Below are 55640 nucleotides of genomic sequence, written 5' to 3' on the forward strand. Positions count from 1 at the left end.
TCGATCAGCTTGGAGTCGCGGGCGGCGTCGCCCACACCCATGTTGACCACGATCTTGACGAGGCCGGGGATCTGCATGACGTTCTCGTACTTGAACTCGTCACGCAGCTTGCCCGCGATCTCCTCGCGGTACTTCTGCTTCAGACGCGGAGTGGTGGTGGTAGCCATCAGATGTCCTCACCCGTCCGCTTGGCAACGCGGATCTTGTTGCCGTTCTCGTCGAAGCGGTAGCCGACACGCGTGACGACCTTGTTGCCGTCCTTCTCCACGACCAGCTGAACGTTGGACACGTGGATCGGGGCCTCGGTGGTCACGATGCCGCCGGCCTGGGAACCCCCAGCCGTCGGACCGGCCTTGGTGTGCTTCTTGACCCGGTTGACACCCTCGACCAGGACACGCTCCTCGCGCGGGTAAGCGGCAATGACCTTGCCCTGCTTGCCCTTGTCCTTGCCGGTGATGACCTGGACCAGGTCACCCTTCTTGATCTTCATGCTTACAGCACCTCCGGCGCGAGCGAGATGATCTTCATGAACTTCTTCTCGCGCAGCTCACGGCCGACGGGGCCGAAGATACGGGTGCCGCGAGGGTCGCCGTCGTTCTTCAGAATGACGGCGGCGTTCTCGTCGAAGCGGATGTACGAGCCGTCCGGACGGCGGCGCTCCTTGACGGTGCGAACGATGACCGCCTTGACGACGTCACCCTTCTTCACGTTGCCACCGGGGATCGCGTCCTTGACGGTGGCGACGATGACGTCACCGATGCCCGCGTAGCGGCGACCGGAGCCACCGAGCACACGGATGCAAAGGATCTCCTTCGCACCAGTGTTGTCGGCGACACGCAGTCGCGACTCCTGCTGGATCACGTCTATCTCCTGATTGTCTGCCGGTTCCCCGGGGGCCACTCAGCCGAGCGGCCCCCGGAGCCTGGCGGAACTGTCCTGCGAGGGATGCCTCGCAGGAGAATTACTTGGCCTTCTCGAGGATCTCGACGACGCGCCAGCGCTTGCTCGCGGACAGCGGCCGGGTCTCCATCAGGAGGACGCGGTCGCCGACACCCGCGGCGTTCTGCTCGTCGTGCGCCTTGAGCTTGTTCGTACGGCGGATGACCTTGCCGTACAGCGCGTGCTTGACACGGTCCTCGACGGCGACGACGACGGTCTTGTCCATCTTGTCGCTGACGACGAGACCCTCACGGGTCTTGCGGAAGCCGCGCGCCTCAGTGTTCTCAGTCACGTTGTTCTCGCTCATCAGGCGTTCTCCACCGTTTCGATGCCCAGCTCACGCTCGCGCATCAGGGTGTAGATCCGCGCGATGTCCTTGCGGACCGCCTTCAGACGGCCGTGGTTCTCGAGCTGGCCCGTCGCCGCCTGGAAGCGGAGGTTGAACAGCTCTTCCTTGGCCTCGCGGAGCTTGCCCAGAAGCTCCTCGTTGCCCAGCTCGCGCAGCTCGGACGCCTTGGTACCGGCCGACATCACGCTTCACCTGCCTCGCGCTTGACGATCCGGCACTTCATCGGCAGCTTGTGGGCCGCACGGGTCAGCGCCTCACGGGCGATCTTCTCGTTGGGGTACGACAGCTCGAACATCACGCGTCCGGGCTTGACGTTGGCGATCCACCACTCAGGAGAACCCTTACCGGAACCCATGCGGGTCTCAGCGGGCTTCTTGGTGAGCGGACGGTCCGGGTAGATGTTGATCCAGACCTTGCCACCACGCTTGATGTGACGCGTCATGGCGATACGAGCGGCCTCGATCTGACGGTTCGTCACGTACGCCGGGGTGAGCGCCTGGATGCCGTACTCGCCGAACGCAATCGTCGTGCCACCCTTGGCAGCGCCGTCGCGCTTCGGGTGGTGCTGCTTGCGGTGCTTGACCCTACGGGGGATCAGCATGTCGGTCAGGCCTCCGTTCCGGTGCTCTCAGCCGGAGCGGACGCGGGAGCCTCGGCCTTGGGGGCCTCGGCGCCGGCAGCCTGCTGCGGCTTGCGACCGCGCCGCTCGCCACCGCGGCCACCACGGGCCGGGCGGTCGGCACCGCCACGGGCCGGGCGGTTACCCGCACGGGCCGCAGCGTTCTCGGCGCGGACCTCGGCGATGTTCTTGACGTCGCCCTTGTAGATCCAGACCTTCACACCGATGCGGCCGAAGGTCGTCTTGGCCTCGAAGAAGCCGTAGTCCACGTTCGCACGGAGCGTGTGCAGGGGCACACGGCCCTCGCGGTAGAACTCCGAGCGGGACATCTCGGCGCCGCCGAGGCGGCCACCGCACTGGATCTTGATGCCCTTGGCGCCCGCCTTCATCGCCGACTGCATGCTCTTACGCATGGCGCGACGGAAGGAGACGCGGGAGGAGAGCTGCTCGGCAACGGCCTGAGCAACCAGCTGAGCGTCCGTCTCGGGGTTCTTGACCTCGAGGATGTTCAGCTGGACCTGCTTGCCCGTGAGCTTCTCGAGGTCGCCGCGGATGCGGTCGGCCTCGGCGCCACGGCGGCCGATGACGATGCCCGGACGAGCGGTGTGGATGTCCACCCGCACGCGGTCACGGGTGCGCTCGATCTCAACCTTCGAGATGCCGGCGCGCTCCATGCCGGACGTCATCATCCGACGGATGGCGACGTCTTCCTTGACGTAGTCCTTGTACAGCTTGTCGGCGTACCAACGCGACTTGAAGTCGGTCGTGACACCGAGCCGGAACCCATGCGGGTTTACCTTCTGGCCCATTACCGGGTTCCTTCCTTGCTGCTGACGACCACGGTGATGTGGCTGGTCCGCTTGCGGATCCGGTAGGCACGGCCCTGGGCACGCGGACGGAACCGCTTCAGGGTCGGGCCCTCGTCGACGTAGGCCTCGGAAATGAAGAGGCCGTCGACATCGGTGTGGTCGTAGTTGTGCGCGGCGTTGGCAATGGCGCTGTCCAGCACCTTGCCGACCGGTACCGAGGCTGCCTGCGGAGCGAATCGCAGAACAGCCTGGGCCTCCGTGGCGTCCATGCCACGGATGAGGTCCACCACACGGCGGGCCTTCATGGGCGTGACGCGGATGTACCGCGCCTGGGCCCTGGCTTCCATGGTTGTCCCTTCAGAGTTACTTACGTGTCTGAATGCGATCCGCGGTTAGCGGCGCTTCGACTTCCTGTCGTCCTTGACGTGACCCCGGAAGGTGCGCGTCGGCGAGAACTCGCCGAGCTTGTGGCCGACCATCGACTCGGTGACGAACACCGGGATGTGGGTCTTGCCGTTGTGCACCGCCAGCGTGTGACCCAGCATGGCCGGGACGATCATCGAGCGGCGGGACCAGGTCTTGATGACGTTCTTGGTGCCGGCTTCGTTCTGGACGTCCACCTTCTTCATGAGGTGGTCGTCGACGAAGGGCCCCTTCTTCAGGCTACGAGGCATCTCAACCCGTCCTTAGCGCTTCTTGTTCGTCTTGCGGCGGCGGACGATGTACTTGTTGCTCGCCTTCTTGGCGGAACGAGTACGGCCTTCCTTCTGACCCCACGGGGACACCGGGTGGCGACCACCGGAGGTACGGCCCTCACCACCACCGTGCGGGTGGTCGACAGGGTTCATGACCACACCACGCACGGTCGGGCGAACGCCCAGCCACCGCTTGCGACCGGCCTTGCCCCAGTTGATGTTCGACTGCTCGGCGTTGCCGACCTCACCGATGGTGGCGCGGCAGCGCGCGTCCACCATGCGGATCTCGCCGGACGGCATACGGAGCGTCGCCATGGCACCCTCACGCGCCAGCAGCTGCACGGAGGCACCTGCGGAGCGGGCGAGCTTGGCGCCGCCGCCCGGACGGAGCTCGATCGCGTGGATCGTGGTACCGACCGGGATGTTGCGGAGCGCCAGGTTGTTGCCGGGCTTGATGTCGGCCGCGGGGCCGTTCTCGACCCGGTCGCCCTGCGACAGGTTGCGCGGGGCGAGGATGTAGCGCTTCTCGCCGTCGGCGTAGTGCAGCAGCGCGATACGCGCGGTGCGGTTGGGGTCGTACTCGATGTGCGCGACCTTCGCCGGCACGCCGTCCTTGTCGTGACGACGGAAGTCGATCACGCGGTAGGCGCGCTTGTGTCCGCCACCCTGGTGGCGAACGGTCACACGACCGGCGTTGTTACGGCCGCCCTTGCTGTGCAGGGGGCGGACCAGCGACTTCTCCGGCGTGGACCGCGTGACCTCGACGAAGTCGGCGACGCTGGCGCCACGACGGCCCGGCGTAGTCGGCTTGTACTTGCGGATTCCCATTTCTCAGTCCTCGTCCGATATCGGACGATCCGACCCGCTTACGCGGTCGGACCGCCGAAGATGTCGATACGGTCGCCCTCGGCGAGGGTCACGATCGCGCGCTTGGTGGCGGCACGCTGGCCGAAGCCCGTCCGGGTCCGCTTGCGCTTGCCCTGGCGGTTGATCGTGTTGACCCCGGTGACCTTGACCGAGAAGACCGCCTGCACGGCCTGCTTGATCTGGGTCTTGTTGGCACTCGGGTCGACGATGAACGTGTACTTGTTCTCGTCCAGGAGCGCGTAGCTCTTCTCCGACACGACCGGCTTCAGCAGGACGTCACGGGGGTCCGTGTACGACTTGCTCGCCGGGGTGACGACGGTGTTCTTGCCCTCGGTGGCGTGGCGCTTCGCCTTGGCGACGCGCGCGACCTTGGCGGCCTTGGCGGCCTTCGAGGCAATGGCGGGGTGACGGATAGCCATCAGGCCTCGCTCCCTTCGGTGTCAGTGGCCTTCGGGCCGGACACGAAGGACTCGAAAGCGGCCTGGGTGAAGACCACGTCGTCGGAGACGATCACGTCGTACGTGTTCAGCTGGCCCGGCTCCAGGATGTGGACCTGGGGCAGGTTGCGGGCGGACAGCCACGCGGCCTCGTCGGCACGCTCGACGACCAGGAGCAGGTTCTTGCGCTCCGAGATCTTGCCGAACAGCGTCCTGGCGGCCTTGGTGGAGGGGGTCTCGCCCTCGATCACGCCGGTGACGACGTGGATGCGGTTGTGGCGGGCCCGGTCGGTGAGGGCGTGACGCAGAGCGGCAGCCTTCATCTTCTTCGGGGTCCGCTGCGAGTAGTCACGCGGCACGGGACCGTGCACGACGCCACCACCGGCGAACTGCGGCGCGCGGGTCGAACCCTGACGGGCGCGGCCGGTGCCCTTCTGGCGGTACGGCTTCTTGCCGCCACCACGGACCTCGGCGCGGGTCTTGGCCTTGTGCGTGCCCTGGCGGGCAGCCGCGTTCTGCGCGACGACGACCTGGTGGATCAGCGGAATGCTGACCTTCTCCACGCCGAAGATCTCCGCGGGGAGTTCGACGCTACCGGTCTTCTCGCCGGCAGGCGAAAGGATGTCAACAGTGCTCATCGGTTACCTCAGGCCCCCTTGGCCGCGGTGCGGACCAGGACGAGGCCGCCGTTCGGACCGGGAACCGCGCCCTTGATGAGCAGCAGACCCTTCTCCGCGTCAACGGCGTGGACGGTCAGGTTCTGGGTGGTGACACGCTCGTTGCCCATGCGGCCCGCCATGCGGACGCCCTTGAACACACGGCCCGGGGTGGCGCAGCCACCGATGGAACCGGGGGAGCGGTGCTTGCGCTGAACGCCGTGTCCGGCGCCGAGGCCCTTGAAGTTGTGACGCTTCATGACACCGGCGAAGCCCTTGCCCTTGCTCTTACCGGTGACGTCGACCTTCACACCGGCCTCGAACACCTCAGCGGTGATCTCCTGGCCGAGGGTGTACTCGGAGGCATCCGACGTGCGGAGCTCGACGAGGTGACGACGCGGGGTGACGTCCGCCTTGGCGAAGTGGCCCTTGAGGGGCTTGTTCACCTTGCGCGGGTCGATCTCGCCGAAGGCGATCTGGACCGACTCGTAGCCGTCGACGTCGTTCGTACGAACCTGGGTCACGACATTCGGCCCGGCCTTGACGACGGTCACGGGAACAACGCGGTTGTTCTCGTCCCAGACCTGCGTCATGCCGAGCTTCTCGCCCAGGATGCCCTTGATCTGCTTAGCCATTCTCAGATCACCGGCCTCAGAGCTTGATCTCGATGTCGACACCGGCCGGGAGGTCGAGTCGCATCAGAGAGTCAACGGTCTTGGGGGTCGGGTCGAGGATGTCGATCAGGCGCTTGTGCGTGCGCATCTCGAAGTGCTCGCGCGAGTCCTTGTACTTGTGCGGCGACTTGATGACGCAGTACACGTTCTTCTCAGTGGGCAGCGGCACCGGGCCCGCGACCGACGCACCAGTGCGGGTCACCGTCTCGACGATCTTCTTCGCCGAGGAGTCGATGACCTCGTGGTCGTAGGCCTTGAGCCGGATGCGGATCTTCTGTCCCGCCATGGCTACTTCGTAGTCCTGTCTCTTCTTACGCTCTGGAACCCGGTGTTCCAGCCCTCTTCTCCGACCCACGCGGTCGGGCGTGTCGCTCCCCCGCTGACATGAATGTCCCTTGTTCGAACATCCCTGACGGGGATTGCGCACGGCCCTGCCGGAACCGTGGGACCGAGGGCGGAAAGCCCACCGGGTGCCTGGCCGGTGCCGCGCCGACACTTCCCGGAAGATTCCCGTACGTCCGCCCCAGCGCTGCCGTGAGGCAGTTAGGGCGACGAGTACTGTGGGACTCGCTTCCGGTCCTCCCGGCGGGAGGCGCGCAGCATCAACACTCGACCGAGCAACCCCGCTAGTCTGCCATACCAGGCGGGGGCCTGGCCAATCGAGCCGTAGACATTACCCCGAGCGTGACAAGGGTCAAACCCTGACCCCGGCGCGTCACGCTCCGCCGACCGGAAGCGCACCGCCCGAAGCCTCTCCCCTGCCCCCTGGCAGCCGCCCGGAACCGCCCGCCGGGCCTGACCGGAGCCCGGCGACAGAGGCCCGAGTCCGCCGCCGGAGGGCGCGTGCGGGCAGCGCCAGATGCAGTAGCCGCACAGCGGCGTGGCGCCGGTGTCGTGGTCCTGGGGGCCGCGCGGGGTGGAATCCGGGGGCGCCGCCCCACGCGGCTGAACGAACTCCGTACGTCTGCCACGGTCCACGAACTGGTCGTAACGGCGTCCGGACACCGCCGTCTGAAGTACCGCAGGGCGGCGGGTGGCACGACGGGCCTCATCCTGGCGAGCCAGTCGCCCTGCAGGTCCCCGAACTTCTCGTCCAGCTTGCCCAGACGGTCTCGCAGACCGCGCACCTCTTTGTCGCGCAGCGCCCTCAGCTCATAGGACCGGTTACGGGCCTGCTCCGGCTCCGGCGGCTCGCGCAGGAGATCCATCTTGAGACAGAGGACCTGGAGCGCAAGGCCGAAGTCGCGGACTGCGGGGGTGTAGTACCGGAGTTGGCTTGCGAACGCCATCGGGCCCTCCGCCCCGAGCGACAGCTGCTCGGTGAAGGCGTCGTAGATCTCGGAGGCCGGCCAGTCGACCGCGCGCCGTCGGTGCCGCCGCAGGAGATCCAGGGTCCGCTCGCCGTCGGCCACCGCCGCTTCGGCGACCCCCCTGACGTGGCCGCAGTGCTCGCTGAGGACCACGAGAGGCGCGCTGCGTTCCCGGCGCCGCTGACGCTCCTCGCGCCGCCCTCATGGGTCAGGCAAGCCCAGCGAACCCCACCATGCGCGTGCGGACCCGGCCGGGCACGCGAAGAGGCCCGTACGACCGGAGTCGTACGGGCCTCTTCAGGTCAGCGGGTGACCCTCAAGCAAGGGGTACTTACTTGACGATCTTGGTGACCTGGCCGGCGCCCACCGTGCGGCCACCCTCACGGATGGCGAACTTCAGGCCCTCTTCCATGGCGACGGGCTGGATGAGGTCCACCTTCATCTCGGTGTTGTCACCCGGCATGACCATCTCGGTGCCCTCGGGGAGGGTCACGACGCCGGTCACGTCCGTCGTACGGAAGTAGAACTGCGGACGGTAGTTGTTGAAGAACGGCGTGTGGCGGCCACCCTCGTCCTTGGACAGGATGTAGGCCTGCGCCTCGAACTCGGTGTGCGGGGTGACCGAGCCCGGCTTGATGATGACCTGGCCGCGCTCGACGTCCTCGCGCTTGATGCCACGGAGGAGCAGACCGACGTTCTCACCGGCCTGGCCCTCGTCGAGCAGCTTGCGGAACATCTCGATACCGGTGACCGTGGTGGTGGTCTTCTCGGTCTTGATGCCGATGATGTCGACGGTCTCGTTGACCTTGAGGATGCCACGCTCGATACGACCGGTGACGACGGTGCCACGACCGGTGATCGTGAAGACGTCCTCGATCGGCATCAGGAACGGCTTGTCGACGTCGCGCTCGGGCTGCGGGATCGACTCGTCGACGGCGGCCATCAGGTTGAGGACGGAGTCCACCCACTCCTTCTCGCCCTCGAGGGCCTTCAGAGCGGAGACCTTGACGACCGGAACGTCGTCGCCCGGGAACTCGTACTCGGTGAGGAGCTCACGGACCTCGAGCTCGACGAGCTCCAGGATCTCCTCGTCGTCCACCATGTCGGCCTTGTTCAGGGCGACGACGATGTACGGAACGCCGACCTGGCGGGCCAGGAGCACGTGCTCCTTGGTCTGCGGCATCGGGCCGTCGGTCGCGGCGACCACCAGGATCGCGCCGTCCATCTGGGCGGCACCGGTGATCATGTTCTTGATGTAGTCCGCGTGACCCGGGCAGTCGACGTGGGCGTAGTGACGCGACTCGGTCTGGTACTCGACGTGCGCGATGGAGATGGTGATACCGCGCTGGCGCTCCTCGGGCGCCTTGTCGATGTTGTCGAACGGGGTGGCCTCGTTCAGGTCCGGGTACGCGTCGTGCAGCACCTTGGTAATGGCGGCCGTGAGGGTCGTCTTACCGTGGTCGATGTGACCGATGGTGCCGATGTTGACGTGCGGCTTAGTCCGCTCGAACTTCGCCTTCGCCACTGGGGTCCTCCTGTGGAGTGGTTCTGTACGCCTTACTCATCGGCGCCAGGTGATCTTTGCTGGGGTGCCGCCCGCCGGGGTTCCTCTGGAGGAAGAACCCCCGGCGGTCGGTGTCAAGCCTAAAGCGTGTAAACGGGGTGCGTTACTCGCCCTTGGCCTTCGCGATGATCTCCTCGGCGACGTTCCGCGGAACCTCGGCGTAGGAGTCGAACTGCATCGAGTAGCTCGCGCGACCCGACGTCTTGCTGCGGAGGTCGCCGACGTAGCCGAACATCTCCGACAGCGGAACCAGGCCCTTCACGACACGGGCGCCGGCACGCTCCTCCATGGCCTGGATCTGACCACGGCGGGAGTTGATGTCACCGATGACCTCACCCATGTAGTCCTCGGGCGTGGTGACCTCGACGGCCATCATCGGCTCGAGCAGCACGGGGCTGGCCTTGCGGGCGGCCTCCTTGAAGGCCTGCGAACCAGCGATCTTGAACGCCAGCTCGGAGGAGTCGACCTCGTGGTAGCCACCGTCGAGCAGGATCACACGCACGCCGGTCATCTCGTAACCGGCGAGGATGCCGAACTGCATGGCCTCCTGCGCACCGGCGTCGACCGAAGGGATGTACTCCTTCGGGATACGGCCACCGGTCACCTTGTTCACGAACTCGTACGAGGTGTCGCCGGCCTCGAGCGGCTCGATGCCGATCTGGACCTTGGCGAACTGGCCGGTACCACCGGTCTGCTTCTTGTGCGTGTAGTCGATGCGCTCGACGGCCTTGCGGATCGTCTCGCGGTACGCGACCTGGGGCTTGCCGACGTTGGCCTCGACCTTGAACTCACGGCGCATACGGTCGACCAGCACCTCGAGGTGCAGCTCGCCCATGCCACCGATGATGGTCTGGCCGGTCTCCTGGTCCGAGTGGACCTGGAACGACGGGTCCTCCTCGGCCAGGCGCTGGATCGCGATGCCCAGCTTCTCCTGGTCGCCCTTCGACTTGGGCTCGATGGCGACCTGGATCACCGGCGCCGGGAAGTCCATGGACTCCAGGATCACCGGCGCCTTGTCGTCGCACAGCGTCTCGCCCGTCGTGGTCTGCTTCAGACCCATGACGGCGACGATGTCGCCGGCGCCCACCGACTCGATCTCCTCACGCTTGTTGGCGTGCATACGGTAGATCTTGCCGATGCGCTCCTTCTTGCCCTTGACGGAGTTCAGCACCGCAGAGCCGGACTCCAGGCGGCCCGAGTACACCCGGACGAAGGTGAGCTTGCCGAGATGCGGGTCGCTCATGATCTTGAACGCCAGCGCGGAGAGGGGCTCCTCGTCCGACGGCTTGCGCTTGACGACCTCCTCCGCGTTGTTGACGGCGTGGCCCTCGATGGCCTCGACGTCGAGCGGGGAAGGCAGGTAGCGCACGACCGCGTCGAGCAGGGGCTGAACACCCTTGTTCTTGAACGCGGTGCCGCAGAACACCGGGGTGACGGTGGTGCCGGTGCCCTTGCCGGACGCGATGGTGATACGACGGATCGCCGCGTAGAGCTGCTCCACGGAGGGCTCAGAACCCTCCAGGTACAGCTCCATCAGCTCCTCGTCGTTCTCCGCGACGGCCTCGAGCAGCTTGCCGCGCCACTCCTCGGCGGCCTCGGTGTGCGTGGCCGGGATGTCGACGGTGTCGTACATCTCGCCCTTGGTCGCCTCGGCGGACCAGACGAGGGCCTTCATCGTCACGAGGTCGATGACGCCCTTGAAGTCCGCCTCCGCGCCGATCGGCAGCTGCATGACCAGCGGCTGCGCACCCAGGCGGTCGGAGATCATGTCGACGCAGCGGTGGAACTCGGCACCGGTGCGGTCGAGCTTGTTGACGAAGCAGATACGCGGAACGCCGTAGCGGTCCGCCTGACGCCACACCGTCTCGGACTGGGGCTCAACGCCGGCGACGCCGTCGAACACCGTCACGGCACCGTCGAGCACACGCAGGGAACGCTCCACCTCGACCGTGAAGTCGACGTGGCCCGGGGTGTCGATGATGTTGATGGTGTGGTCGACGTCTTCCAGCGGCCAGTGGCAGGTGGTGGCAGCAGAGGTGATCGTGATGCCACGCTCCTGCTCCTGCTCCATCCAGTCCATGGTGGCAGCGCCGTCGTGGACCTCACCGATCTTGTAAGACACACCGGTGTAGAACAGGATCCGCTCGGTGGTGGTCGTCTTGCCCGCGTCGATGTGGGCCATGATCCCGATGTTGCGGACCTTGGCCAGGTCAAGTGAAGTGGTAGCCATAAGGCTTCAGTCTTCTCTCGGTCTCGATGTGGGTAGCGACTACCAGCGGTAGTGCGCGAAGGCCTTGTTGGACTCGGCCATCTTGTGCGTGTCCTCGCGCTTCTTCACAGCGGCACCGAGGCCGTTGGAAGCGTCGAGAAGCTCGTTGAGCAGACGCTCGGTCATGGTCTTCTCGCGACGGGCGCGGGAGTAACCGACCAGCCAGCGCAGCGCGAGCGTGTTGGCGCGACCGGGCTTGACCTCGATCGGAACCTGGTACGTCGCACCACCGACACGGCGGGACTTGACCTCAAGGGTCGGCTTGATGTTCTCCAGCGCGCGCTTCAGCGTGATGATCGGGTCGTTGCCCGTCTTCTCACGCAGACCCTCCATGGCGCCGTAGACGATGCGCTCGGCGGTGGAGCGCTTGCCGTTCAGCAGCACCTTGTTGATCAGGGAGGTCACCAGAGGAGAACCGTAGACCGGGTCGATGATGACCGGGCGCTTCGGGGCGGGGCCCTTACGAGGCATTCTTACTTCTCCTTCTTGGCGCCGTAGCGGCTGCGGGCCTGCTTGCGGTTCTTGACACCCTGGGTGTCGAGCGAACCACGGATGATCTTGTAGCGAACACCCGGCAGGTCCTTCACACGGCCGCCGCGCACGAGCACGATGGAGTGCTCCTGCAGGTTGTGTCCCTCACCCGGAATGTAAGCGGTGACCTCGATCCCGCTGGTCAGGCGCACACGCGCGACCTTACGCAGGGCCGAGTTCGGCTTCTTCGGGGTGGTCGTGAACACACGCGTGCAGACGCCACGACGCTGAGGGGAACCCTCGAGTGCGGGCGTCTTGTTCTTCTCGACCTTGTCCTGCCGGCCCTTGCGGACCAGCTGCTGGATCGTAGGCACTACTTCTCCGGTTTCTGTGTGCCGATGGGTACAGCTAACCTGGAACGTCTCCGACCCACGCGGTCGGGTGTGTCGAATCCCGCAAACTCCCGCCGCGAGGCGAAAAGGGCGCAGATTGCGGTGGCCGGTCAGAACTCCCGGTGCGGTGTGGAGGCACGCACGAGAGCCAGGGCACACCCCAGGCACAAGGTCTGAGCGTACCTACCGCACGGACTTCGGTCAAAACAAATGGAGTCCCCCGCGACACGCCGGACTTTCCACCTCGCCACCTGGGATTCGTCCCACTTGTCCCGGCGCTCCCCCGGGGACGGCGCGCCCTGCCGTGCCGCAGGTCGCCCGGTGCCCCGAGCCCTTCGGCCACGCTTGGCCGAAACCCGTGCTTCCCCGCCACGCGGTCTTGCGCTTTGAGTACGTTGATCCGTCCGCTCGGGCGCGAGAAATCGGGGGATGGAATGGCGACGACACCGAGGCCGCCGACGGCGTACTCACCGGACGACGGCGGCCTGGACGACCGGGTGCCCTTCCTGGCGCGTCTGGAGGCAGAGGACCGCTCGGCCCTGCTGGCGCTCGGCCGTGAGCTGACCTTCAGCCCGCGCATGGTGCTCGTGCACCAGCACGAGCCCTCGTCCCATGTCCTCTTCCTCGTACACGGCTGGACGAAGGTCACCGCCTCCGCGGCCAACGGCTACGAGGCGCTCCTCGCGCTGCGCGGGCCCGGCGACATCGTGGGCGAGTCGGCCGCGCTCACCGGCCGGCCGCGGTCGGCCACGGTGTCCGCGCTGGAGGCGGTGCGGGCGACGGCCGTGGAGCACGAGCGGTTCAAGGACTTCCTGAACCGCTCCCCCGCCGTCTCGTTCGCCCTGCTGGGGCTGACCGCGGACCGCACCCGCGCGGCCGACCGGCGCCGGCTGGAGTTCGCGTCCATGAGCGTGCGCGAGCGCTTCGCGGTCCTGCTGCTGGACCTCGCCCGCACCCACGGCCGGCGCACCGCCGACGGCATCGAGCTGGCGGTGCCGCTGAGCAAGCAGGAGCTGGCCGGCTCGGTGGGCGCCTCACGGGAGATGGTGCAGCGGCTGCTGCGCGAACTGCGCGACAGGGAAGCCGTCGTGACGGGCCGCCGCACCCTGCTGATCCTGCGCCCCGACCTTCTGCGCCGGATCGCCGCCGCGGGGCCCGCGCCGGGCGTTCCCGCCCCGTCGGAGCCCCTGGAGGGCTGACGGGGGCCCTCCCTTCCTCGACGAGGTGGGGCCCCGGTCGTCCCGTCCGACGCTCTGTGCACACGGTCACACTCCGAGTGCGTCATCCGCCCTCACCACTCGGGAAGCCACGCGGCCAGTCTGCTGCCCTGCACGGCGTTCCCCCTCGAGAGGCGACCATGACCGATCCCGTGAGCCGCACGATCCTGCTGCTGGACATCGAGAGGTTCAGCGACCGGGACGACGTGGAGCAGGCGTATCTGAGGCGCATGCTCTACGACATCACCGACCGCACGCTGGAAGGCGCCGGCATCGACGAGACCCGGCGGCTGCGGGCCGACCGCGGCGACTCGGTGATGGCTCTCATCGACGCGAACGCCTCGGTCACGGCGTTGCTGCGGGCCCTGCTCACGGATGTCCCGGCGCATCTGCGGACGGTCAACCGCATGGCCTCCCGCTCCGCCCAGATCCGGCTGCGCGGCGTCGTCGCCATCGGCTATGTCGCGGTGGACGAGCACGACGGCTGGGTCGGCTCCGATCTGAACCACGCATGCCGGCTGCTGGACGCCGGGATGCTGCGCGAGGCGCTGCGTGAGCGGACGAACGACTTCGCGCTGTGCGTCTCGGACGCCCTCTACGCCGGGGTGGTGCGCCATGACCACGTCGGCGTCCCGGCCGCCGACTTCCACCCGGTGACGGTGGAGAGCAAGAACGGCCCCCTCAGGGCGTGGCTGCACGGACCGGTCCCCGGCGCCACGGCCGCGGGCGGCCCCGAGGACCACGGTGACACGGGGGCGGGGGAGGCGCCGGGCGGATCGGGGGACCGCCCGGCGCCGCGGGTGCCCCCGCGCGGCACGCCCGCCCCCGAGGACCGCCCGGCGCCGGGCGGATCAGGGGGAGCCCCGGCGCCGGGCCCTGTCGTCACGATCCAGGGCGGCACCTTCAGCGGGGGCGTGATCGGCGGTGCCCAGTACGGCGGCATCAGCGGCGGCCACTTCTCCGGTGACGTCGTCCTCGGCGAGGGCGGCGGACGTGAGCGGGGCGAGCGCCCATGAGCACCCCCGAGGCGGGGGCTCCCCCGCACCCGGTGCCCGACGCCGGGAGCCCGGCGAAGGACCAGCCACCGGCCGACCCGGCACCCTCCGACGACACCGGGCACGGCGACCAGCCGGAGCCCGAGGAGCGCGACCAGCCGCAGAACGCCTGGTCGGCCCGGCGTGACCTGGTCGACCACAGCCCGCGGTCCATGAACGTCGGCGCCCGGGCCCGCTTCAGCGGCGGGCTGCTCGGCGGCGACCAGCACGGCGGCATCAGCGGCGGCCAGTTCTCCGGCGATGTCTTCCTCGGCAGCAAGACGGAGATCTACCAGCTCACGGCCCCCGGCTTCGGCACCTCCGCCTCGGCGTCCGGCGAGATACCGGCGGCCACCCTCGAGGAGCTGTCGAGCCGGTTCGTCGCCGACGAGAGACTCATGTCCCGGCTGCTCGGCCGGCTGCGCGACGACCGCGTCCTGGTGCTGTCCGGCGGCCGGTTCACCGGCCGGCGCACCGCCGCGCTGATGCTGCTGCACCGCCTCGGCGCCCTTCCGGTGCGCACCCTGGTGCACGACACCACCGGCCCGAGCGGTCTGGCCGACCTGGTCACCGGCGAGCACCAGGCCCGCGGTCATGTCCTGTGCGACCTCGCCCCGCGCCGCGACGACCCGCTGCGCTGGACCCATCTGCTGGCCGCCCGGGACCGCCTCGCCGAACGGGACGCCTATCTGGTCGTCACCCTCGACCCCGGCGCCGCCCTGGACGACGTGACCGCCGAGGAGTGGCGCGCACCGGCCGCCGCGGACGTGCTCGCCGTGCAGTTGCGCGCCCGCACCGACGAGGAGACCGCCGCCAAGCTGCTCGACCTGCCGCAGGTGGCCGACTTCCTGGAGCGCAGCCACCAGCCGCGCGAGGCCGCCGCGTTCGCCCAGCTGCTCGGCCGGTACGCCGCCGGGGAGGTCGCCGAGGACGCGGTCGGCCAGTTCTCCCTGGTCTCACTGGAGTCCCAGGTCCAGGAGTGGTTCGAGGAGGACGACACCTCCCTGCATCTGCGCGACAAGGCGTTCCTCGTCGCGCTCGCCGCCTTCGACGGCGGCCCGTACGCGCTGACCGCCGAACTCAGCGACCTGCTCTACCGCTTCCTTCAGGAGACCGAGAACCCGGCCCACGTCCCCGAGGTCCCCGTCTTCGGCACCCATGTCGGCAAACGGCTCCAACGGGCGCGTGCCGAGCGGTACTCGGAGGACGAACAGACCGAGTGGGGCCCGGTCACCCAGCAGAAGGCCAGATTCCGCGACGAGCGGGCCTCCCTGGTGCTGCTGCGCGAGGTGTGGACCGGGCATCCCTCCGCCCGCCCCGCCCTGATCCGCTGGCTGCGCCGGCTCGCGGACGACGGCCGCCCCCTGGTCCGCACCCGCGCCGCCGCAACCGTCGCCGTCCTCACCCGCACCGATCTGCCGTCGGCGATGGCCCTGGTCATCGAGCCGTGGGGAACCTCCAAGCTGTTCCGGCACCGGCTCGTCGCCGTCAACTCCCTCACCCTCGCCCATCTCATCGACACGCCCAACATCCCGCGCATCCTCGACGCCTGGTGCGCGGGCGACGATCCACGACTGCGCTGGGTGGCCGTGCGGGCGTACGGGCTGCTCGGCCCGGAGCGCCCGGAACAGGCCCTGGCCGCGCTGCGCGGCGCCGTACGGCGGCTGTACGCGGACGCGCCCGACGACATCGACGGCGAGCTGGCGCGGGAGCTCGCCGAGGCGGTGGAGCTGCTGCTGCTGTCGGCGGCGAGCGAGACGGTCCTCGCCGAGCTGCGCACCCATCTGGACGACGACCGGGCCGTGCACGACCTCACGCTGGGCGGGTTCGTCAACGCGTGCAGGCGCACCGAGAGCGACGACCAGCGCTACGGCACTCCGCTGGTCCTCGGCTGGTTCGCCCGTTCGGCGGCCGAGGGCGGGCCGGCCGCGCAGGGCGTCCCGTATCTGTGGCGCGCCGCTCTGGCCGACCCGCGCACCACCCGGCACGCGCTGGACGTGCTGCGCGAGTGGGTGCTGATCGCCGACCGGTCCACGGCGGTCGAGTGGGCGCTGGCCGCGCTGCTGCCCACGCTCGTCACCACGGCCGCCGAGGACCAGCGGCTGAGCCATCTGCTGCGCACCATGCCCGGCGAGGACGGTGATCCCCCGCCGCTGGTCGCGTCCCGTCTGCTCACCACCCTGCCCACCCGCTGACCTCATCTCCGCGCGCGAGCCGCGCATACGCCCGCACGTCCGTCGTACGTCCCGAGGAGCCACACGCACCATGCCCACTTTCCACCGCCAGCCCGAGTGGCAGCAGTCGGCGGACCGGCACACGCAGCTGGTCGACCCGGTGCTCACCGTGCGTCAGCTGTCGCGTTTCGAGTTCAACCTGAGGCAGCTCGTCCGCATCGACCACGCACTCGTCTTCTCCACCCCGAAGGGCTCCTACGAGGCGTATCTGCCGCCGCGGCGCCCGACGCGCGCCGAGGTCGCCGCGAACCGGTACACCGCCGTGTACGAGGTGGACATGGGCGTGCATCCCTGGACCTCGGAACTCGCGCTGCCCAGCGACAACGACGCCTTCGAGTTCACGGCCGAGGTCGACATCTCCTGGCAGGTCCTGGACCCGGCCCGGTTCGTGGCGAGCGGTCACCGGGACGTGCCCGGGCTGGTGCTCAGCGAACTACAGCAGGCCGCCCGGCCGGTGACCCGCCGCTTCGCCATCGCCGACAGCGCGGCGGCCGAACAGGAGCTGCTCCAGGCGGTCACCGTGCTGGGTCCGCTCGGGGCACCCGCGGGACTGCAGGTCACCTGGACCCTGCGCATCAAGCGCGACAGGGCCAACATCGAGCACCAGCAGCGGTTGCAGGCCATCGACCACAACGCCACCGAACAGGTCCGTGTCACCCAGCGGAGCATGGAGGTCGACGTCGAGACCGACCGCCGACAGCGGCAACAGGACTCCCTGCAGATCGAACGGATGATGGCCTACGGCACCCAGCAGCAGGAACTGATGATCCAGCAGCAGCGGTGGCAGTACGAGCAGGCCATGCTGCACAGCGGACAGCAGCACCAGCTCGCGCTGCAACAGGGGCAGCAGCAGCTGGAACTTCAGCAGCTCGAGGCCCAGAAGGTCGCCTTCTACGAGTGGCATCTCCAGCAGGGCGGCGTCCACGCCTGGGCACTTCATCTCGCCCAGCACCCGGAGGACTCACGGCTCGTCATGGCCAGCATGCGCGAGGACCAACTCCGCATGATCCAGTCACAGATGGAACTCGTGCGGCAGCTCCTGAACGGTGACGCGGCGGAGGGCTACGAGTTGGAGGGGCCCAAGCAACTGGCCCTCCGCACGGTCAACGACATCCTCACCCAGCGGCTGCCCGGCGTCCCCCAGACCCCGCCCCCGCTGCCCGAGGGCACGGGACCGGTCTATCCGGGCGCGCCCGAGCCCCCGGTGAACCCGTCGGCGGTCCGGCCGGACGACGCCGTGCCGGGCCAGGCGCCGTCGGCCGCGGCGGCCCCGGGACCCGGCGGCCCGTTCGGGTTCCCGGGGCCCCAGCCGGGGGCTGCCCCGGGCGGGCCCCCCTTCCCACCGCCGGTGCCGGGCGCAGCACCCTTCCCACCGCTGGTGCCGGGCGCCCCGCCGTTCACACCACCGGTGCCGGGCGCGCCCCCGTTCACACCGCCGCCCCCGGGCGTCCCGCCCTTCGTTCCGCCGGCTCCGGGCACGCAGCAGCCCTGGCAGACGGCCATGCCGAACGGCGCCGGTGGCGTACCGCAGGATCCGCAGCACGTCGCGTACGGCGCCGGTCAGGCCCCGGCCTGGCAGCCCCCGCCCGGCTACGGCACCACGCCCACCGTGCCCGCCGGGGCCCCGGCCCCGGCCGCCGGCAAGGACCCCAGGGTCGCCGCGGACACCGAGGACGGCGAGGACACCGGCACGTCCATGGGCCCCGGGGGGACCGGAAGCGGCACCGAAAAGGACGGCACATGACCGCCCCCGGCGCGGCGCCCGCCCCGCCCACCGGCAGCGCCGCCGACCCCGCGGCACGCGCCCAGCTCTGTGAGCGGCTCCTGACCGAGCTGCGGGCCGAGATCTCCCGGGCCGACAGCAAGGCGTCGGTCCTGGTCGCCGCCCTCGGCATGACCGCGGGTGTCTTCAGCGGGCTCCTCGCCGGGCGGCAGTGGACCCCGGCCGCGCTCTCCGGAGCGGGCACCGTGCTGTGGTGGGCCGGAGCCGTCTGCCTCGCCCTCTCGCTGTTCGCCCTGCTGTTCGCCGTCCTCCCCCGCTACCGCTCCGGGACCTGGACGCCGGGCCTTCCGCTGTCCTATTTCGGCGACATCCAGCAGGCCGTCAAGCACGGCCACTTGGAGAGCGCGCTCGCCGACACCGAGCGCCTGCCCACGGCCGGCCTGACCGGGGCGCTCGCCGAGACGAGCCGGATCGCCGCGCGCAAGCACCAGTGGATCCGGGCGGGACTCGTCGCCTTCGGCTCCGGCACGGTCCTGCTGCCCGCCTCCCTGCTGATCCGCTGATCCGCCGACCCGCCGTAGCGCGGTCGTCCCCGCACCCGCAGACGAAGGAAAGAACGACCATGTCCCAACCACCGCAACCGGTCCCGCCGGAGTACCCCGGCTCACCGGCCCACACCGGCGCACAGCAGCCGATAGCGCCGCAGTACCCGCAACAGCCTCCCGCCTACCCGCAGCCCGGCCCTGCCGCCCCGCAGCGCCCCCAGGCGGGCCCAGCCCCGCAGTACCCCCAGGCGGGCCCGCCCCCGCAGTACCCCCAGGCGGCACCCCCACCCCCGTACCCGGCCCCGCCCGCCTATCCGCAGCCGGCCCCTCCCCCGTCTCCCCAGTCGGCCCCACCGCCCCACCCTGCGCAGGCCGGTCCGACTCCCCCGCCCGCGACGCCCGAGGCACCGCCCCTGTCCCCCGACGACCCCGCGCACCCGCACCCGCACCCGCACCACATCAGCACCGACCACGGCCGCGTCCATCTGTCGAAGGACCAGCGCCGCACCGACGCCACCGCCGTCGGCAACCTCCTGCTGCATCTGCCGAACTTCCTGTGCAGCCTCTTCGTGGTCGGCCTGGTCTCGGCCTTCTTCGGCAAGTTCGCCGTCGTGCTGATCCTCTCCTGGATCGCCAGCGGCGCACTCGTGTTCCACCGCCCCACCGAAAGCGCCCTCGCGCGCCATCTGCTTCGTCTGCGCTACCCCACTCCACAAGAACGAGCCAAACTCGAACCGGTGTGGCGTACGGTCACGGCCCGCGCCGGGATCGAGGGCCGCAGCTATGAGCTGTGGGTGGAGGACAGCGACGGGCTCAACGCGGTCGCCGCGGCCGGCCATATCGTCGGTGTCACCCGCTTCGCCATGAACCAGCTGCCCAACGGCGAACTGGCCGCCGTACTGGCGCACGAGCTGGGCCACCACGTCGGCGGCCACGCATGGTCCTCCCTGCTCGGCTACTGGTACGCGCTGCCCGGCCGGGTGGCCTGGCGCCTTCTCAAGGCGTTCTCCGGCTTCGCGTTCAAGGTGTCGCGGGCGTTCGGCTGCTTCGGCGTCGCCTTCGTGGTGCTGTTCATGGGCGGCCTCGCGCTGGCGACGATCAGCACGCTCTACGGGCTGCCGCTGCTGCTGCTCGGCGTCCCCTACGCGCTCGCCGCCGTCGGCCGCCGCTCCGAGCTGCGCGCCGACGAGCACGCGGCCGCCCTCGGCTTCGCCCCGATGCTGGCCGCCGTTCTGCACAAGCTGCACCAGCAGGAGCAGCGGACAACGGCCGAGCTGGCCGCTCGCAACGGGGGCGTCCCCGTGGAAGAGGGCACTCTCGGCAGGCTGCTCTCCTCGCACCCGGACTACCACACCCGGCTGCACCACCTTCAGCCCTACCTCCAGCCGGGGCACTGAGCCCGGCGGCGGGCCGACCCCGGACACGCCGAAGGGCGGCCACCTCACAAGAGGTGACCGCCCTTCGGTTCAGGCTGCTCGCTTACTGGTTGTACGGACCGTAGTCGTAGTCCTCCAGCGGCACCGCCTGGCCGGAGCCGGCGCCGAACGGCGAGTAGTCGATGTCGTCGTAGCCGACGGCCGAGTACATCGCGGCCTTGGCCTCCTCGGTCGGCTCCACCCGGATGTTGCGGTAGCGGGACAGACCCGTACCGGCCGGGATGAGCTTACCGATGATGACGTTCTCCTTGAGGCCGATGAGGCTGTCGGACTTGGCGTTGATCGCCGCGTCCGTCAGGACTCGGGTCGTCTCCTGGAAGGAGGCGGCCGACAGCCAGGACTCCGTCGCCAGCGAGGCCTTGGTGATACCCATGAGCTGCGGACGACCGGAGGCCGGGTGACCGCCCTCCTGGACCACACGACGGTTCTCGGTCTCGAACTTCGAGCGCTCGACCAGCTCGCCGGGCAGCAGCTCGGCGTCGCCGGACTCGATGATCGTCACACGGCGGAGCATCTGCCGGATGATGATCTCGATGTGCTTGTCGTGGATCGACACACCCTGCGAGTTGTACACCTTCTGGACCTCGCCGACCAGGTGGACCTGGACGGCACGCTGGCCCAGGATGCGCAGCACGTCGTGCGGGTTGGTGGCACCCACGGTGAGCTTCTGGCCCACCTCGACGTGCTCGCCCTCGCTGACCAGGAGTCGGGCGCGCTTCGAGATCGGGTACGCCGTCTCGTCGCTGCCGTCGTCCGGCGTGATGACGATCTTCTTGGTCTTCTCGGTCTCCTCGATCCGCACGCGGCCCTGGGCCTCGGAGATCGGGGCGACACCCTTCGGGGTACGGGCCTCGAAGAGCTCGACGACACGCGGCAGACCCTGGGTGATGTCGTCACCGGCCACACCACCGGTGTGGAAGGTACGCATCGTCAGCTGGGTACCGGGCTCACCGATGGACTGGGCGGCGATGATGCCGACCGCCTCACCGATGTCGACCAGCTTGCCGGTGGCCAGCGAGCGGCCGTAGCACATGGCGCAGGTGCCGACGGCGGACTCACAGGTCAGGACCGAGCGGGTCTTGACCTCCGAGATGCCACGGGCGACGAGCTCCTCGATGAGGACGTCCCCCAGGTCGGTACCGGCCGGGGCCAGCACCTGACCGTCGACGACGATGTCCTCGGCGAGGCAGCGCGCGTACACGGACGTCTCGACGTTCTCCGCCTTGCGCAGCACGCCGTCCGCCCCGACCTCCGCGATGTGGAGCTTGAGACCGCGCTCGGTGCCGCAGTCCTCCTCGCGGATGATGACGTCCTGGGAGACGTCGACCAGACGACGGGTCAGGTAACCCGAGTCGGCGGTACGCAGGGCGGTGTCCGCGAGACCCTTACGGGCACCGTGCGTGGAGATGAAGTACTCCAGCACGGACAGGCCCTCACGGAACGACGCCTTGATCGGACGCGGGATGGTCTCGTTCTTCGCGTTCGACACCAGACCACGCATACCGGCGATCTGCCGCATCTGCATCATGTTTCCTCGGGCACCCGAGTCAACCATCATGAAGATGGGGTTCGTCTTGGGGAAGTTCGCGTTCATCGCCTCGGCGACCTCGTTGGTCGCCTTGGTCCAGATGTTGATGAGCTCCTGAGTGCGCTCTTCCTTGGTGATCAGACCGCGCTCGTACTGCTTCTGGACCTTCTCGTCCTGCGCCTCGTAGCCCTTGACGATCTCCTTCTTCGCCTCGGGAACGACGACGTCGGAGATGGCGACGGTGACACCGGAACGGGTCGCCCAGTAGAAGCCGGCCGCCTTCAGGTTGTCGAGCGTCGCCGCCACGATGACCTTGGGGTAGCGCTCGGCGAGGTCGTTGACGATCTCGGAGAGCTGCTTCTTGCCGACCGAGTAGTCGACGAACGGGTAGTCCTCGGGCAGCAGCTCGTTGAAGAGCGCACGGCCCAGCGTGGTCTTCAGACGGAAGCTGTCACCCAGCTGCCACTCCGGCTCGCCCTCTTCCTGCGCCGGCGGGGTCCAGCCGCGCGGCGGGATGGTGCCCACCGGGAAGCGGATGTCCACGGCCGCCTGCAGCGAGAGCTCACCGGCGTCGAACGCCATGATCGCCTCGGCGGTGGAGCCGAAGGACCGGCCCTCGCCCTTGACGTCACGCAGCTCGCCGTCCGTGGTCAGGAAGAACAGACCGAGGACCATGTCCTGGGTCGGCATCGTGACCGGGCGGCCGTCGGCGGGCTTGAGGATGTTGTTCGAGGACAGCATCAGGATGCGGGCCTCGGCCTGCGCCTCCGCGGACAGCGGCAGGTGCACGGCCATCTGGTCACCGTCGAAGTCCGCGTTGAACGCGGTGCAGACGAGCGGGTGGATCTGGATGGCCTTGCCCTCGACCAGCTGCGGCTCGAAGGCCTGGATGCCGAGGCGGTGCAGGGTGGGCGCACGGTTCAGCAGCACCGGGTGCTCGGCGATGACCTCTTCGAGGACGTCGTACACGACGGTGCGGCCGCGCTCCACCATGCGCTTGGCCGACTTGATGTTCTGCGCGTGGTTCAGGTCGACCAGGCGCTTCATCACGAACGGCTTGAAGAGCTCCAGCGCCATCGCCTTGGGCAGACCGCACTGGTGCAGCTTCAGCTGCGGACCGACGACGATCACGGAACGCGCCGAGTAGTCGACACGCTTGCCGAGCAGGTTCTGACGGAAGCGACCCTGCTTACCCTTCAGCATGTCGCTGAGGGACTTCAGCGGGCGGTTGCCGGGGCCCGTGACCGGGCGACCACGACGGCCGTTGTCGAACAGGGCGTCGACGGCCTCCTGGAGCATGCGCTTCTCGTTGTTCACGATGATCTCGGGCGCACCGAGGTCGAGAAGCCGCTTCAGGCGGTTGTTGCGGTTGATCACACGGCGGTACAGGTCGTTCAGGTCCGAGGTCGCGAAGCGGCCACCGTCCAGCTGCACCATCGGACGCAGGTCCGGCGGGATGACCGGGACGCAGTCCAGGACCATGCCCTTGGGGCTGTTGGAGGTCTGCAGGAACGCGGAGACGACCTTCAGCCGCTTGAGGGCACGGGTCTTCTTCTGGCCCTTGCCGGTGCGGATGATCTCGCGGAGCTTCTCGGCCTCCTCCTCGAGGTCGAAGGACTCCAGGCGCTTCTGCAGCGCCGCGGCACCCATCGAACCGTCGAAGTACGTGCCGAAGCGGTCCCGCAGCTCGCGGTAGAGCAGCTCGTCGCCCTCGAGGTCCTGGACCTTGAGGTTCTTGAACCGGGTCCACACCTCGTCGAGACGGTCGATCTCGCGCTGCGCACGGTCGCGCAGCTGCTTCATCTCGCGCTCGGCACCCTCGCGCACCTTGCGGCGCACGTCGGCCTTGGCACCCTCGGCCTCCAGCTCGGCCAGGTCGGCCTCGAGCTTCTTGGCGCGGGCCTCCAGGTCGGCGTCGCGACGGTTCTCGATCTGCTGCCGCTCGACGGAGACGTGCGCCTCCAGGGAGGGCAGGTCACGCGTACGGCGCTCCTCGTCGACGTACGTGATCATGTACGCCGCGAAGTAGATGACCTTCTCCAGGTCCTTCGGGGCGAGGTCGAGCAGGTAGCCCAGCCGCGACGGAACGCCCTTGAAGTACCAGATGTGCGTGACCGGGGCGGCCAGCTCGATGTGGCCCATCCGCTCACGGCGCACCTTGGCGCGCGTGACCTCTACGCCACAGCGCTCACAGATGATGCCCTTGAAGCGGACGCGCTTGTACTTGCCGCAGTAGCACTCCCAGTCCCGGGTGGGGCCGAAGATCTTCTCGCAGAAGAGGCCGTCCTTCTCGGGCTTGAGGGTGCGGTAGTTGATGGTCTCGGGCTTCTTGACCTCGCCGTGGCTCCACTGACGGATGTCGTCCGCGGTGGCCAGGCCGATCCGGAGCTCGTCGAAGAAGTTGACGTCGAGCACTATGCGTCAATCCCTCTCAGGGTCGTAAGTCTTTCGGTCTGTACGGGGGTCCCGGGGTCGGCGGGCCTTGGAGTCAGGCCCGCCGGACTCCCGTCAGACCTCTTCGACGCTGCTCGGCTCGCGCCGGGACAGGTCGATGCCGAGCTCCTCCGCAGCGCGGAAGACGTCCTCGTCGGTGTCGCGCATCTCGATGGACATACCGTCGCTGGACAGCACCTCCACGTTCAGGCACAGGGACTGCATCTCCTTGATGAGCACCTTGAAGGACTCGGGGATGCCGGGCTCGGGGATGTTCTCGCCCTTGACGATGGCCTCGTAGACCTTCACGCGGCCGGTGACGTCGTCGGACTTGATGGTCAGCAGCTCCTGGAGGGCGTACGCGGCGCCGTAGGCCTCGAGGGCCCACACCTCCATCTCGCCGAACCGCTGGCCACCGAACTGGGCCTTACCACCCAGCGGCTGCTGGGTGATCATCGAGTACGGACCGGTCGACCGAGCGTGCAGCTTGTCGTCGACCAGGTGGTGCAGCTTCAGGATGTACATGTAGCCGACGGAGATCGGGTCCGGGAACGGCTCACCCGAGCGGCCGTCGAACAGCCGCGCCTTGCCGGACGGGAGGACCAGACGGTCGCCGTCGCGGTTCGGGATGGTGTGCTGGAGCAGACCCGCCAGCTCGTCCTCACGGGCACCGTCGAAGACCGGGGTCGCGACGTTGGTCCGCGGGTCGACCTGGTCGGCGCCGATCGCCTGCAGGCGCTGCGCCCACTCGTCCGCGAGGCCGGAGACGTCCCAGCCGCGGCTGGCGAGCCAGCCGAGGTGGATCTCCAGGACCTGTCCCGGGTTCATTCGGGACGGCACACCCAGCGGGTTGAGGATGATGTCGACCGGGGTGCCGTCCTCCAGGAACGGCATGTCCTCGATCGGCAGGATCTTGGAGATGACACCCTTGTTGCCGTGACGGCCGGCGAGCTTGTCACCGTCGGTGATCTTGCGCTTCTGCGCGACGTAGACGCGGACCAGCTGGTTCACGCCCGGCGGCAGCTCGTCGCCCTCCTCGCGGTCGAAGACGCGCACACCGATGACCTTGCCGGTCTCGCCGTGCGGCACCTTCAGCGAGGTGTCACGGACCTCACGGGCCTTCTCACCGAAGATCGCGCGGAGCAGACGCTCCTCGGGGGTCAGCTCGGTCTCACCCTTCGGGGTGACCTTGCCGACGAGGATGTCACCGGCGATGACCTCGGCACCGATACGGATGATGCCGCGCTCGTCGAGGTCGGCGAGGACCTCCTCGGAGACGTTCGGGATGTCCCGGGTGATCTCCTCGGGCCCGAGCTTGGTGTCACGGGCGTCGACCTCGTGCTCCTCGATGTGGATCGAGGAGAGTACGTCGTCCTGCACGAGGCGCTGCGACAGGATGATCGCGTCCTCGTAGTTGTGACCCTCCCACGGCATGAACGCCACGAGCAGGTTCTTGCCGAGCGCCATCTCGCCGTTCTGCGTGGCGGGACCGTCGGCGAGGACCTGGCCCTCGATGAGGCGGTCGCCCTCGTTGACGATGACCTTCTGGTTGACCGAGGTGCCCTGGTTGGAGCGGGCGAACTTGGCCAGGCGGTACGTGATGTACGTGCCGTCGTCGTTGGCCGTGGTGATGTAGTCCGCGGAGACCTCCTGGACCACACCCGCCTTCTCGGCCTTGACGACGTCGCCGGCGTCGACGGCGGAGCGGTACTCCATGCCGGTACCGACGAGCGGGGCCTCCGACTTGATCAGCGGAACGGCCTGGCGCATCATGTTCGCGCCCATGAGGGCACGGTTGGCGTCGTCGTGCTCGAGGAACGGGATCATGGCGGTCGCGACCGACACCATCTGGCGCGGCGAGACGTCCATGTAGTCCACGTCGTCACCGGCGACGTAGTCGACCTCGCCGCCACGGCGGCGGACCAGGACGCGGGCCTCGGCGAAGCGCAGTTCGTCGGTGAGACCGGCGTTGGCCTGCGCGATGACGAAGCGGTCCTCCTCGTCGGCGGTCAGGTAGTCCACCTCGTCGGTGACCTGGCCGTCGACGACCTTGCGGTACGGGGTCTCGACGAAACCGAACGCGTTGACCCGGCCGTAGGAGGCGAGCGAGCCGATCAGACCGATGTTCGGGCCTTCAGGGGTCTCGATCGGGCACATACGGCCGTAGTGCGACGGGTGCACGTCACGGACCTCGAAGCCGGCCCGCTCACGGGAGAGACCACCCGGGCCGAGCGCGGACAGACGACGCTTGTGCGTCAGCCCGGACAGCGGGTTGTTCTGGTCCATGAACTGGGACAGCTGGCTGGTGCCGAAGAACTCCTTGATGGAGGCGACGACCGGCCGGATGTTGATCAGGGTCTGCGGCGTGATCGCCTCGACGTCCTGGGTCGTCATGCGCTCGCGGACGACGCGCTCCATACGGGCCAGACCGGTGCGGACCTGGTTCTGGATGAGCTCACCGACGCTGCGCAGACGACGGTTGCCGAAGTGGTCGATGTCGTCGGTCTCGACGACGATCGCCTGACCGCTGTCGCCGACCGTCTCGGTCTCGCCTGCGTGCAGCTTCACCAGGTACTTGATCGTCGAGATGACGTCCTCGACGGTCAGGATGCCCGCGTCCAGCGGAGCGTCCGCACCCAGCTTCTTGTTGACCTTGTAGCGGCCGACCTTCGCGAGGTCGTAGCGCTTCGGGTTGAAGTACAGGTTCTCCAGCAGCGTCTGCGCGGCCTCACGCGTGGGGGGCTCGCCCGGACGCAGCTTGCGGTAGATGTCGAGCAGCGCGTCGTCCTGGCCCTGGGTGTGGTCCTTCTCCAGGGTGGCGCGCATGGACTCGTACTCGCCGAACTCCTCGAGAATCTGCTCGGTCGTCCAGCCGAGCGCCTTCAGGAGAACGGTCACGGACTGCTTGCGCTTACGGTCGATACGGACACCGACCATGTCGCGCTTGTCGATCTCCATCTCCAGCCAGGCACCCCGGGACGGGATGATCTTGGCCGAGAAGATGTCCTTGTCGGACGTCTTGTCGATGGAGGAGTCGAAGTAGACACCCGGCGAACGGACCAGCTGCGACACGACGACACGCTCGGTGCCGTTGATGACGAACGTGCCCTTGTTCGTCATGAGCGGGAAGTCGCCCATGAAGACGGTCTGGGACTTGATCTCGCCGGTCTCGTTGTTGGTGAACTCGGCCGTGACGAAGAGAGGCGCGGCGTACGTGAAGTCGCGCTCCTTGCACTCGTCGATCGAGTTCTTCGGCGGCTCGAAGCGGTGGTCGCGGAACGTCAGCGACATCGACCCGGAGAAGTCCTCGATCGGGGAGATCTCCTCGAAGATCTCCTCGAGACCGGACTTGGTGGGGACGTCCTGACCGGACTCCAGAGCCTCCTCGACCCGACTCTGCCAGGCGGTGTTCCCGAGCAGCCAGTCAAAGCTCTCGGTCTGCAGCGCGAGCAGGTTGGGAACCTCGAGAGGCTCCTTGATCTTTGCAAAGGAAATGCGCAGCGGGGCGGTGCTGGCGCCGTTGTTCGTATTCGCGGTCGAGGCAGTGCGCGAGGCGGCCAAGAGGGGGTCCTTCCGAGGGCTCGGACTCACTACGCGCGTACCGGTCCCCACCAGGCACAGAGATGGAAAGCCTCAGGTCAGAGACTCTTTATCGTCGGTGCTCAAGCGAGGGGCCTGCTCCTGGTGACGGGCAGGAGGCAGCTAACAGGCAGCGCAAAGGGTCAGTGTAGCCACTTGGCACACTGATGTCCAGTGCGGGTTTGCAGGCCCACGACAGAAGCCCTCGTTGTCCCTCAACAGCTGCGGCAAGCCACGCCCTCGATGCACATCGATACTGCCCTCTTCGTCGTCGATCCATGCCTCGGATCCGGATCGTTGTGACGACGCGTCCTGAGAATTGCGCGCTGCGTGCAGTTCGTCAAGGCCCCCCATGGCCGAACCGGGTGCTGCCATCGTCACTTGCAACTGTCACCGGGGCCCTCGGGACGCACGACGAAGATCACCATACTCCCCGCGGCGACGGCCGCAAGGCAGCCGCCACCGGACCCCCCGGAACGCCGAAGAGCGACCACCCGGATGGATGATCGCCCTTCGGTGCGTTCGCGTTACAGCCCTACGAGTGAGCCTCGACCGGAATCCCGTGGGCACCGGCTGCGGCGTTCGAGTGAACCGGACCCGCACATGCGAAAGGGCCGCACGGAGCGAGGCTCCGTACGGCCCGGTGAGCCCTGCACCAGGCCCGGTGGGCCCTGGTGCGGCCCGTGGGTCCCTGTGGGGACCCAGGAGGTGTTACTTGACCTCGACGGAGGCGCCGGCACCCTTGAGGGACTCGGCGGCCTTCTCGGCGGCGTCCTTGGCGACCTTCTCCAGGACGGGCTTCGGGGCGCCGTCCACGAGGTCCTTGGCCTCCTTGAGGCCCAGGGAGGTCAGCTCGCGCACGACCTTGATGACCTGGATCTTCTTGTCGCCGGCACCGGTGAGGATGACGTCGAACTCGTCCTTCTCCTCCTCGGCCTCGACGGCGGCGGCCGGACCGGCCGGGCCCGCGACGGCGACCGCGGCGGCGGCGGTGACGTCGAACTTCTCCTCGAACGCCTTCACGAACTCGGAGAGCTCGATGAGGGTCATCTCCTCGAACTGCGCGAGCAGGTCTTCCTGGGTGAGCTTCGCCATGATGGGCGATCCTTCCATTGATTCGGCTGGTGCCGGATGTACATGTCTGGCGGGCGTACGTTCGGCCCGCTACGACCACCGCCTCAGGCGGCGGTCATTTCGCGAGCCGAATTACTCGGCACCGCCCTGCTCGGCCTGCTTGGCGCGAAGAGCGTCCACGGTGCGGACGAGCTTCGACGGGAGCGCCTGGAAGACCTGAGCAGCCTGGGTCTGCTTGCCCTTGAAGGCGCCCGCCAGCTTGGCGAGCAGAACCTCGCGGGACTCGAGGTCCGCAAGCTTCTTGATCTCGTCGGCGGACAGCGCCTTGCCGTCAAGGACACCGCCCTTGATGACGAGGTTCGGGTTGTCCTTGGCGAAGTCACGAAGACCCTTCGCCGACTCCACCGGGTCACCGGTGACGAAGGCGACCGCCGTCGGACCGTTGAACAGGTCGTCGAGCGTCGTGATCCCGGCCTCGTTGGCCGCAATCTTGGTCAGCGTGTTCTTCACCACGGCGTACTGGGCGTTCTCACCGAGCGAACGGCGCAGCGTCTTGAGCTGCGCCACGGTGAGACCCCGGTACTCGGTCAGCACGGCGGCGTTCGAGCTGCGGAACTGCTCCGCGAGCTCGGCCACCGCGGCAGCCTTGTCGGGCCTTGCCATAGAGCGTCGGCCTCCTTCCGGGTGATGGGACCGCTCGGAAGGGGCTGGGCTAAAACGAAACGCCCCGGCGCAGGCGCACGGGGCGGACTCGACCGGGTGCACACGCGGCTCACGCGTGTACTCCGGGAGTTCTTCCACATTCACCTGCGCGGGTCGTCCGCAGTACAGCGGATCCTTCGGCCGCCGCACCCTCAATCGAGAGAACGGCAACGACCAGCGGTCTTTGGCTTCTGTAGGAGAGTACGGGAACGGATCGCCGTCGGGCAAATCCGTTCCCGCGCCCGGCCGGGCCCGGCCCCGGGGACTTGTCGTACGGGGCTCGGCCCGCCGGGGTCAGCCCTGCTGGGCGCCCTTCATCATCTCGGCGAGGTCGGCCGTGTCCTTGGCGGACGGGGCCGTCACCGTCACCGGCTTGTTGTAGTCGACGAAGGTGATGGTCATGTCCAGCGGTCCCTTGTCGGCGTCACCGCGCATCCGGAACTGCTTGGTGTGGTTGCTGCCGTCGATCCACATGTCCATGGACATCTTGTCCGCGCCCATCTTGGCGTACTGGTCGAGGCCCTTCTCGCGCTGCTCGAGGGTGGCCTTGTCCAGCTTCTGGGCCTTGAGGGAGGCGCGCATCTCCGCGACGGTGATGTCGCCCTTGTAGTGGGTCGTCTGCACGCCGTCGACGGTCTCGGTGCCGACCTTCGTCACATGCTTGGAGCTGGTCAGGAACGTGGAGTCCTGGGCAGGGTTCTGGTTCGCCTGGCCGGCCGCCCCCATCTGGTCCAGGTTCTTCTGCATGTCGCCGCCCAGCGCGCCCAGGTCGAGCTTCATCCAGTGCTTGCCGCCCAGCTCCTTGGCAGCCTCGCCACCCGCGCCGATGTACATCACCTTGTCGACGAAGCGGATCTCGACCGGGCCCCCGGTCTTCTGCTCCGACGACGTCATCTTCATGCTCATGGCGAGCGGCTTCATGGCCATCTGGGCCTCGGCCTTGACCTGGCCCGCGCCCGGCATCGTCCCGGTCATCCGGTAGTGCAGGGACGTGATGCCCTCGGAGTTCTTCGCGGCCGCGGCGACGGCCGCGGCGGGCGACATCCGCGGCGACTCCTCCGCGCTGTTGCCCTTCGAGCAGCCGACCGCTCCGCCGCCCAGAACCAGGGCCGCGAGCACCGCGCCGGCCGCACCGCGCTCCACCCGGTTGCGCACAGCAAAGGTCATGATTCCCCCCAGAGAACACATGGTTGATCCATAACAAGACCGCGAGCCTATACCCAAGGACTGACAAAGGCGCGTCAATTCCGGCGTCAAGCAGTGAACGGGGATGTGCTATGAACCCCGGGTGCTCATCAGTTCCTTGAAGTCCGCGGTGTCCGCCGCCGGGGGCCGGCCGGCCGCGACCTTCACGCCGTAGTCGCGGTAGTAGGCCGTGGCGGACATCCGGCCGCCGGCCAGGTCGCCCTTCTCGACCTTCTTGACCAGCAGGGCGTGGTCGTCGACCCAGATGTCGACGGTCTCCCTGGTCACCCCGGCCTGCTCCAGCCGCTCCCGCAGCGCGGCCGCGTCCTCTCCTGTGAGGTTCGCCGGGGTGACCGTGCCCGAGTAGTGCGTGGTACGCCGGCCGCGCACCGTCTCCTCGCCCACCCTGTGCACGTCCCCGGAGGCACGCAGCAACCGGACCGGCTGGAGCGGCGCGGTGTTGCGGAGCTGGTCCGTGAGATACGCGCCCGAGCCGCCGGGCAGGGCTGTCAGGTCGCCGTAGCCGTAGCGGATCCAGTGCCGGCCCCGGAGGCGGCGGGCGAACGTCTCGCCGACCTCGGCGTAGTACGCGTCGGGCAGCAGCCGCGCCTCCATGGAGGTGCTGCTGAGGGCACGCATGGTGGCGGCGAGCTGCCCGCCGGTGTACGTGATGCGGAGCGTGCCGACCGGCTCGCCGGACCAGCCGAGCGTGCCGTCCGTCCTGAGGGAGAGCATGTCGCCCATGACGGTCGCGGACTCGATGCGGGCCGAACCGGCCCGCACGGTGGCCTTCTCCACGCCGCGCAGAGCGGCGGCCGACCGGGGGTCGACCCGTGCCGGGGGGGGGGGGGGGGGGGGGGGGGGGCGGGGGGGGCGGCGGGGCGGGGGCGGGGGGGGGGCCCCCCCCCCCCCCCCGGGGGGGCCCCCCCCCCCCCCCCCCCCCCCCCCCCCCCCCGGGGGGCCCCCCCGCCCCGGGGGGCCCGGGGGGCCCCCCGGGACCCTTGTCGGAGCCGCTGTCGCCGGAGAAGCTGCACCCCGCCAGGACGGACAGCGCGGCGAGCGCGGCGACCGGCAGGAGCCCGCGCCTGACGATCCTGTCCCTCATCCGTTCCCCTCTCGTGCGCTCCGTGATCTTCACGCTAACCCCGACCCGGGGAAAACGGCACGCACCTCCCGTGAAACGGCATGTGCCCCTTGCCGTGGGCCCCGCGGGGCGAAGGGCACGAAAAACGCCGGGCCCCGCACCTTGGGAAAGGTGCGGGGCCCGGCGTCAGCTGCGTGTGCCCGCGGCTGCCGTCAGGATCAGACGGCGGCCGGGTCCTCCTCGACGAGGAGGTTGCGGGTGCGGTTCGGGTCGACCGGGATGCCGGGGCCCATCGTGGTGCTGACCGCGGCCTTCTTGATGTAGCGACCCTTGGCGGCGGACGGCTTCAGACGGAGGATCTCCTCCAGCGCGGCGCCGTAGTTCTCCACCAGCTTCTCGTCGTCGAAGGACGCCTTGCCGATGATGAAGTGCAGGTTCGAGTGCTTGTCGACGCGGAACTCGATCTTGCCGCCCTTGATGTCGTTGACAGCCTTGACGACGTCCGGGGTGACGGTGCCGGTCTTGGGGTTCGGCATGAGACCACGGGGGCCGAGGACACGGCCGAGGCGGCCGACCTTGCCCATGAGGTCCGGGGTGGCGACGACGGCGTCGAAGTCCAGACGGCCCTTCGCAACCTCGTCGATCAGTTCGTCGGAGCCGACGATGTCGGCGCCCGCGGCCTCTGCGGCCGCAGCACGGTCACCGGTCGCGAAGACCAGGACCCGGGCGGTCTTGCCGGTGCCGTGCGGCAGGTTCACGGTGCCACGGACCATCTGGTCGGCCTTGCGCGGGTCGACACCCAGACGGAAGGCGACCTCGACGGTGCCGTCGAACTTGGTCGTGGAGGTCTCCTTGGCGAGACGGACGGCCTCGAGCGGGGCGTACAGCTTCTCCCGGTCGACCTTGGCGTCCGCAGCGCGGAGGGCCTTGCTGCGCTTGCTCACAACTGCTCCTGTGTGTTCTGAAAGGAGTCGTGGTACGGGCCGAGCAGGCCCTGCCACGTGCGGCTTTCTACGGCCGCATGATCTACGAAGGTGGGTTCAGCCCTCGACCGTGACGCCCATGGAACGCGCGGTACCGGCGATGATCTTCGCGGCGGCGTCCAGGTCGTTGGCGTTGAGGTCGGGCAGCTTGGTCTGGGCGATCTCGCGGACCTGCGCCTCGGTGATCTTGGCGACCTTGGTCTTGTGCGGCTCGCCGGAGCCCTTCTCGACGCCCGCGGCCTTCAGGATCATCTTGGCGGCCGGCGGGGTCTTGGTCACGAAGGTGAAGGAACGGTCCTCGTAGACCGTGATCTCCACCGGGATGACCCAGCCACGCTGCGACTCGGTCGCGGCGTTGTAAGCCTTGCAGAACTCCATGATGTTGACGCCGTGCTGACCCAGCGCGGGGCCGACCGGCGGGGCCGGGTTGGCCGCACCGGCGTTGATCTGGAGCTTGATGAGCCCCGTGACCTTCTTCTTCTTGGGAGGCATTGCTCTCTCCGGGTCCTTAGTGAGAGTTTGCGCCATCCAATCCGGATCATCCGGATGGAGGCATACCGCACAACGATAACGGGTATCGCTGCGGGGCCGAAAACCGAGCAGGTCAGACCGGCTTTCGCAGCCTGTCTGACCTGTTCGGAAGTGCTCGTACCAGAAGCGCTCAGTTCTTCTGGATCTGGTCGAAGCTCAGCTCGACCGGCGTCTCGCGGCCGAAGATCTCCACGAGGCCCTTGACCTTCTTGGAGTCGGCGTTGATCTCGTTGATGGTCGCCTGAAGCGTGGCGAACGGGCCGTCGGTGACGGTGACCGAGTCGCCGACCTCGAAGTCCAGCACCTGGACCTCGACCTTGCGCTGCGGAGCGGGCTTGCCCTCGGCCTCGGCGGCCTCGCGGGCGGCCTTCTCCTCGGCCTCCGGGGCGAGCATCTTGACGATCTCGTCCAGGGTCAGCGGGTACGGGTCGTAGGCGTTGCCCACGAAGCCGGTGACGCCGGGCGTGTTGCGCACGACGCCCCAGGACTCGTTCGTCAGGTCCATGCGCACCAGGACATAGCCGGGCAGCTTGTTCTGGCGGATGGTCTTGCGCTCGCCGTTCTTGATCTGCGCGACCTCTTCCTGCGGCACTTCGGCCTGGAAGATGAAGTCCTCGACGTTCAGCGAGACGGCGCGCTGCTCGAGGTTGGTCTTCACGCGGTTCTCGTAGCCGGCGTACGTGTGGATCACATACCACTCGCCGGGCAGCGAGCGCAGTTCCTCGCGGAGAGCCTCGACGGGGTCGACCGGAGCGGTCTCCTCCACCTCGGCGGCCTCGTCGGTCTCGTCCTGGTCGGCGACCTCGTCCTCGTCCACGACGCGCACGGCGGCCTCCTCGGCCGCGTCGCCCGCCTCAGCTTCGGCAGCCTCGAACTCGTCCTGCTCGTCCGCGCCCTCGACGATGTCGAGCTCGTCGTCCACGGACTCGGCGGACTCGCCGCGTGACTCAACGGCGTCGTTCAGGTTCGGGTCAGACACGGTGGCTGCTTCTTCCTGGATACATAGGGGTGGAACGCGCGAAAGGGACGCCGGGGTACCTCGGCGTCCTTCGCTCTGGGCTCAGCCGAAGACGTACTTGGCGGCGTGGTTGAGCCCATAGTCAATCAGAGTCACCAGGGCGATCATGATCGCGACGAAGAAGATCACCACTGTGGTGTACGACGTCAGCTGGTTCCTGCTCGGCCAGACGACCTTGCGGAGCTCCGCGACGATTTGGCGGTAGAAGAGGGCAAGGCGCTTCAGCGGGCCCTTCTTGGCTCGCTTACCACCCTTGCGGGACTTCTTCTTCGACTCCTGCAGCTCGTCTTGGGCGTCAGGCATGTCGATGGAGCCCACGGCGTCCGTCACTCGTCCTCACCTGAATCCCGGGTCGTGGCCGTGCCGCGCCCGGTGGAGCCGCACGGCGAGTGCAATACATACGTACTGTGCGCACACTTCCTGGTCGGGGAGTGTGTAGCAGGGCCGGAGGGACTTGAACCCCCAACCGCTGGTTTTGGAGACCAGTGCTCTACCAATTGAGCTACGACCCTTTGGCTGTACCCCAACGTACCGCATCCGGCCGGGTGCTCGGTGTGCACCGGCACGATCGCCGCCGCTGGAGGCCAACGAGGTGAGAGTGTACGTGGTCCGCGGCCGGGCGTCGAACAGAAAGTGCCCGTACGGTCTTTGTCCGTCAAAGATCGGCCAGGCCACTGCGCAAGATCCGGACTGGTGTCCGATCGTCGGCCCGCATCGGTTCAGTCTGTGGAACACCCGTGCCGCGGGCGTTTCCGGTCTGAAACGATGGGTTCCATGAGCCCTGCAATCCCTCCCACCGAGCGTCGGGTCTCCGCCCGGATCGGCGCGATCTCCGAGTCGGCCACCCTCGCCGTGGACGCCAAGGCCAAGGCCCTCAAGGCCGCCGGGCGTCCGGTGATCGGCTTCGGCGCCGGTGAGCCCGACTTCCCGACTCCGGACTACATCGTCGAGGCGGCCGTCGAGGCCTGCAAGAACCCGAAGTACCACCGCTACACGCCGGCCGGCGGCCTGCCCGAGCTGAAGAACGCGATCGCCGCGAAGACGCTGCGCGACTCCGGCTACGAGGTGGACGCCTCGCAGGTCCTAGTCACCAACGGCGGCAAGCAGGCCATCTACGAGGCCTTCGCCGCGATCCTCGACCCGGGCGACGAGGTGATCGTCCCCGCGCCGTACTGGACGACGTACCCCGAGTCGATCCGGCTGGCCGGCGGTGTCCCGGTGGAGGTCGTGGCGGACGAGACGACCGGCTACCGCGTCTCCGTCGAGCAGCTGGAGGCGGCGCGCACGGAGAAGACGAAGGTCGTGCTCTTCGTGTCCCCGTCCAACCCGACCGGCGCGGTCTACACCGAGGCCGAGACCGAGGCCATCGGCCGCTGGGCCGTGGAGCACGGCCTGTGGGTGCTGACCGACGAGATCTACGAGCACCTGGTCTACGGCGACGCGACCTCAGTGTCCCTGCCGGCCCTCCTGCCCGAGCTGCGCGACAAGTGCATCGTGGTCAACGGCGTCGCCAAGACGTACGCCATGACGGGCTGGCGTGTGGGCTGGATCGTCGGCCCCAAGGACGTGGTGAAGGCGGCCACGAACCTGCAGTCGCACGCCACGTCCAATGTGTCGAACGTCGCACAGGTGGCGGCCCTGACGGCCGTGTCGGGCGACCTGGAGGCGGTCGCGAAGATGCGCGAGGCCTTCGACCGGCGCCGCAAGACCATCGTGCGGATGCTGAACGAGATCGACGGCGTGGTCTGCCCCGAGCCGGAGGGCGCGTTCTACGCGTACCCGTCGGTGAAGGCGCTGCTCGGCAAGGAGATCCGCGGCAAGCGCCCGCAGGACTCGGTGGAGCTGGCCGCGCTGATCCTGGAGGAGGCCGAGGTCGCGGTCGTCCCGGGCGAGGCCTTCGGCACCCCCGGCTATCTGCGGCTGTCCTACGCCCTGGGTGACAAGGACCTGGTCGAAGGCGTGAGCCGGATCCAGAAGCTGCTGGCCGAGGCCAGGGACTGACGTCTCCCGAGGGGGCCCCGTGCGGATTCGCACGGGGCCCCCTTCGTTTGTGCGAGCAAGACCACGTCCGGGGAAACCGCTACCGGGACGCCCCGGACGTGCGGCAGGATCCTGGGATGGAGCACGTACGTGATGTCTCTGAGCTGCCGAAGGCCCACCTCCATCTGCACTTCACCGGGTCGATGCGGCCCGCCACCCTCCTGGAACTGGCCGACAAGTACGGCGTACGGCTGCCCGAGGCCCTGATCGAGGCGCTGGTCAGCGGGGAGCCGCCCCGGCTGCGGGCGACGGACGAGCGGGGCTGGTTCCGCTTCCAGCGGCTGTACGACGCGGCGCGCTCGTGCCTGCGGGAGCCGGAGGACATCCGGCGGCTGGTGCGGGAGGCCGCCGAGGAGGACATCAGCGACGGGTCGAGATGGCTGGAGATCCAGGTCGACCCGACGTCGTACGCACCACGCCTGGGCGGTCTGATCCCGGCGCTGGAGATCATCCTGGACGCGGTGGACTCGGCCGTGCGGGAGACCGGCCTCGGGATGCGCGTCCTGGTCGCCGCCAACCGGATGAAGCATCCCCTGGACGCCCGCACCCTGGCGCGCCTGGCGGTGCGCTACCGGGACCGCGGGGTGGTGGGCTTCGGGCTGTCGAACGACGAACGCCGGGGCATGGCCCGGGACTTCGACCGCGCCTTCGCCATCGCCCGCGACGGCGGGCTGCTGTCGGCCCCGCACGGCGGCGAGCTGACGGGGCCGTCCTCGGTACGCGACTGCCTGGACGACCTGCACGCCGACCGGGTGGGCCACGGGGTGCGCGCGGCGGAGGACCCGCGGCTGCTGAAGCGCCTGGCGGACCGCGGGGTGACCTGCGAGGTGTGCCCGGCGTCGAACGTCGCGCTCGGCGTCTACGAGAAGCCCAAGGACGTCCCCCTGCGAAAGCTGTTCGACGCGGGCGTCCCGATGGCCCTGGGCGCGGACGACCCGCTGCTGTTCGGCTCACGCCTGGCGGCCCAGTACGAGATCGCCCGCTGCGACCACGGCTTCACGGACGCGGAACTGGCGGAACTGGCGCGGCAGTCGCTGCGCGCGTCCGCGGCACCCGAGGACGAGAAGGCGAGGCTGCTGGCGGGCGTGGACGCGTGGCTGGCGGGTCCGGGGGCCTGACGGGGCCGATCAGGAAGGGTCCGGGGCGTCCGGGGCCGAGGGGCGCTCCGGGCGCTCCGAGCCGGAGATCCCGCTCAGCAGCGTCCGGGCGAGGCGGCGTGCGAAGTCGTCCACCGGCGGCCGCGCGCCGGTCGCCGTCGCGTCGTAGGCGAACGCGCGCTGCGCACAGGCACCGAGGAGGAGGGAGGCGGCGGCAAAGGTGTCCGCGTCGGCGCGGAGACGCCCGGCGGCCCGCTCAGCCTCCAGATAGGCGGCGACGCCCTCGATGGGCACGTGCGGCCCCGCTCCCATCTGCCGCATCGCCTCGTCGTGCCGCCGCTTGAGCTGGGTCTCCGCGTAGAGCGAGGCGGCGATCGGGAAGCTCTGCTCGTAGAAGAGGGCCGCCTGGCGGGCGATATCGGTGACGTTCTCCTCCAGGGTGCGCTGCCCGGGCTCGGCGGCGAGGCTGCGCAGCAGCGGGGTGAGCTGCGGCAGGCGCTCGTGCAGGACCTGGATGAAGAGCTCCTCCTTGCTCGGGAAGTACTTGTACAGCGCCGCTTCGGAGCAGCCGGCCGCCTTGGCGATCTCCTTGGTGGTGGCCCGGGCGAGCCCGACCGTGAGCATCAGGTCGTGTGCGGCGTCGAGGATTCGGACCCGGGCCGGCTTCGGCTGCGTCTGCTGCATGGGCACCAAGGATTCCATTGAACGGCCTCAAGGGGTTGACGGGTGAGTGAGTACTTACCCACCCTAGAGGGCAATGTGGTGAGTAAATACCCACCCACCCACAACAGCGTACGCATTACGGGAGTACGGGAGTACCCAATGAAGCTCACCGTTTTCGGTGCCACCGGTGGCATCGGTCAGGAGATCGTGCGGCAGGCGCTGACCACGGGGCACGAGGTCACCGCGGTGGTCCGGGATCCGGCGCGGTTCACCTTGACGGGCCCGAACCTGACGGTGGTCCGGGACGACCTGTCCGCCCCGGAGACGGTCCGCCCCGCCGTCACGGGCCGCGACGCGGTCCTGTCCGGGCTCGGCGCGCGCAGCCGCAAGGACGCCGGAGTCGCCACCCGGCTGACCCGCACGGTGCTGGACGCCATGGAGGCGGAGGGGGTCCGCCGGCTGCTCGTGGTCAGCGCCGGTCCGGTCGGTCCCGAGGCCGAGGGGGACGGGATGCTGGACCGCACCATGCGCGGTCTCGTCTCGGCAGTGCTCAAGGACGTCTACGCCGACCTGCGGGAGATGGAGGCCGCGCTGGCCGGCAGCGCCACGGACTGGACGGTCGTACGCCCGCCCCGCCTGCAGAACAAGCCGCTCACCGGCTCCTACCGCACGGTCGTCGGCGGCTTCCCGCGCCGCGGCCGCTTCATCGCCCGCGCCGACGTGGCCCACGCGATGCTGGCGATGACCGAGGACCCTGGGACGGTGAAGCAGGGGGTGGGGGTGGCGTATTAGCGCCCTCGACCAGGAGGGGGGTGCCTCAGAGGCTCACGCCCACCGTCACCGGCTCGTTGACCAGCGTGATCCCGAAGGCCTCGTGGACTCCGGCGACGACCTCGCGGGCCAGGGCCAGCAGGTCCTCGGTGGTCGCGCCGCCGCGGTTGGTGAGGGCGAGCGTGTGCTTGGTGGAGATGCGGGCGGGCCCGGTGCCGTGGCCCTTGGTGAAACCGGCCTTGTCGATGAGCCAGGCCGCGGAGGTCTTGGTGTGGCCGTCGCCCGCCGCGTACGCGGGCGGCTCCACGCCCTCGCCCAGTCGCTCCTTGACGCGTGCCTGGAAGGCGGCGAACTCCTCGTCCATGAGGATCGGGTTGGTGAAGAAGGAACCCGCCGACCAGGTGTCGTGGTCCTCGGGGTCCAGCACCATGCCCTTGCCCGCACGCAGCTTGAGGACGGTCTCGCGGGCCGCGGCCAGCGGCACGCGCTCCCCCGGCTCGACCCCGAGGGCGCGGGCCGTCTCGGCGTACTTGACCGGGCCCGACAGGCCCTGCGCGTCCTCCAGCGCGAAGCGGACGCGCAGGACGACATAGCGCTCGGGGTCGGCCTTGAAGCGGCTGTGGCGGTACGAGAACCCGCACTCGGCGTTCGTCAGCGTGACCGTCTCGCCCGCCGTGCGGTCGTAGGCGATCACCTCGGTGATCGTGGAGGAGACCTCCTGGCCGTACGCCCCCACGTTCTGGATCGGCGTGGCACCGGCGGAACCGGGGATTCCGGCGAGGCACTCGATCCCCGCGAGTCCGGCCTCGACGGTGCGGGCGACCGCGTCGGTCCACACCTCGCCCGCCGCCAGCTCCAGCGTCGTGCCGACGAGGGAGAAGCCCGTCGTCGCGATGCGCAAGGCGGTGCCCTCGAAGCCCTTGTCGCCGATGACCAGGTTGGATCCGCCGCCGATCAGCAGCAGCGGGGTGCCGGAGCCGTCGGCCTCACGGACCGCGGCGATCACCTCGGCGTCGGTGGTGGCGGTGATCAGACGGGTCGCGGGGCCGCCCAGCCGGAAGGTGGTCAGCGGGGCGAGCGGGGCGTCGTGGAGTTCCTGCACGCGCCAAGACTACGAGACGGCACCGACAGCCCCCGACACACCCGTACGCGGTCCGCGTACGGGTGTGCGAGGCGTCGGAACGCGGCTTCGGCCGTCACCGCGGGGTGCGGTCGGCCGTCACCAGGGGGCCCTCAGGCCAGTCGTACGACCGCCCGGGACATGCCCAGCACCTTCTGGCCCGCGCTGGTCGCCGTGAGGTCGACGCGGACGGTCTGGTCGTCGAGCTTGGCCGCGACCTTGCCGCTGACCTCGATGACAGCGCCCTCGTCGTCGTTGGGGACGACGACGGGCCGGGTGAAGCGGACCCCGTACTCGACGACCGCGCCCGGGTCGCCGGCCCAGTCGGTCACCACACGGGCGGCCTCGGCCATGGTGAACATGCCGTGCGCGATGACGTCCGGCAGGCCCACCTGCTTGGCGAACTTCTCGTTCCAGTGGATGGGGTTGAAGTCCCCGGAGGCCCCGGCGTACTGCACGAGCGTGGCGCGGGTGACGGGGAAGGTCTGCGTCGGCAGCTCGGTGCCGACCTCGACGGTGTCGTACGCGATCTTCGCGGTCATGCGCGTCCTGCCTCCTCGTCCGCACCCCGGGCCACGAGCTTGGTCCAGGCGGTCACCACGTGCTCGCCGGCCTCGTCGTGGACCTCGCCGCGGATGTCCAGGACGTCGTTGCCCGCCAGCGACTTGATCGACTCGATGGTCGAGGTGACGCTCAGCCGGTCACCGGCCCGCACCGGGCGGGTGTAGGCGAACTTCTGGTCACCGTGCACGACGCGGCTGTAGTCGAGGCCCAGTTGGGGGTCCTGGACGACCTGGCCCGCGGCCTTGTAGGTGATCGCGAAGACGAAGGTCGGCGGGGCGATCACATCCGGGTGACCGAGTTCCTTGGCGGCCTCCGGGTCCGTGTAGGCCGGGTTGGCGTCCCCGATCGCCTCCGCGAACTCGCGGATCTTCTCCCGGCCCACCTCGTAGGGGTCGGTGGGCGGGTAGGACCGCCCGACGAAGGACTGGTCGAGCGCCATGGGCTCGGTACCTCCTGGTTGTTCTGCGGGATCCGGCCCGGTACGGGGCCGGTGGGCCGGTGCGCCCCATTGTGGCGCGGGCTCGACGAAACCCGCGGTTCCGGCCGCCTCAACGCCGCGAGGCCGCCCCCTGTTCGTGGGGACGGCCTCGCGTACGAGCCTGATTTATCGCGTCTCGCGGTGCGCGGTGTGCGCGTTGCAACGCGGGCAGTGCTTCTTCATCTCAAGACGGTCCGGGTTGTTACGCCGGTTCTTCTTGGTGATGTAGTTCCGCTCCTTGCACTCCACGCAGGCCAGCGTGATCTTCGGGCGGACGTCGGTGGCAGCCACGTGAGTGCTCCTTGACGAACGGATGGACGAAATGAAATTAACGCAAGAAAGAGTAGCCGATCGAAGGACCGACCCCGCAATCGGCTACTGTGAGTAGCGGTGACCGGACTTGAACCGGTGACACAGCGATTATGAGCCGCTTGCTCTACCGACTGAGCTACACCGCTGCGATGCGATCGGGCCCCGCCTTGCGACGGGAGCCTCTCACACCAGAGCCCCAAAACGGAATCGAACCGTTGACCTTCTCCTTACCATGGAGACGCTCTGCCGACTGAGCTATTGGGGCGAGCGATGAAGACATTACACGGTCGCCTGCCGTTCGCCCAAATCCATTGCCGGGCCCGCCTCAGCAGCCTCATCGACCCCACAGCGGCAAGCACCACACCGGTACGACTATTGCGCTCCTCCCCGTCCCGGCCCGGTCGTCACCCTAGGCTCGACTCACTCTCCGTGATCTTGCCCCCGGTGCGCAGCCGCCCCGAGCCCCAGGAGCGCGATGCCCGACAGCCGACCGCAGCCGCCCCGTTCGTCGCCCTCGTCGTCGGGACCGGCCGACGCGAACCCCCTGCTGCTCTGCGGAGCGCGACTCACCGACGGGCGGACGGTGGACGTGCGGCTGGGCGGCGGGCGCATCGAGGCCGTCGGCACCGCGGGCAGCCTGGCCTCGGGAGCGGCCGGCACCCGAGTCGACCTCCGCGGCTATCTGCTGCTCCCGGCGCCCGCCGAACCCCACACCCACGGGGACACGGCGCTGTCCGCGGACGGCGACGACGGGCCCGTGTCGCGCCACCCCGACGAGGTCCAGCGGCGGGCCACCGAGGCCGCTCTGCTCCAGCTCGGGCACGGCGCCACGGCCCTGCGCTCCCACGTGCACATCGGCGATGTCCAGGGCCTGGAGGGGCTGGCGGCGGTCCTGCGGGCGCGGCGCTCACTGAGCGGGCTCGCCGAGCTGACGACCGTGGCGATGCCTCGATTGCTGACCGGGGCCGCCGGGGCGGACGGCCTGGCGATGCTGCGGGACGCGGTCAAGATGGGCGCGGCGGTGGTGGGCGGCTGCCCGGACACGGACCCCGACCCCACGGGGTATGTGGAGACGGTCCTCGAACTGGCTTCCGAGTACGGCTGTCCGGTCGATCTGCACACGGACGCCGGCGACCCGGCACGCCTCATCCGGATCGCGACGATGGCGGGCGGGCTGCGGCCCGGGGTGACGCTGGGCCCGTGCGGCGGCCTGGGACGGCTCCCCGCGGCGACGGCCGCCCGCGCCGCGGACCGGCTCGCCGCCGCCGGGGTGACGGTGGTCTGTCTGCCCCAGGGCGGCTGCGGCGGCGTCGAACGGCGCGACACGGCTCCGGTACGGCTGCTGCGGTCGGCCGGGGTGCGCGTGGCGGCAGGCAGCGGGGCGCTCAGGGACGTGGCGAACCCGGTGGGACGCGGGGACCCCCTGGAGGCGGCCTATCTGCTGGCGTCGCGCTACGGGCTCCGGCCCGATGAGGCGTACGGCCTGGTGAGCACGTCGGCGCGGGCCGCGCTCGGACTGCCGGAGGTACGCGTCGAGGCGGGTTTCCCGGCGGAGCTGCTCGCCGTGCGCGGCGACCGGCTGGCAGGGGTGCTGTCGCTCGCGTACAGCCGGATCGTGGTGCACCGGGGACGCGTGGTCGCTCGTACGAGCGCGGTACGGGAGTACTGCGGCTCGGCGGCGCTGGCCCTGGACCTGCCGCGCCAGGGGCGAGCCCAGCCGTCGTGACCGGGGCACTGCGGCGTGCGCGCCACGACCGAGGACCGCGGCGGCCATACACCCCATGACGGCACGTCAGTGACGTGGGTGACTTCTGCGAGGTCTGTATCGAGCCGCACCCGAACGTCGGTATCGAGCCGTGGAAGAAGGTCGGTATCGAGTCGCGTGTGAGGTCGTGCGGCAAAGGAGCCCCTGCGGGCGTACGGTCGGAAACATGCGCATTGTCATCGCTGGTGGTCATGGTCAGATCGCGCTGCGGCTGGAGCGGTTGCTCGCCGCGCGCGGTGACGAGGTCGCGGGAATCATCCGGCGCGCGGAGCAGGCCGACGATCTGCGCGCGGCGGGCGCCGAACCCGTCGTCTGCGACCTGGAGTCGGCCTCGGTCGAGGAGGTCGCCGGGCGCCTGGAGGGGGCCGACGTGGCCGTCTTCGCGGCAGGCGCCGGTCCGGGCAGTGGCGCGGAGCGCAAGTTCACGGTGGACCGGGACGCGGCGATCAAGTTCGCGGACGCGTCGGAACGCGCGGGCGTACGCCGTTTCGTCCTCGTCTCCTCGATGGGCGCGGACCCGGAGCACCCGGGCGACGAGGCCTTCGACGTGTATCTGCGGGCCAAGGGCGAGGCCGACGCCTACGTACGCGCCCACCAGTCCCTGGACTGGACGATCCTGCGCCCCGGCTCCCTGACGAGCGACGCCGGCAAGGGCCTCGTACGGCTGGAGGCCCACACCGGCCGTGGCACGATCCCGCGCGACGACGTGGCGGCGCTCCTCGCGGAACTCGTCGACACACCCGCGACGGCCGGTCTGACCCTGGAACTGATCAGCGGCTCGACCCCCGTGTCGGTGGCGGTGAAGTCCGTGGCGGGAAACTGAGGGCCCGCTCACGCCTCAGAACAGCGGCAGCTGACCGGGGAACTCCGGTACGACGTATCCGTCCAACGTGGGCTGGGCGGCGCCGACCTGCGCGAGCCGACGCGACCCGGGGCACGAGACGAGCGCCCCGTCGGCGCGCCCCCGGCGGATCGTGCCGCGCGAACCGCCCCGCGACGACGGCGATCTCCCGATGGCACTCGGGACAGGTCCTACGGGGCGACGACATGGCCTCAGCGTACGAGAACCCGGCCGACCCGGCGGGTCAGCCGATGTAGGGCGCGCTCCGGCTCTCGTCCATCGCGTGCTCGATCCGCAACCGCATGGTGGGGTGCACGTCGAGACCCTGGAGGTCCCCCGGGTCCACCCAGCGGACCTGCGTCGTCTCCGAACTGGTCCTCAGCCGCCCGCCGACCGGCCGCGCCCGGAAGCAGAGACTGAACTGCTGGCGGACCTCTCCGTCGTCGTACCGCATGACGTGTCCCGGGTCGGTGTAGATCCCGCTGAGGCCGGCGACCTCCACCTCGAACCCGGTCTCCTCCCTAACCTCCCGCACGACGGTGTCCGCGATGGTCTCCCCGATGTCGTGCCCGCCGCCCGGCAGCGCCCAACGGCCGTTGTCCGACCGCTGAATCATCAGCACCCGCCCGGTCGCGTCGCGCACGAAGGCCACGACCGAGGGCACGACGGAGTTGGCGGGCGGGGCGTCCGGATCATGCAGATAGTCGATACGACCCATGGCTCGGGCTCCCGAGAGCAACGGCGACGAACGGGCACCTGCTCGCCCTCCGAGCGGCGAAACGGCCGACCGGAGCACGCCCTCCGACGATAGCCACGACACCGCGCGACGACATCGCGTGAGGCTCCGAGCTGCGCGCCAAGCAGGGCTCCATCACATGGTTCGAGCACAGCCGCGCGCACGTCGACCGCAAGTGGGCGCCGGCCCCGGCGAAGTCGCGAAAGAACTGCGCCGATGGACTGGCCATCATCCCCCCGGCTCATGAAGACAAAGTCGGGAATGCCCGACACCGCGCTGCCCCTACGACTGAACGGGAATGAGGCCTCGCCGCGCACCGCGAAGCGCAAGCGGGCCTGCCTGAGCGACGTTCTCGGCCTCGCCGTGGAAGAGCAGTACTTCACGATGCCGGTCAACCCGATCACGGCCGTGAAGTGGACCGCCCCGAAGTCGATGGAAGCAGTGGACCCCGAGAGCGTCGCCAACCCCCGCCAGGTCCGCGCGCTGCCGGCAGGGGTACGTGAGCAGGGCCCGCGTGGGCGGCATCTGGAAGCGTTCTCGGATGCCTGTACTACGCGGCGATGCGTCCCGCTGAGGCCGCCGGACTGCGCGTGAGCCAGTGCCACCTCCCGGAGACGGGGGGGGAAGCTCACCCTGCGGCAAGGGGTTGCCCGGGCCAGGACGGAGCCGGACCGACGACGGGGCGGCCCATGAGACGCGCCATCTCAAGGCCCGCGCCAAGAAGGACTCCCGTCCGCTGCCGATCCCGCCGCACTTCGCCCGTCTGCTGCGGCAGCACATCGCCACGCACGGCGCGGCGCCCGATGGCCGGTTCTTCCGGACGAACCGCAATGGCCTACTCCAGGAGACCGGCTATGGGGACTGTGGGCGAAGGCCCGGAAGGACGTGCTGAGCGAGGTGGAAACGGCTTCGCTGCTGGCCCTCCGTCCCTACGACCTCCGGCACGTCGGCGTCTCGTTGTGGCTCAGTTCCGGGGTGGATGCGATTGGAGTGCGCCGGGCGTGCTGGGCACAGCATCGCGGTACTGCACGAGGCGTACACCAAGGTGCTTGACCAGACACGGGAGCGTGCGAACAGCCGGATCGGCGCAGCCCTACGGGAGTGGAACGAACGGGAGTGATCATGCTCACCCCCCTGGGAGCGCCGGGGGGCCGCACGGGGGACACGCATTGATCAACGGTGGGAGATGGGCGGGTACGAGGTAAGACGCGTCCACGCCCCGTCCACAACGATCGAACAGAGAGGGCAACGAGAAACCCCCTCCGACCAGGCAAATCACCTGATCGAAGGGGGTTTACCCCAGTGTGGCGGCGCCAGGATTCGAACCTGGGAAGGCGAAGCCGGCAGATTTACAGTCTGCTCCCTTTGGCCGCTCGGGCACACCGCCGGGGATTGCCGCCCTGGAGCCACTTTTCTGCGGTGCTCCCTGGCAACGACGTAAACGATACCCGATACGCAGGGGTGCTTCGCCACCCCATAGATCGGCACCCTGAGCGGGACAGGATGACTAGGCTTAAGCGGATGCGGCCCGGGGTTGAAGCCGGGCCAGGCGGACGCGCTCCCGCACGCCGACACGCACCCCGATCCATCCCGATGCAAGGAGCCACAGGACATGGCCGACTCCAGTTTCGACATCGTCTCGAAGGTCGAGCGGCAGGAGGTCGACAACGCCCTCAACCAGGCCGCCAAGGAGATCTCGCAGCGCTACGACTTCAAGAACGTCGGCGCCTCGATCGCCTGGTCCGGCGACAAGATCCTGATGCAGGCCAACTCCGAGGACCGGGTGAAGGCCATCCTCGACGTCTTCGAGTCGAAGCTGATCAAGCGCGGGATCTCCCTGAAGTCCCTGGACGCCGGTGAGCCGCAGCTCTCCGGCAAGGAATACAAGATCTTCGCGTCGATCGAGGAGGGCATCTCCCAGGAGAACGCGAAGAAGGTGGCGAAGATCATCCGCGACGAGGGCCCCAAGGGCGTCAAGGCGCAGGTGCAGGGCGACGAACTGCGCGTCAGCTCCAAGAACCGCGACGACCTGCAGGCCGTGATCGCTCTGCTGAAGGGCCAGGACTTCGACTTCGCTCTGCAGTTCGTGAACTACCGGTAGGCCTCTGCCGCCTGTCGTTCGATACGAGGAAGGGCGGGCGCCCCGTGCCGGGATGCCCACCCTTCTCCGCTGCCGGCTGCGGCTCAGGGGGCGTACAGCGCCGTTCAGCGCCGTGAGTCGCCGAACAGGAGGCGGTAGACGATCAGCAGCACCAGGGAGCCGCCGATCGCTGCCGCCCAGGTCGGTCCGTCGTAGAAGCGCTTGGTGATCGGGTGGTGGAGCCACCGGGCGGAGATCCAGCCGCCGATGAACGCTCCCGCGACACCGATGAGGGTCGTGCCGATGAAGCCGCCGGGGTCCTTGCCCGGCAGCAGGAACTTCGCGATGGCGCCTGCCAACAGCCCCAGAATGATCCAGCCGACGATGCTCATGGCCTGAACCTGCCTCTCCACGCTGTGCCTGTGCTGCTGTGCTCATGCTCCGGCCGGGCCGTGTCCATGCGCTGACGCCGCCGTCCGATGTCGCTGGTCGCACCGTTTTCTGCGGTCGTGCCTGTCATCGGGGAGGACGCCCCCGGGCCTTCGACGGTTGCGGCTCGGGTGGGTGCGGCCCCATGACACGGTCGGGGGCACAACAGCCCGGCGAAGTAGGGTTGCGCCGGACTCTCGGGCTCGGTGACGCCATCGCTATCAGCATGCGAGCGATGATCGGGGCCGGGATCTTCGCCGCTCTCGCCCCGGCGGCGCGTGCGGCCGGGCCCGGGCCGCTGTTCTTCGCGTTCGCCGGGTACGCGCGGATCGCCACCCTGGGGCGAGGAGGTCCGGGATCCGGCGTGCACCGTCCCGCGAGCGACGCCGCTGGCACTGGGCATGGCGGTGGTGGTGTACGTGGCGGTGGCGGTCGCCGTCCTTCCCGTGCTGGGTCCTGAGGGGCTTGGGCGTGCGGTGGCACCGCCGGCGGACGCGGTGCGGGCGGCGGGTGTGCCCGGGGTCGTCCCGGTGGTGCGGGTGGGCGCCGCGGTGGCCGCGCTGGGCTCGCTGCCGGCGCTCATCCTGGGTGTCTCGCGGACGACACTGGCCATGGCCGTGGCCAGGAACCGACATCTGCCGGGCACCCTGACGGCCGTGCACCCCCCGCTTCCATGTGCCGCACCGGGCCGAGAGGGGCCGCTCGGTAGCCGTCAGGCGTCGGAGGGGACGGACCGGCATGATGGGAACCTCCTGCCCTAGCGGGAGCCACCGGCGTGGGATGCGGCGGCGCCCGGTTACCGCACCCGCGTGGCGCCCATGCGTATCGCGAAGTCCTGCCACGGGGCCGGGTCCGCGCCGTCGTGGGACTCCTCGTACCAGCCCGTGCCGTCGAGCCACGTCTGGAGCCACTCCGTGAGGGCGGGGGCGTCCACGTACCAGGCGTGGTCGGCCTCGTCGGCGTTCGGCTCGTAGAGCAGGACCGTGCCCTGCGGGGTGCGGCAGTCCACGCACGCGTACATTCCGCAGCCCCAATGGGATATCAGCAGGACACCCTCGGGCCAGGGCCAGTCGGGGTCCTTACGGCCGCTCTCGCGGTTGGCGAGGTACTGCGGGACGGCGGCCGGCTCGGTGGAGGGAGGGTTGTCGAGCAGGGGCAACAGACCGTACCCGGGGCCGAATCCGCCGTCCCCTATCCGCAGGTACAGCTCCGCGAGGAGCGGCGGCAGGGAAAAGCCCAGAGCCTCCTCGGCACGGGCGAGCGACTCCTTCCCCACGGGCCCGGGCAGCGAAGACCAGCCCCATGGGAGGGCGTTGCGGGCCTGGTCCGCCACCCTGTCCAGCAACTGCTCGATCTCGGTCATAGGTTCATGATGCAGGGCACGACTGACAATCGGGCAGCCTGTGGAAAACCCCTCCCACCACAGCGCGGCGACGTTCGCGGTCGGCCTGTCAGCGCGCCGTGAAGGGCTCGTCCGTCGGCTCGATTTCGCGGCCGAGCGCAGCCGCGAGACCGGGATCAGCTTGAAGTCGGCGATGCCGAACGGGATCGTCTCCGTACGTTCCTGATCGCGCTACAAGGCCGTTGCGGTTCTGCCTGAACGCCTGACCAGCTGATACTTGTCTTGGCAGGCAGTGCCGGCAGAGCGACCTGGAGGGGTGCCGATCATGAAGCTGATCAATGTGCTACTGAACATCCTTTGGCTGTTCCTGTGTGGCATCTGGATGGCGCTGGGCTACCTGATCGCCGCCCTGATCTGCTTCATCCTGATCGTCACCATCCCGTTCGGCGTTGCGTCGCTGCGTATCGCCGGCTTCGTCCTGTGGCCGTTCGGCCGCACCACCGTGGAGCGGCCGGACGCCGGGGCGCCGTCGTTCATCGGCAACGTGATCTGGGTGGTCTTCGCGGGTTGGTGGCTGGCCCTGGGGCACCTGATCACGAGCATCCCGCTCTTCTTGTCGATCATCGGCATCCCCTTCGGCTGGGCGAACCTCAAGCTCATCCCGATCTCACTCATGCCGCTCGGACGTGAGGTAGTGCCGTCGGATCAGGGATTTGCCGGGCGCTGATCGCTCAACTGTGACTGCATGACCGGTTGAGCCCCCTTCTTTCCCAGGGAGGGGGCTCCGGCGTTCCTGTCTTCACCCCGCTCCAGCCCGGCCGCATCCGTGAGGCGCATTCCAATCCTTTGGGCAAGGTATGTCGATATCGTCGCCCGATACCAGCTGATAAGTCACACTGGCGGCAGAGGGGGGACCGGTGCGGCAGCGGTGCGCCGACATGCCGGCCCGTGGTTCGCGCTGCCTTGGGGAGGCAGTGCGGCGATCAGTGGGGGGATGCATGACGCAGTCGCTTCCGGAGCAACGCCCTGCCCACGAGCAGGCGTACGCCGGGCGCGCGGGACTTCCGGTCGTCGTGGTCGGCGCCGGCCCGTACGGACTGTCGGTGGCCGCACACCTTCGGGCGGCCGGGGTGCCGGTCCGCATCTTCGGTGAGGTGATGGGCAGTTGGCGGCACGCCATGGCGACCGGCATGTTCTTGAAATCCACTCCGGCCGCCACCGATCTATCCGCGCCGGAGCCGGGCGGGCGCCTGGCGGACTTCCGCCGTGTGCACGGTGAGCCGGAACTCACCGAGTTGACGCCGATCCCATGCGATGTCTTCGTGCGCTACGGGATGTGGTTTCAGAAGCGCTACGTCGGCGAGGTGGACTCGGCCCGGGTCGTGGCCGTCGGCCAAGCCCCGTCAGGCCCTGGTTTCCTCGTCCGGCTGAACGACGATCAGGAGTTCCCTGCCGCTGCGGTCGTCGTGGCCACGGGTCTGAACGGCCTCGCCCACATTCCGGAGGAACTGCGGCTGCTGGCCCCCGAAGGGCCGGGCGTCGACGCCCTGGTGTCACACACCAGCCACCACACGGACCTGTCGCCGTATGCCGGTCAGCGCGTTGCCGTGATCGGCGGTGGTCAGTCCGCGCTGGAAAGCGCCGCGCTGTTGCACGAGGCCGGCGCCGAGGTACAGGTGCTGGTCCGGGAGTCGCGTGTCCTGTGGGGGGTGAAACCGGATCTGGTCCGCCCCTGGACGCAGCGCGTGGCCAAGCCTGCCTCGCCCCTGGGCACGGGCTGGGCCCTGGCCGCGGTCTGCACGGCTCCGGGAGGAGTGCGAAGGCTTCCCGCGTCCGCCCGCATGCTGCTGTTCCGCCGCGCTTTGGGGCCATCCGGGGGATGGTGGCTGCGGGACCGGGTTGAAGACATCGTTCCGGTACGCACGTCGAGCCGCGTCACCCGAGCCGAGGCGAGCGAGTCCCGCGTGCGCCTGGAAGTCGATGGGTCCGGCGGATCCGAGACGCTTATTGTCGATCATGTGCTCGCGGCCACCGGATACCGGCTCGACCTGGACGCGGTGCCGTTTCTGTCGCCCGAGGCGCGTGGAGCCCTGGCCTGTGTGCCGGGTTCGAAGGCGCCCCATCTGTCCGCTTCGTTCGAGTCGTCGGTCCCTGGCCTGTACTTCACCGGTTCGCTCGCCGCCCCGATGTTCGGCCCGATGATGCGGTTCGTGGCGGGGACGGAATTCGCCGCGACGCGCATCGCCCGGCACGCGTCACAAGCCTCTGCAATGCATTGAGGAAGGCTGGACGCGGCCGCCGGCCAGGCCTGCCAAGCCACAACGCCCATATCGTGTTCCGATATCGGCTGCCTAGGATGGCATCGAGTTCCGATCATCCTCAGGGAGCGCGTGATGAGCAGACCATCCGGGGCGGCCGCCGTCCCCGATGAGCTGGAGCGGCGGCTGGGCGTGCCGGATGCCGTGGTGATCGGGCTGGGATCGATGATCGGGGCGGGGATCTTCGCCGCGCTCGCTCCCGCCGCGCACGCAGCCGGCTCCGGGCTTCTGATCAGTCTCGGGGTGGCCGACGTGGTGGCGTACTGCAATGCGACGTCCTCGGCACGGCTCGCGGCCCGCTACCCGGCCTCCGGCGGTACCTACGTCTACGGTCGCGAACGGCTCGGCGCATTCTGGGGCTACCTCGCGGGCTGGGCCTTCGTGGTGGGCAAGACCGCCTCCTGCGCGGCAATGGCGCTCACCGTGGGAGCGTACGTCTGGCCCGGCCAGGCGCACGCGGTGGCGGTCGCGGCCGTCGTGGCGCTGACCGCGGTGAACTACGCCGGAGTGCAGAAGGCGGCATGGCTGACCCGCGTGATCGTCGCCGTGGTGCTGGCGGTGCTCGCCGCCGTGGTCGTCGCCGCGCTCACGTCCTCTGCGGCGGACACGGCACGCCTGGACGTCGGTACGGACGCCTCCTTCAGTGGCGTGCTCCAGGCCGCTGGCCTGCTGTTCTTCGCGTTCGCCGGATACGCGCGCATCGCCACCCTGGGCGAGGAAGTACGCGACCCCGCCCGGACCATCCCCCGGGCCATTCCGCTGGCGCTGGGTATCACGCTGGTCGTGTACGCGGTGGTGGCCGTCCCCGCTCTGGCGGTGCTGGGTCCGCAGCGGCTGGCCGACGCCACCGCACCGCTGTCCGACGCCGTGCGGGCCGCGGGGGTGGACGGGCTGGTGCCTGTCGTACGGGTCGGGGCCGCAGTGGCCGCGCTCGGATCCCTGCTCGCGCTGATCCTCGGGGTCTCGCGCACGACGCTGGCGATGGCCCGCGACCGGCACCTTCCGCACGCTCTGTCCGCCGTTCACCCCCGCTTCAAGGTGCCCCACCGCGCGGAGCTCCTGGTCGGCGCGGTCGTCTCGGCGCTGGCGGCGACGGCGGACGTCCGCGGCGCGATCGGCTTCTCGTCCTTCGGGGTGCTGGTCTACTACGCCGTCGCCAACGCCTCGGCCTGGACTCTGACGCCGCAGGAGAACCGGCCGCCACGCGTCGTCCCCGCCGTCGGCCTGGCCGGCTGCCTGGTACTGGCCTTCACCCTGCCCGAGACGTCCGTCGCCTGGGGAGCGGCAGTACTCGTGCTCGGGGCTGCCGCGTACGGAGTGCGCCAGGCCGTGACCGCGCGCCGCACCTCGTAGGCCGAGTGCACCGCACGCAGGAGCAACGCACCAAGTGCGCCTCGGGCCACTCGCCGTACGGCAGAACGGCGCGTCGCGCACCGGGGCCAACACCTCGCCGCCGGCCGGGTCGACTCCAGGGGTAGGTGGGACGAAGCTTCGTCCGACAGGTTCACCGACCGCTGCACACCAAGGCCGCGAAGCCCCCGCCGACCCGCCTTCTAGACGGCGTCGCTGCCCAGGACTTCGCGAGCCAGTTCGGCCAGTGCCTTGCGGTCCTCGGCCAGGGCTGTGCGGCCGGCCTCCGTGGCCGTGTAGACGCGCCGGGCACGGCCGTCGACGACGCGCTGTTCCGAGACCAGCAACCCGTCGACCTCCAGCCGGTGCAGCGTCGGGTACAGCGTGCCGGGACTGATCTGGTAGCCGTGGTGCGCCAGTTCCTCCGTCATCCACGCGCCGTGGATCTCGCCTTCGGCGGCGTGATGCAGGATGTGCAGCCGCACTGCTCCGCGCTGGAACTCACGCATCGTCCACCTCCACGCCGCACCACTGAGCAGTGACGAGACCGATATCGGCCTTCGATTTTACGTGCCTCGGGAAGGGCAGGGCGCAAGCGGGCGAGTGGTCGCCGCCGGCTGACAGGGCGGGCCACCGGCATCACGTCGGCGAGGGGGCAGCCGGGGCTCACGTCACCGCACACTCGTCCGGCCCGCACCCCATGACGCTGGGCAGCGCCAGCGACAACGGCGTCGGCCCAACACGGAGACGGCGTAGGCGGGTTGCCGGTCAGCTCAGGAACTCGGCGTATGTGAAGATCCCCGTTCTGGATTCCGGCCGGTTCGCAGCGTCGGCAAAGTTCACTCGGTTCGCGCATCGGCCCCCGAGGAGGCGGAAACAGCGGGATGTTGCTACGGCGAGTGAAACGACGGCCCGATCGAGCGGCACGGTCGCGTCCGTTCGCACGTGGGGAGGCAGTGACACATAGTGGAAGTCTGTTGCAGGGAGCAGAACTGTGCCGATCTCGCGTCGCGACGCCCTCGGACCAGGTGTCCTTGCCGGCCGGGGGCGGTGCCGGTGCGGTCGGCGCCTGTGAGGCCAGGGCGCCGTCGGGCGTGTCCGCCCCTTCGGAGACGAGCCCGGGGCCTACGACCAGGAAGTGTCCCCGCCGTGGCTGAAGGAGTTCGAGCCCTCCCTCAGCCACGGCGGGGACATGGCCCAGAACTTCCTGGCCGGCTCCCGGGTTCCGGACCTGAAGAGCAAGGGCGAGAAGGCGATGACCGACTCACTGGCCAAGGGCATGCCCCACGGCTACGAAGTCGGCTACCGCGCCTTCAGCGTCAACGGCCGCAGCCTGGGCCACGGTCGGCCGATCAAGGTGAAGGCCGGGCAGCGCGTGCTGTTCCACGTCCTCAACGCCAGTGCCACCGAGATCCGCAGCCTTGCCCTGCCCGGCCACACCTTCAAAGTGATCGCGCTCGACGGCAACTCGGTACCGCGCCAGGCCGACGTGCCGGTGCTGTGGAGAGGCAGCGCCGAACGCGTCTCGGCCCTGGTGGAGATGAACCACCCGGGTGCGTGGGTGCTGGGCGACCTGTCGGACGACGACCGGAAGAACGGCATGGGAACCGTGGTGGAGTACGCAGGCCGGGGTTCAACCCTCTGGACCCTCAACGGGGTCCCCTTCAACATGGGCACCGACAAGCCGGTGTTGGACGTCGAGCACGGCAAGCGGTACCGGCTGCGGTTCCGCAACGCCACCGACGGCATTCGCCCCTTCCACCTCCACCGCCACACCTTCGAGGTCACCCACATCGCGGGGACCCCCACCCATGGCCTGCGCAGGACGTCGTCATGCTCGGCGGCTACCAGCCGTTCGACTTCGACGTCACCGCCGACCAGCCCGGACTGTCCCTGTTCCACTGCCATCAGCAGCTCCACATGGACTACGGGTTCATGATTCTGCTGCGCTGTCCTGACGGCTCCTTCGACGCGGGGCATGCCCGGAAGTCGGCCCCTGACCGATCTCATCGCGGACGTCAGCATGAGCCATATGACGTTCAGGATTGTCTTACTGATGGCGACCTGCCATCTGTTCGAGCCGGGAGATGCGCTCCGCCATCGGCGGGTGCGTGGAGAAGATCTTGGAGAGCCCCTCGCCCGGTCGGAAGGGGTTGGCGATCATCATGTGGCTCGCGGTCTCGATGCGCGGCTCGGGCGGCAGCGGCAGCTGCCTGGTGCCCGCCTCGAGCTTGCGCAGGGCGCTCGCGAGCGCGAGGGGGTCGCCGGTCAGCTGGGCGCCGGAGGCGTCCGCCTGGTACTCCCTGGAGCGGCTGATGGCCAGCTGGATGATGGTCGCGGCGAGCGGGCCCAGGATCATGATCAAGAGCAGGCCGAGCAGGCCTGGCCCCTCGTCGTCGTCCGAGCGGCCGATCGGGATCAGCCAGGCGAAGTTCACCAGGAACATGATCACGGAAGCGAGCGCTCCGGCGACCGAGGAGATCAGGATGTCGCGGTTGTAGACATGGCTCAGCTCGTGCCCGATGACACCGCGCAGCTCACGCTCGTCGAGGATGCGCAGGATGCCTTCGGTGCAGCACACGGCTGCGTTGCGCGGATTGCGGCCCGTCGCGAACGCGTTCGGCGCCTCCGTCGGCGAGATGTAGAGCCGCGGCATGGGTTGACGCGCCTGGTTGGACAGGTCACGGACCATGCGGTACAGCGCCGGGGCCTCGAATTCGCTCACCGGGCGCGCACGCATCGCGCGTAGAGCCAGTTTGTCGCTGTTCCAGTACGCGTACGCATTGGTGCCGATCGCTACGAGGACCGCGACGATCAGACCCGTACGCCCGAAGAAGCTGCCGATGACGATGATGAGTGCGGACAGTCCCCCGAGGAGTACTGCGGTCCTGAGCCCGTTGTGCCGGCGGTGCACGGTACGCCCTCCAAGTGGTGCGGCAGGGGAACCCTTTGTCTGCGGATGTTGCTGACTCCACTTCTCAGTGGACCCTCCCGCACTGGTCAACGCCAGGCGGGGACCGCAAGTTCCCTTGTGCCTGTACCGGGGCGTGTAGGCCGTCCGGGTGAGACGGCCTCATGCGCGCGTGGCGGCTCTCGGGTGCCCGCGCGCGTGAGGGGCGTCGGTCAGAACAGGGCGGTGGCCGAGAAGCGGAGCACCAGCTGCGGCGCTCCGGACAGGGCGATGCCCAGGACGGCGGTCAGGGCGATGGCGGCCGTGAGCGGGCCCGGGACGCGGTGCTTCTCCGGCTCTCCCTCGGGAGCCCGGAAGAGCAGGGCGGTCCACTGGAGGTAGTAGAAGAGGGCGATCACCACGTTGACGGCCATGACCACGGCGAGCCAGCCGAGCCCGGCGTCGACGGCCGCGGAGAACACGGTGA

Annotated in this window: 55 protein-coding genes, 4 tRNA genes and 4 pseudogenes (2 of these 63 cut by a window edge); 19 read left to right on the forward strand and 44 right to left on the reverse strand. The window is 69.1% G+C overall.

From position 1 onward, the window contains the following. The 18 genes from rplE to rpsL all read right to left on the reverse strand — a co-directional run. Positions 1–167, reverse strand: the start of a protein-coding gene (rplE, locus tag ACFYX0_RS01295; RefSeq protein WP_023547375.1) for a 50S ribosomal protein L5. Its footprint begins 391 nt before the window's first position; the window shows 167 of its 558 coding nt (coding positions 1–167); it begins with the start codon at positions 165–167; the stop codon falls past the left edge of the window. Continuing rightward, the gene (rplX, locus tag ACFYX0_RS01300) at positions 167–490 is read right to left on the reverse strand and encodes a 50S ribosomal protein L24 (protein WP_265566060.1); all 324 of its coding nucleotides are present in this window, start codon (positions 488–490) and stop codon (positions 167–169) included. Before rplX ends, rplE begins: the two co-directional genes overlap by 1 nt. Positions 491–492: 2 nt before the next feature. Next, positions 493–861: a 50S ribosomal protein L14 gene (rplN, locus tag ACFYX0_RS01305; protein ID WP_003998823.1), complete on the reverse strand. Its 369-nt coding sequence runs from the start codon at positions 859–861 to the stop codon at positions 493–495. A gap of 100 nt (positions 862–961) precedes the next feature. After that, complete coding sequence (rpsQ, locus tag ACFYX0_RS01310) at positions 962–1246, reverse strand: 30S ribosomal protein S17 (protein WP_263231444.1); 285 nt, start codon at positions 1244–1246, stop codon at positions 962–964. Continuing rightward, entirely contained in the window at positions 1246–1470 is a 225-nt protein-coding gene (gene rpmC / locus ACFYX0_RS01315) for a 50S ribosomal protein L29 (RefSeq protein WP_018564811.1), read from the reverse strand. Before rpmC ends, rpsQ begins: the two co-directional genes overlap by 1 nt. Next, positions 1470–1889, reverse strand: coding sequence for a 50S ribosomal protein L16 (rplP, locus tag ACFYX0_RS01320; protein WP_388965026.1), 420 nt, complete (start codon positions 1887–1889; stop codon positions 1470–1472). The genes rpmC and rplP overlap by 1 nt, the downstream gene beginning before the upstream one ends. 5 nt (positions 1890–1894) lie before the next feature. Further along, complete coding sequence (gene rpsC, locus ACFYX0_RS01325; RefSeq protein ID WP_003998826.1) at positions 1895–2716, reverse strand: 30S ribosomal protein S3; 822 nt, start codon at positions 2714–2716, stop codon at positions 1895–1897. Continuing rightward, entirely contained in the window at positions 2716–3063 is a 348-nt protein-coding gene (gene rplV / locus ACFYX0_RS01330; protein ID WP_355908329.1) for a 50S ribosomal protein L22, read from the reverse strand. The genes rpsC and rplV overlap by 1 nt, the downstream gene beginning before the upstream one ends. A gap of 45 nt (positions 3064–3108) precedes the next feature. After that, a complete protein-coding gene (rpsS, locus tag ACFYX0_RS01335; RefSeq protein WP_311696773.1) occupies positions 3109–3390 on the reverse strand; it encodes a 30S ribosomal protein S19 in 282 nt (93 codons plus the stop codon). A 12-nt stretch (positions 3391–3402) separates the two neighbouring features. After that, a complete protein-coding gene (gene rplB, locus ACFYX0_RS01340; protein WP_311696774.1) occupies positions 3403–4239 on the reverse strand; it encodes a 50S ribosomal protein L2 in 837 nt (278 codons plus the stop codon). Positions 4240–4277: 38 nt separating this feature from the next. Further along, positions 4278–4697, reverse strand: a complete 420-nt coding sequence (gene rplW / locus ACFYX0_RS01345; protein WP_355908334.1) for a 50S ribosomal protein L23 — start codon at positions 4695–4697, stop codon at positions 4278–4280. Next, positions 4697–5353, reverse strand: coding sequence for a 50S ribosomal protein L4 (gene rplD, locus ACFYX0_RS01350; protein WP_355908337.1), 657 nt, complete (start codon positions 5351–5353; stop codon positions 4697–4699). The genes rplW and rplD overlap by 1 nt, the downstream gene beginning before the upstream one ends. 8 nt (positions 5354–5361) lie before the next feature. Next, positions 5362–6006 (reverse strand): 50S ribosomal protein L3, encoded by a 645-nt coding sequence (gene rplC / locus ACFYX0_RS01355; RefSeq protein WP_311696777.1) that lies wholly within the window; start codon positions 6004–6006, stop codon positions 5362–5364. Between the two features lie 16 nt (positions 6007–6022). Beyond that, entirely contained in the window at positions 6023–6331 is a 309-nt protein-coding gene (gene rpsJ / locus ACFYX0_RS01360; RefSeq protein ID WP_003948644.1) for a 30S ribosomal protein S10, read from the reverse strand. 1355 nt (positions 6332–7686) lie between these two features. Next, a complete protein-coding gene (gene tuf / locus ACFYX0_RS01365) occupies positions 7687–8880 on the reverse strand; it encodes an elongation factor Tu (RefSeq protein ID WP_311696778.1) in 1194 nt (397 codons plus the stop codon). A 142-nt stretch (positions 8881–9022) separates the two neighbouring features. Next, positions 9023–11149, reverse strand: a complete 2127-nt coding sequence (gene fusA, locus ACFYX0_RS01370; protein ID WP_355908345.1) for an elongation factor G — start codon at positions 11147–11149, stop codon at positions 9023–9025. Positions 11150–11188: 39 nt separating this feature from the next. Beyond that, on the reverse strand, positions 11189–11659 hold the full coding sequence (gene rpsG / locus ACFYX0_RS01375) for a 30S ribosomal protein S7 (RefSeq protein ID WP_003992340.1): 471 nt from the start codon (positions 11657–11659) through the stop codon (positions 11189–11191). A 2-nt stretch (positions 11660–11661) separates the two neighbouring features. Beyond that, the gene (gene rpsL / locus ACFYX0_RS01380; protein WP_003948652.1) at positions 11662–12033 is read right to left on the reverse strand and encodes a 30S ribosomal protein S12; all 372 of its coding nucleotides are present in this window, start codon (positions 12031–12033) and stop codon (positions 11662–11664) included. 452 nt (positions 12034–12485) lie between these two features. On the opposite strand from rpsL, the gene ACFYX0_RS01385 reads away from it, so the two are divergent. The 6 genes from ACFYX0_RS01385 to ACFYX0_RS01410 all read left to right on the forward strand — a co-directional run bounded on the left by ACFYX0_RS01385 (position 12486) and on the right by ACFYX0_RS01410 (position 20201). Further along, positions 12486–13250 carry a Crp/Fnr family transcriptional regulator gene (locus tag ACFYX0_RS01385; RefSeq protein WP_388965028.1) on the forward strand — a complete coding sequence of 255 codons (765 nt, stop codon included), beginning with the start codon at positions 12486–12488 and terminating at the stop codon, positions 13248–13250. Between the two features lie 158 nt (positions 13251–13408). Continuing rightward, positions 13409–14284, forward strand: a complete 876-nt coding sequence (locus tag ACFYX0_RS01390; RefSeq protein ID WP_355908351.1) for a hypothetical protein — start codon at positions 13409–13411, stop codon at positions 14282–14284. Then, positions 14281–16497, forward strand: coding sequence for a hypothetical protein (locus ACFYX0_RS01395; protein WP_388965031.1), 2217 nt, complete (start codon positions 14281–14283; stop codon positions 16495–16497). Before ACFYX0_RS01390 ends, ACFYX0_RS01395 begins: the two co-directional genes overlap by 4 nt. A gap of 70 nt (positions 16498–16567) precedes the next feature. Continuing rightward, on the forward strand, positions 16568–18280 hold the full coding sequence (locus ACFYX0_RS01400; RefSeq protein ID WP_388965033.1) for a hypothetical protein: 1713 nt from the start codon (positions 16568–16570) through the stop codon (positions 18278–18280). Then, positions 18277–18822, forward strand: coding sequence for a Pycsar system effector family protein (locus tag ACFYX0_RS01405; protein ID WP_388965036.1), 546 nt, complete (start codon positions 18277–18279; stop codon positions 18820–18822). Before ACFYX0_RS01400 ends, ACFYX0_RS01405 begins: the two co-directional genes overlap by 4 nt. A gap of 59 nt (positions 18823–18881) precedes the next feature. After that, on the forward strand, positions 18882–20201 hold the full coding sequence (locus ACFYX0_RS01410) for a M48 family metalloprotease (protein ID WP_388965039.1): 1320 nt from the start codon (positions 18882–18884) through the stop codon (positions 20199–20201). An 82-nt stretch (positions 20202–20283) separates the two neighbouring features. On the opposite strand, the gene ACFYX0_RS01415 is transcribed toward ACFYX0_RS01410, so the two are convergent. The 11 genes and pseudogenes from ACFYX0_RS01415 to ACFYX0_RS01465 form a co-directional block, all read right to left on the reverse strand. Beyond that, positions 20284–24183 (reverse strand): DNA-directed RNA polymerase subunit beta', encoded by a 3900-nt coding sequence (locus tag ACFYX0_RS01415; protein ID WP_311696786.1) that lies wholly within the window; start codon positions 24181–24183, stop codon positions 20284–20286. Between the two features lie 93 nt (positions 24184–24276). Further along, complete coding sequence (gene rpoB, locus ACFYX0_RS01420; protein WP_311696787.1) at positions 24277–27762, reverse strand: DNA-directed RNA polymerase subunit beta; 3486 nt, start codon at positions 27760–27762, stop codon at positions 24277–24279. Between the two features lie 729 nt (positions 27763–28491). Further along, positions 28492–28875 (reverse strand): 50S ribosomal protein L7/L12, encoded by a 384-nt coding sequence (gene rplL, locus ACFYX0_RS01425; protein ID WP_355908367.1) that lies wholly within the window; start codon positions 28873–28875, stop codon positions 28492–28494. A gap of 111 nt (positions 28876–28986) precedes the next feature. Then, positions 28987–29517, reverse strand: a complete 531-nt coding sequence (rplJ, locus tag ACFYX0_RS01430) for a 50S ribosomal protein L10 (protein ID WP_059127163.1) — start codon at positions 29515–29517, stop codon at positions 28987–28989. A 333-nt stretch (positions 29518–29850) separates the two neighbouring features. Further along, the gene (locus tag ACFYX0_RS01435) at positions 29851–30723 is read right to left on the reverse strand and encodes a DUF1396 domain-containing protein (protein WP_388965042.1); all 873 of its coding nucleotides are present in this window, start codon (positions 30721–30723) and stop codon (positions 29851–29853) included. A 108-nt stretch (positions 30724–30831) separates the two neighbouring features. Next, positions 30832–31698: pseudogene (locus ACFYX0_RS01440) on the reverse strand (hypothetical protein); the annotation flags it as partial. 345 nt (positions 31699–32043) lie between these two features. Beyond that, the gene (gene rplA / locus ACFYX0_RS01445) at positions 32044–32769 is read right to left on the reverse strand and encodes a 50S ribosomal protein L1 (RefSeq protein WP_311696791.1); all 726 of its coding nucleotides are present in this window, start codon (positions 32767–32769) and stop codon (positions 32044–32046) included. A gap of 96 nt (positions 32770–32865) precedes the next feature. After that, positions 32866–33300 (reverse strand): 50S ribosomal protein L11, encoded by a 435-nt coding sequence (rplK, locus tag ACFYX0_RS01450; RefSeq protein WP_311696792.1) that lies wholly within the window; start codon positions 33298–33300, stop codon positions 32866–32868. A 169-nt stretch (positions 33301–33469) separates the two neighbouring features. Then, positions 33470–34318 carry a transcription termination/antitermination protein NusG gene (nusG, locus tag ACFYX0_RS01455; protein ID WP_388965044.1) on the reverse strand — a complete coding sequence of 283 codons (849 nt, stop codon included), beginning with the start codon at positions 34316–34318 and terminating at the stop codon, positions 33470–33472. Positions 34319–34399: 81 nt separating this feature from the next. Beyond that, complete coding sequence (gene secE, locus ACFYX0_RS01460) at positions 34400–34687, reverse strand: preprotein translocase subunit SecE (RefSeq protein WP_355908380.1); 288 nt, start codon at positions 34685–34687, stop codon at positions 34400–34402. 109 nt (positions 34688–34796) lie between these two features. Beyond that, positions 34797–34869: transfer RNA gene (locus ACFYX0_RS01465), tRNA-Trp, on the reverse strand. A 262-nt stretch (positions 34870–35131) separates the two neighbouring features. Between ACFYX0_RS01465 and ACFYX0_RS01470 the strand changes: the two genes are divergently transcribed. After that, a complete protein-coding gene (locus tag ACFYX0_RS01470; protein WP_388965046.1) occupies positions 35132–36358 on the forward strand; it encodes a pyridoxal phosphate-dependent aminotransferase in 1227 nt (408 codons plus the stop codon). 116 nt (positions 36359–36474) lie between these two features. Then, complete coding sequence (locus ACFYX0_RS01475) at positions 36475–37515, forward strand: adenosine deaminase (RefSeq protein ID WP_388965049.1); 1041 nt, start codon at positions 36475–36477, stop codon at positions 37513–37515. A 9-nt stretch (positions 37516–37524) separates the two neighbouring features. Here ACFYX0_RS01475 and ACFYX0_RS01480 read toward each other — a convergent pair whose 3' ends face one another. Beyond that, positions 37525–38178, reverse strand: a complete 654-nt coding sequence (locus tag ACFYX0_RS01480) for a TetR/AcrR family transcriptional regulator (protein WP_388965051.1) — start codon at positions 38176–38178, stop codon at positions 37525–37527. Between the two features lie 138 nt (positions 38179–38316). Between ACFYX0_RS01480 and ACFYX0_RS01485 the strand changes: the two genes are divergently transcribed. Beyond that, positions 38317–38949: an NAD(P)-dependent oxidoreductase gene (locus tag ACFYX0_RS01485; RefSeq protein ID WP_388965054.1), complete on the forward strand. Its 633-nt coding sequence runs from the start codon at positions 38317–38319 to the stop codon at positions 38947–38949. A gap of 25 nt (positions 38950–38974) precedes the next feature. Here the strand turns inward: ACFYX0_RS01485 and ACFYX0_RS01490 are convergent, their stop codons facing one another. The 6 genes from ACFYX0_RS01490 to ACFYX0_RS01515 form a co-directional block, all read right to left on the reverse strand. Further along, positions 38975–40030, reverse strand: a complete 1056-nt coding sequence (locus ACFYX0_RS01490) for a UDP-N-acetylmuramate dehydrogenase (RefSeq protein ID WP_388965057.1) — start codon at positions 40028–40030, stop codon at positions 38975–38977. A gap of 131 nt (positions 40031–40161) precedes the next feature. After that, positions 40162–40590 (reverse strand): MaoC family dehydratase, encoded by a 429-nt coding sequence (locus ACFYX0_RS01495; protein WP_355908395.1) that lies wholly within the window; start codon positions 40588–40590, stop codon positions 40162–40164. After that, entirely contained in the window at positions 40587–41051 is a 465-nt protein-coding gene (locus tag ACFYX0_RS01500) for a MaoC family dehydratase N-terminal domain-containing protein (RefSeq protein ID WP_388965060.1), read from the reverse strand. The genes ACFYX0_RS01495 and ACFYX0_RS01500 overlap by 4 nt, the downstream gene beginning before the upstream one ends. Before the next feature lie 165 nt (positions 41052–41216). Beyond that, positions 41217–41381 (reverse strand): 50S ribosomal protein L33, encoded by a 165-nt coding sequence (gene rpmG / locus ACFYX0_RS01505; RefSeq protein WP_003948671.1) that lies wholly within the window; start codon positions 41379–41381, stop codon positions 41217–41219. Positions 41382–41475: 94 nt separating this feature from the next. Further along, positions 41476–41548, reverse strand: a tRNA-Met gene (locus tag ACFYX0_RS01510). Between the two features lie 46 nt (positions 41549–41594). Further along, positions 41595–41667, reverse strand: a tRNA-Thr gene (locus ACFYX0_RS01515). Between the two features lie 210 nt (positions 41668–41877). Between ACFYX0_RS01515 and ACFYX0_RS01520 the strand changes: the two genes are divergently transcribed. Further along, on the forward strand, positions 41878–43128 hold the full coding sequence (locus ACFYX0_RS01520; RefSeq protein WP_388965063.1) for an amidohydrolase family protein: 1251 nt from the start codon (positions 41878–41880) through the stop codon (positions 43126–43128). Positions 43129–43333: 205 nt separating this feature from the next. After that, on the forward strand, positions 43334–43990 hold the full coding sequence (locus tag ACFYX0_RS01525) for an SDR family oxidoreductase (protein WP_388965066.1): 657 nt from the start codon (positions 43334–43336) through the stop codon (positions 43988–43990). 15 nt (positions 43991–44005) lie between these two features. Here the strand turns inward: ACFYX0_RS01525 and ACFYX0_RS01530 are convergent. Next, positions 44006–44216 (reverse strand): annotated as a pseudogene (locus tag ACFYX0_RS01530) (hypothetical protein). A gap of 36 nt (positions 44217–44252) precedes the next feature. Next, positions 44253–44726, reverse strand: a complete 474-nt coding sequence (locus tag ACFYX0_RS01535; RefSeq protein ID WP_388965069.1) for an NUDIX domain-containing protein — start codon at positions 44724–44726, stop codon at positions 44253–44255. A gap of 279 nt (positions 44727–45005) precedes the next feature. On the opposite strand from ACFYX0_RS01535, the gene ACFYX0_RS01540 reads away from it, so the two are divergent. Beyond that, positions 45006–45338, forward strand: coding sequence for a hypothetical protein (locus tag ACFYX0_RS01540; RefSeq protein ID WP_388965071.1), 333 nt, complete (start codon positions 45006–45008; stop codon positions 45336–45338). Between the two features lie 711 nt (positions 45339–46049). Here the strand turns inward: ACFYX0_RS01540 and ACFYX0_RS01545 are convergent. Continuing rightward, positions 46050–46131, reverse strand: a tRNA-Tyr gene (locus tag ACFYX0_RS01545). A 225-nt stretch (positions 46132–46356) separates the two neighbouring features. Here ACFYX0_RS01545 and ACFYX0_RS01550 point away from each other — a divergent pair. Then, positions 46357–46845 (forward strand): YajQ family cyclic di-GMP-binding protein, encoded by a 489-nt coding sequence (locus ACFYX0_RS01550; RefSeq protein WP_388965074.1) that lies wholly within the window; start codon positions 46357–46359, stop codon positions 46843–46845. A 104-nt stretch (positions 46846–46949) separates the two neighbouring features. Here the strand turns inward: ACFYX0_RS01550 and ACFYX0_RS01555 are convergent, their stop codons facing one another. Further along, the gene (locus ACFYX0_RS01555; RefSeq protein WP_388965076.1) at positions 46950–47216 is read right to left on the reverse strand and encodes a GlsB/YeaQ/YmgE family stress response membrane protein; all 267 of its coding nucleotides are present in this window, start codon (positions 47214–47216) and stop codon (positions 46950–46952) included. Positions 47217–47545: 329 nt separating this feature from the next. Here ACFYX0_RS01555 and ACFYX0_RS01560 point away from each other — a divergent pair. Beyond that, positions 47546–47946: pseudogene (locus ACFYX0_RS01560) on the forward strand (amino acid permease); the annotation flags it as partial. Between the two features lie 103 nt (positions 47947–48049). On the opposite strand, the gene ACFYX0_RS01565 reads toward ACFYX0_RS01560, so the two are convergent. After that, on the reverse strand, positions 48050–48616 hold the full coding sequence (locus tag ACFYX0_RS01565; protein WP_388965079.1) for an SMI1/KNR4 family protein: 567 nt from the start codon (positions 48614–48616) through the stop codon (positions 48050–48052). Between the two features lie 40 nt (positions 48617–48656). Here ACFYX0_RS01565 and ACFYX0_RS01570 point away from each other — a divergent pair, with 40 nt between their 5' ends. The 4 genes from ACFYX0_RS01570 (at position 48657) to ACFYX0_RS01585 (ending at position 52266) form a co-directional block, all read left to right on the forward strand. Then, positions 48657–48821 carry a hypothetical protein gene (locus ACFYX0_RS01570; protein ID WP_388965082.1) on the forward strand — a complete coding sequence of 55 codons (165 nt, stop codon included), beginning with the start codon at positions 48657–48659 and terminating at the stop codon, positions 48819–48821. 99 nt (positions 48822–48920) lie between these two features. Next, positions 48921–49322 carry a YccF domain-containing protein gene (locus ACFYX0_RS01575; RefSeq protein WP_388965085.1) on the forward strand — a complete coding sequence of 134 codons (402 nt, stop codon included), beginning with the start codon at positions 48921–48923 and terminating at the stop codon, positions 49320–49322. Between the two features lie 346 nt (positions 49323–49668). After that, positions 49669–50874 (forward strand): FAD-dependent oxidoreductase, encoded by a 1206-nt coding sequence (locus tag ACFYX0_RS01580; RefSeq protein WP_388965087.1) that lies wholly within the window; start codon positions 49669–49671, stop codon positions 50872–50874. Between the two features lie 114 nt (positions 50875–50988). Further along, positions 50989–52266, forward strand: coding sequence for an APC family permease (locus ACFYX0_RS01585; RefSeq protein WP_388965089.1), 1278 nt, complete (start codon positions 50989–50991; stop codon positions 52264–52266). A 200-nt stretch (positions 52267–52466) separates the two neighbouring features. On the opposite strand, the gene ACFYX0_RS01590 is transcribed toward ACFYX0_RS01585, so the two are convergent. Then, positions 52467–52772 (reverse strand): PadR family transcriptional regulator, encoded by a 306-nt coding sequence (locus ACFYX0_RS01590; protein WP_388965091.1) that lies wholly within the window; start codon positions 52770–52772, stop codon positions 52467–52469. Between the two features lie 770 nt (positions 52773–53542). Here ACFYX0_RS01590 and ACFYX0_RS01595 point away from each other — a divergent pair. Beyond that, positions 53543–54150: pseudogene (locus ACFYX0_RS01595) on the forward strand (multicopper oxidase domain-containing protein); the annotation flags it as partial. A gap of 163 nt (positions 54151–54313) precedes the next feature. On the opposite strand, the gene htpX reads toward ACFYX0_RS01595, so the two are convergent. Next, positions 54314–55177, reverse strand: coding sequence for a zinc metalloprotease HtpX (gene htpX / locus ACFYX0_RS01600; RefSeq protein WP_388965094.1), 864 nt, complete (start codon positions 55175–55177; stop codon positions 54314–54316). Positions 55178–55386: 209 nt separating this feature from the next. Then, positions 55387–55640, reverse strand: partial view of an NADH-quinone oxidoreductase subunit N gene (locus tag ACFYX0_RS01605; protein WP_388965097.1) — the final stretch only. The gene runs 1246 nt beyond the window's last position; only the last 254 of its 1500 coding nucleotides appear in the window; its start codon lies beyond the right edge, outside the window; its stop codon occupies positions 55387–55389.

It is taken from the genome of Streptomyces sp. NPDC002573 (genome assembly GCF_042889625.1).
Taxonomy (GTDB): domain Bacteria; phylum Actinomycetota; class Actinomycetes; order Streptomycetales; family Streptomycetaceae; genus Streptomyces; species Streptomyces gibsoniae.

Coding starts and splice junctions, on each gene's coding strand:
- ACFYX0_RS01525 (WP_388965066.1), top strand. CDS start 43,334: ATGCGCATTGTCATCGCTGGTGGTCATGGTCAGATCGCGCTGCGGCTG.
- ACFYX0_RS01395 (WP_388965031.1), top strand. CDS start 14,281: ATGAGCACCCCCGAGGCGGGGGCTCCCCCGCACCCGGTGCCCGACGCC.
- ACFYX0_RS01475 (WP_388965049.1), top strand. CDS start 36,475: ATGGAGCACGTACGTGATGTCTCTGAGCTGCCGAAGGCCCACCTCCAT.
- rplD (WP_355908337.1), bottom strand. CDS start 5,353: ATGAGCACTGTTGACATCCTTTCGCCTGCCGGCGAGAAGACCGGTAGC.
- ACFYX0_RS01495 (WP_355908395.1), bottom strand. CDS start 40,590: ATGACCGCGAAGATCGCGTACGACACCGTCGAGGTCGGCACCGAGCTG.
- ACFYX0_RS01470 (WP_388965046.1), top strand. CDS start 35,132: ATGAGCCCTGCAATCCCTCCCACCGAGCGTCGGGTCTCCGCCCGGATC.
- rplJ (WP_059127163.1), bottom strand. CDS start 29,517: ATGGCAAGGCCCGACAAGGCTGCCGCGGTGGCCGAGCTCGCGGAGCAG.
- rplK (WP_311696792.1), bottom strand. CDS start 33,300: ATGCCTCCCAAGAAGAAGAAGGTCACGGGGCTCATCAAGCTCCAGATC.
- fusA (WP_355908345.1), bottom strand. CDS start 11,149: ATGGCTACCACTTCACTTGACCTGGCCAAGGTCCGCAACATCGGGATC.
- ACFYX0_RS01410 (WP_388965039.1), top strand. CDS start 18,882: ATGTCCCAACCACCGCAACCGGTCCCGCCGGAGTACCCCGGCTCACCG.
- rpsS (WP_311696773.1), bottom strand. CDS start 3,390: ATGCCTCGTAGCCTGAAGAAGGGGCCCTTCGTCGACGACCACCTCATG.
- rpsJ (WP_003948644.1), bottom strand. CDS start 6,331: ATGGCGGGACAGAAGATCCGCATCCGGCTCAAGGCCTACGACCACGAG.
- ACFYX0_RS01485 (WP_388965054.1), top strand. CDS start 38,317: ATGAAGCTCACCGTTTTCGGTGCCACCGGTGGCATCGGTCAGGAGATC.
- rplX (WP_265566060.1), bottom strand. CDS start 490: ATGAAGATCAAGAAGGGTGACCTGGTCCAGGTCATCACCGGCAAGGAC.
- ACFYX0_RS01385 (WP_388965028.1), top strand. CDS start 12,486: ATGGCGACGACACCGAGGCCGCCGACGGCGTACTCACCGGACGACGGC.
- rplW (WP_355908334.1), bottom strand. CDS start 4,697: ATGGCTATCCGTCACCCCGCCATTGCCTCGAAGGCCGCCAAGGCCGCC.
- rplB (WP_311696774.1), bottom strand. CDS start 4,239: ATGGGAATCCGCAAGTACAAGCCGACTACGCCGGGCCGTCGTGGCGCC.
- ACFYX0_RS01540 (WP_388965071.1), top strand. CDS start 45,006: ATGCCCGACACCGCGCTGCCCCTACGACTGAACGGGAATGAGGCCTCG.
- ACFYX0_RS01550 (WP_388965074.1), top strand. CDS start 46,357: ATGGCCGACTCCAGTTTCGACATCGTCTCGAAGGTCGAGCGGCAGGAG.
- ACFYX0_RS01500 (WP_388965060.1), bottom strand. CDS start 41,051: ATGGCGCTCGACCAGTCCTTCGTCGGGCGGTCCTACCCGCCCACCGAC.
- ACFYX0_RS01520 (WP_388965063.1), top strand. CDS start 41,878: ATGCCCGACAGCCGACCGCAGCCGCCCCGTTCGTCGCCCTCGTCGTCG.
- rpsC (WP_003998826.1), bottom strand. CDS start 2,716: ATGGGCCAGAAGGTAAACCCGCATGGGTTCCGGCTCGGTGTCACGACC.
- rpsQ (WP_263231444.1), bottom strand. CDS start 1,246: ATGAGCGAGAACAACGTGACTGAGAACACTGAGGCGCGCGGCTTCCGC.
- rplL (WP_355908367.1), bottom strand. CDS start 28,875: ATGGCGAAGCTCACCCAGGAAGACCTGCTCGCGCAGTTCGAGGAGATG.
- ACFYX0_RS01400 (WP_388965033.1), top strand. CDS start 16,568: ATGCCCACTTTCCACCGCCAGCCCGAGTGGCAGCAGTCGGCGGACCGG.
- rpsG (WP_003992340.1), bottom strand. CDS start 11,659: ATGCCTCGTAAGGGCCCCGCCCCGAAGCGCCCGGTCATCATCGACCCG.
- rplC (WP_311696777.1), bottom strand. CDS start 6,006: ATGGCTAAGCAGATCAAGGGCATCCTGGGCGAGAAGCTCGGCATGACG.
- ACFYX0_RS01535 (WP_388965069.1), bottom strand. CDS start 44,726: ATGGGTCGTATCGACTATCTGCATGATCCGGACGCCCCGCCCGCCAAC.
- rplP (WP_388965026.1), bottom strand. CDS start 1,889: ATGCTGATCCCCCGTAGGGTCAAGCACCGCAAGCAGCACCACCCGAAG.
- ACFYX0_RS01435 (WP_388965042.1), bottom strand. CDS start 30,723: ATGACCTTTGCTGTGCGCAACCGGGTGGAGCGCGGTGCGGCCGGCGCG.
- ACFYX0_RS01575 (WP_388965085.1), top strand. CDS start 48,921: ATGAAGCTGATCAATGTGCTACTGAACATCCTTTGGCTGTTCCTGTGT.
- rpmC (WP_018564811.1), bottom strand. CDS start 1,470: ATGTCGGCCGGTACCAAGGCGTCCGAGCTGCGCGAGCTGGGCAACGAG.
- ACFYX0_RS01565 (WP_388965079.1), bottom strand. CDS start 48,616: ATGACCGAGATCGAGCAGTTGCTGGACAGGGTGGCGGACCAGGCCCGC.
- ACFYX0_RS01590 (WP_388965091.1), bottom strand. CDS start 52,772: ATGCGTGAGTTCCAGCGCGGAGCAGTGCGGCTGCACATCCTGCATCAC.
- ACFYX0_RS01555 (WP_388965076.1), bottom strand. CDS start 47,216: ATGAGCATCGTCGGCTGGATCATTCTGGGGCTGTTGGCAGGCGCCATC.
- ACFYX0_RS01390 (WP_355908351.1), top strand. CDS start 13,409: ATGACCGATCCCGTGAGCCGCACGATCCTGCTGCTGGACATCGAGAGG.
- rplV (WP_355908329.1), bottom strand. CDS start 3,063: ATGGAAGCCAGGGCCCAGGCGCGGTACATCCGCGTCACGCCCATGAAG.
- ACFYX0_RS01585 (WP_388965089.1), top strand. CDS start 50,989: ATGAGCAGACCATCCGGGGCGGCCGCCGTCCCCGATGAGCTGGAGCGG.
- ACFYX0_RS01480 (WP_388965051.1), bottom strand. CDS start 38,178: ATGCAGCAGACGCAGCCGAAGCCGGCCCGGGTCCGAATCCTCGACGCC.
- ACFYX0_RS01405 (WP_388965036.1), top strand. CDS start 18,277: ATGACCGCCCCCGGCGCGGCGCCCGCCCCGCCCACCGGCAGCGCCGCC.